At 48.7% G+C, this 48,286-nt stretch carries 44 protein-coding genes, 1 other RNA gene, 7 pseudogenes and 1 riboswitch (1 of these 53 running past the window's edge); of the genes and pseudogenes, 23 read left to right on the top strand and 29 right to left on the bottom strand.

What is annotated here, in order from left to right; genetic code table 11:
* Positions 1-31: 31 nt before the first annotated feature.
* From L0M14_RS29940 to rpoE, 14 genes and pseudogenes are all read right to left on the bottom strand, one after another.
* Entirely contained in the window at positions 32-343 is a 312-nt protein-coding gene (locus L0M14_RS29940; protein ID WP_235120041.1) for a YbaB/EbfC family nucleoid-associated protein, read from the bottom strand.
* 28 nt (positions 344-371) lie between these two features.
* Positions 372-2,107, bottom strand: a pseudogene (dnaX, locus tag L0M14_RS29935) (DNA polymerase III subunit gamma/tau).
* Between the two features lie 79 nt (positions 2,108-2,186).
* On the bottom strand, positions 2,187-2,921 hold the full coding sequence (locus L0M14_RS31760; RefSeq protein ID WP_311198806.1) for an ATP-binding protein: 735 nt from the start codon (positions 2,919-2,921) through the stop codon (positions 2,187-2,189).
* Entirely contained in the window at positions 2,873-3,625 is a 753-nt protein-coding gene (locus L0M14_RS31755; protein ID WP_311198805.1) for a PAS domain-containing protein, read from the bottom strand. Before L0M14_RS31755 ends, L0M14_RS31760 begins: the two co-directional genes overlap by 49 nt.
* 150 nt (positions 3,626-3,775) lie before the next feature.
* An RNA gene (gene ffs, locus L0M14_RS29925) (signal recognition particle sRNA large type) lies at positions 3,776-4,039 on the bottom strand.
* A 250-nt stretch (positions 4,040-4,289) separates the two neighbouring features.
* Positions 4,290-4,499, bottom strand: a complete 210-nt coding sequence (locus tag L0M14_RS29920) for a hypothetical protein (protein ID WP_235120039.1) — start codon at positions 4,497-4,499, stop codon at positions 4,290-4,292.
* A gap of 93 nt (positions 4,500-4,592) precedes the next feature.
* A complete protein-coding gene (gene rpmE / locus L0M14_RS29915; RefSeq protein ID WP_235120038.1) occupies positions 4,593-4,790 on the bottom strand; it encodes a 50S ribosomal protein L31 in 198 nt (65 codons plus the stop codon).
* A gap of 110 nt (positions 4,791-4,900) precedes the next feature.
* The gene (locus L0M14_RS29910; protein ID WP_235120037.1) at positions 4,901-6,175 is read right to left on the bottom strand and encodes a radical SAM family protein; all 1,275 of its coding nucleotides are present in this window, start codon (positions 6,173-6,175) and stop codon (positions 4,901-4,903) included.
* A gap of 59 nt (positions 6,176-6,234) precedes the next feature.
* A pseudogene (rho, locus tag L0M14_RS29905) lies at positions 6,235-7,534 on the bottom strand (transcription termination factor Rho).
* 79 nt (positions 7,535-7,613) lie between these two features.
* Positions 7,614-8,873 (bottom strand): UDP-N-acetylglucosamine 1-carboxyvinyltransferase, encoded by a 1,260-nt coding sequence (locus tag L0M14_RS29900; RefSeq protein WP_235123075.1) that lies wholly within the window; start codon positions 8,871-8,873, stop codon positions 7,614-7,616.
* A gap of 135 nt (positions 8,874-9,008) precedes the next feature.
* A complete protein-coding gene (gene fba, locus L0M14_RS29895; RefSeq protein WP_235120036.1) occupies positions 9,009-9,863 on the bottom strand; it encodes a class II fructose-1,6-bisphosphate aldolase in 855 nt (284 codons plus the stop codon).
* 173 nt (positions 9,864-10,036) lie between these two features.
* Positions 10,037-10,429, bottom strand: coding sequence for a response regulator (locus L0M14_RS29890; RefSeq protein WP_235120029.1), 393 nt, complete (start codon positions 10,427-10,429; stop codon positions 10,037-10,039).
* A 158-nt stretch (positions 10,430-10,587) separates the two neighbouring features.
* Positions 10,588-12,191: pseudogene (locus L0M14_RS32155) on the bottom strand (CTP synthase).
* 519 nt (positions 12,192-12,710) lie between these two features.
* On the bottom strand, positions 12,711-13,280 hold the full coding sequence (rpoE, locus tag L0M14_RS29875) for a DNA-directed RNA polymerase subunit delta (RefSeq protein ID WP_235120026.1): 570 nt from the start codon (positions 13,278-13,280) through the stop codon (positions 12,711-12,713).
* A gap of 377 nt (positions 13,281-13,657) precedes the next feature.
* Here rpoE and L0M14_RS29870 point away from each other — a divergent pair, with 377 nt between their 5' ends.
* A complete protein-coding gene (locus L0M14_RS29870) occupies positions 13,658-14,821 on the top strand; it encodes a S8 family peptidase (protein WP_235120024.1) in 1,164 nt (387 codons plus the stop codon).
* A gap of 374 nt (positions 14,822-15,195) precedes the next feature.
* Here L0M14_RS29870 and argS read toward each other — a convergent pair whose 3' ends face one another.
* Positions 15,196-16,869, bottom strand: a complete 1,674-nt coding sequence (argS, locus tag L0M14_RS29865) for an arginine--tRNA ligase (protein ID WP_235120022.1) — start codon at positions 16,867-16,869, stop codon at positions 15,196-15,198.
* A 3-nt stretch (positions 16,870-16,872) separates the two neighbouring features.
* A complete protein-coding gene (locus L0M14_RS29860; protein ID WP_235120020.1) occupies positions 16,873-17,295 on the bottom strand; it encodes a YwiB family protein in 423 nt (140 codons plus the stop codon).
* A 210-nt stretch (positions 17,296-17,505) separates the two neighbouring features.
* On the opposite strand from L0M14_RS29860, the gene L0M14_RS29855 reads away from it, so the two are divergent.
* Complete coding sequence (locus tag L0M14_RS29855) at positions 17,506-19,014, top strand: hypothetical protein (RefSeq protein WP_235120018.1); 1,509 nt, start codon at positions 17,506-17,508, stop codon at positions 19,012-19,014.
* 300 nt (positions 19,015-19,314) lie between these two features.
* On the opposite strand, the gene speE is transcribed toward L0M14_RS29855, so the two are convergent.
* Positions 19,315-20,142: a polyamine aminopropyltransferase gene (gene speE / locus L0M14_RS29850; protein ID WP_235123074.1), complete on the bottom strand. Its 828-nt coding sequence runs from the start codon at positions 20,140-20,142 to the stop codon at positions 19,315-19,317.
* Between the two features lie 210 nt (positions 20,143-20,352).
* On the opposite strand from speE, the gene L0M14_RS29845 reads away from it, so the two are divergent.
* On the top strand, positions 20,353-22,449 hold the full coding sequence (locus L0M14_RS29845; protein WP_405030810.1) for a transglycosylase domain-containing protein: 2,097 nt from the start codon (positions 20,353-20,355) through the stop codon (positions 22,447-22,449).
* A gap of 152 nt (positions 22,450-22,601) precedes the next feature.
* On the opposite strand, the gene L0M14_RS29840 is transcribed toward L0M14_RS29845, so the two are convergent.
* Complete coding sequence (locus L0M14_RS29840) at positions 22,602-23,093, bottom strand: YwhD family protein (protein ID WP_235120016.1); 492 nt, start codon at positions 23,091-23,093, stop codon at positions 22,602-22,604.
* A gap of 273 nt (positions 23,094-23,366) precedes the next feature.
* On the opposite strand from L0M14_RS29840, the gene L0M14_RS29835 reads away from it, so the two are divergent.
* The 4 genes and pseudogenes from L0M14_RS29835 (at position 23,367) to L0M14_RS29820 (ending at position 28,475) form a co-directional block, all read left to right on the top strand.
* Positions 23,367-25,376: a M1 family metallopeptidase gene (locus L0M14_RS29835; protein ID WP_235120014.1), complete on the top strand. Its 2,010-nt coding sequence runs from the start codon at positions 23,367-23,369 to the stop codon at positions 25,374-25,376.
* A gap of 15 nt (positions 25,377-25,391) precedes the next feature.
* Positions 25,392-26,210 carry a hypothetical protein gene (locus tag L0M14_RS29830; RefSeq protein ID WP_235120012.1) on the top strand — a complete coding sequence of 273 codons (819 nt, stop codon included), beginning with the start codon at positions 25,392-25,394 and terminating at the stop codon, positions 26,208-26,210.
* 189 nt (positions 26,211-26,399) lie between these two features.
* A riboswitch (cyclic di-AMP (ydaO/yuaA leader) is annotated at positions 26,400-26,539 on the top strand.
* An 88-nt stretch (positions 26,540-26,627) separates the two neighbouring features.
* Positions 26,628-27,016 (top strand): annotated as a pseudogene (locus L0M14_RS32150) (C40 family peptidase).
* A gap of 88 nt (positions 27,017-27,104) precedes the next feature.
* Positions 27,105-28,475, top strand: coding sequence for a cryptochrome/photolyase family protein (locus L0M14_RS29820; RefSeq protein ID WP_311198803.1), 1,371 nt, complete (start codon positions 27,105-27,107; stop codon positions 28,473-28,475).
* Positions 28,476-28,572: 97 nt separating this feature from the next.
* On the opposite strand, the gene L0M14_RS29815 is transcribed toward L0M14_RS29820, so the two are convergent.
* Together L0M14_RS29815 and L0M14_RS29810 are read right to left on the bottom strand one after the other, a co-directional pair.
* On the bottom strand, positions 28,573-28,770 hold the full coding sequence (locus L0M14_RS29815; RefSeq protein WP_235120011.1) for a hypothetical protein: 198 nt from the start codon (positions 28,768-28,770) through the stop codon (positions 28,573-28,575).
* 152 nt (positions 28,771-28,922) lie between these two features.
* The gene (locus L0M14_RS29810; RefSeq protein ID WP_235120010.1) at positions 28,923-29,492 is read right to left on the bottom strand and encodes a PilZ domain-containing protein; all 570 of its coding nucleotides are present in this window, start codon (positions 29,490-29,492) and stop codon (positions 28,923-28,925) included.
* Between the two features lie 170 nt (positions 29,493-29,662).
* Here L0M14_RS29810 and L0M14_RS29805 point away from each other — a divergent pair, with 170 nt between their 5' ends.
* Positions 29,663-30,418 carry a MerR family transcriptional regulator gene (locus L0M14_RS29805; RefSeq protein WP_235120009.1) on the top strand — a complete coding sequence of 252 codons (756 nt, stop codon included), beginning with the start codon at positions 29,663-29,665 and terminating at the stop codon, positions 30,416-30,418.
* A gap of 147 nt (positions 30,419-30,565) precedes the next feature.
* Here L0M14_RS29805 and L0M14_RS29800 read toward each other — a convergent pair.
* Positions 30,566-32,097, bottom strand: a pseudogene (locus L0M14_RS29800) (MDR family MFS transporter).
* 253 nt (positions 32,098-32,350) lie between these two features.
* Between L0M14_RS29800 and L0M14_RS29795 the strand changes: the two are divergent.
* Positions 32,351-33,106, top strand: a complete 756-nt coding sequence (locus L0M14_RS29795) for a hypothetical protein (protein ID WP_235120007.1) — start codon at positions 32,351-32,353, stop codon at positions 33,104-33,106.
* A 244-nt stretch (positions 33,107-33,350) separates the two neighbouring features.
* On the opposite strand, the gene L0M14_RS29790 is transcribed toward L0M14_RS29795, so the two are convergent.
* Positions 33,351-33,920 (bottom strand): DUF1697 domain-containing protein, encoded by a 570-nt coding sequence (locus tag L0M14_RS29790; protein ID WP_235120004.1) that lies wholly within the window; start codon positions 33,918-33,920, stop codon positions 33,351-33,353.
* A gap of 505 nt (positions 33,921-34,425) precedes the next feature.
* Here L0M14_RS29790 and L0M14_RS29785 point away from each other — a divergent pair.
* The 8 genes from L0M14_RS29785 to L0M14_RS29750 are packed head-to-tail and all read left to right on the top strand — an operon-like array spanning position 34,426 to position 39,402.
* Positions 34,426-34,779 (top strand): metallophosphoesterase family protein, encoded by a 354-nt coding sequence (locus L0M14_RS29785; RefSeq protein WP_235120002.1) that lies wholly within the window; start codon positions 34,426-34,428, stop codon positions 34,777-34,779.
* A gap of 23 nt (positions 34,780-34,802) precedes the next feature.
* On the top strand, positions 34,803-35,270 hold the full coding sequence (locus L0M14_RS29780; protein ID WP_235120001.1) for a metallophosphoesterase family protein: 468 nt from the start codon (positions 34,803-34,805) through the stop codon (positions 35,268-35,270).
* A 7-nt stretch (positions 35,271-35,277) separates the two neighbouring features.
* Positions 35,278-36,351 (top strand): ABC transporter ATP-binding protein, encoded by a 1,074-nt coding sequence (locus L0M14_RS29775; protein ID WP_235120000.1) that lies wholly within the window; start codon positions 35,278-35,280, stop codon positions 36,349-36,351.
* Positions 36,351-37,223 carry a carbohydrate ABC transporter permease gene (locus tag L0M14_RS29770; protein ID WP_235119999.1) on the top strand — a complete coding sequence of 291 codons (873 nt, stop codon included), beginning with the start codon at positions 36,351-36,353 and terminating at the stop codon, positions 37,221-37,223. Before L0M14_RS29775 ends, L0M14_RS29770 begins: the two co-directional genes overlap by 1 nt.
* 12 nt (positions 37,224-37,235) lie before the next feature.
* Positions 37,236-38,063, top strand: coding sequence for a carbohydrate ABC transporter permease (locus L0M14_RS29765; protein ID WP_235119997.1), 828 nt, complete (start codon positions 37,236-37,238; stop codon positions 38,061-38,063).
* Between the two features lie 27 nt (positions 38,064-38,090).
* The gene (locus tag L0M14_RS29760; protein ID WP_235119996.1) at positions 38,091-38,324 is read left to right on the top strand and encodes a hypothetical protein; all 234 of its coding nucleotides are present in this window, start codon (positions 38,091-38,093) and stop codon (positions 38,322-38,324) included.
* Positions 38,321-39,094 (top strand): ABC transporter substrate-binding protein, encoded by a 774-nt coding sequence (locus L0M14_RS29755; RefSeq protein ID WP_235119994.1) that lies wholly within the window; start codon positions 38,321-38,323, stop codon positions 39,092-39,094. Before L0M14_RS29760 ends, L0M14_RS29755 begins: the two co-directional genes overlap by 4 nt.
* Positions 39,091-39,402, top strand: a complete 312-nt coding sequence (locus L0M14_RS29750; RefSeq protein WP_235119992.1) for a type 2 periplasmic-binding domain-containing protein — start codon at positions 39,091-39,093, stop codon at positions 39,400-39,402. The genes L0M14_RS29755 and L0M14_RS29750 overlap by 4 nt, the downstream gene beginning before the upstream one ends.
* A gap of 270 nt (positions 39,403-39,672) precedes the next feature.
* Here L0M14_RS29750 and L0M14_RS29745 read toward each other — a convergent pair whose 3' ends face one another.
* From L0M14_RS29745 to L0M14_RS29735, 3 genes are all read right to left on the bottom strand, one after another.
* Positions 39,673-40,131, bottom strand: a complete 459-nt coding sequence (locus tag L0M14_RS29745; protein ID WP_235119991.1) for an SRPBCC family protein — start codon at positions 40,129-40,131, stop codon at positions 39,673-39,675.
* A 103-nt stretch (positions 40,132-40,234) separates the two neighbouring features.
* Positions 40,235-40,438: a capping complex subunit for YIEGIA gene (locus tag L0M14_RS29740; RefSeq protein ID WP_235119990.1), complete on the bottom strand. Its 204-nt coding sequence runs from the start codon at positions 40,436-40,438 to the stop codon at positions 40,235-40,237.
* Position 40,439: 1 nt separating this feature from the next.
* Positions 40,440-41,348: a YIEGIA family protein gene (locus tag L0M14_RS29735; RefSeq protein WP_235123072.1), complete on the bottom strand. Its 909-nt coding sequence runs from the start codon at positions 41,346-41,348 to the stop codon at positions 40,440-40,442.
* 136 nt (positions 41,349-41,484) lie between these two features.
* Here L0M14_RS29735 and L0M14_RS29730 point away from each other — a divergent pair, with 136 nt between their 5' ends.
* Entirely contained in the window at positions 41,485-41,832 is a 348-nt protein-coding gene (locus L0M14_RS29730) for a four-helix bundle copper-binding protein (protein ID WP_235119989.1), read from the top strand.
* Positions 41,833-41,939: 107 nt separating this feature from the next.
* On the opposite strand, the gene L0M14_RS29725 is transcribed toward L0M14_RS29730, so the two are convergent.
* The 3 genes from L0M14_RS29725 to L0M14_RS29715 all read right to left on the bottom strand — a co-directional run bounded on the left by L0M14_RS29725 (position 41,940) and on the right by L0M14_RS29715 (position 44,936).
* Entirely contained in the window at positions 41,940-42,557 is a 618-nt protein-coding gene (locus tag L0M14_RS29725) for a Crp/Fnr family transcriptional regulator (RefSeq protein ID WP_235119988.1), read from the bottom strand.
* Positions 42,558-42,638: 81 nt separating this feature from the next.
* Complete coding sequence (locus L0M14_RS29720; protein ID WP_235119987.1) at positions 42,639-44,228, bottom strand: sensor domain-containing diguanylate cyclase; 1,590 nt, start codon at positions 44,226-44,228, stop codon at positions 42,639-42,641.
* Positions 44,229-44,417: 189 nt separating this feature from the next.
* Positions 44,418-44,936 carry a DUF3231 family protein gene (locus tag L0M14_RS29715; protein ID WP_235119986.1) on the bottom strand — a complete coding sequence of 173 codons (519 nt, stop codon included), beginning with the start codon at positions 44,934-44,936 and terminating at the stop codon, positions 44,418-44,420.
* A gap of 163 nt (positions 44,937-45,099) precedes the next feature.
* Here L0M14_RS29715 and L0M14_RS29710 point away from each other — a divergent pair, with 163 nt between their 5' ends.
* From L0M14_RS29710 to L0M14_RS29690, 5 genes and pseudogenes are all read left to right on the top strand, one after another.
* A complete protein-coding gene (locus L0M14_RS29710; protein WP_235119985.1) occupies positions 45,100-45,255 on the top strand; it encodes a hypothetical protein in 156 nt (51 codons plus the stop codon).
* A 92-nt stretch (positions 45,256-45,347) separates the two neighbouring features.
* A complete protein-coding gene (locus L0M14_RS29705) occupies positions 45,348-45,512 on the top strand; it encodes a hypothetical protein (RefSeq protein WP_235119984.1) in 165 nt (54 codons plus the stop codon).
* Positions 45,513-45,770: 258 nt separating this feature from the next.
* Positions 45,771-46,070 carry a hypothetical protein gene (locus L0M14_RS29700; protein ID WP_235119983.1) on the top strand — a complete coding sequence of 100 codons (300 nt, stop codon included), beginning with the start codon at positions 45,771-45,773 and terminating at the stop codon, positions 46,068-46,070.
* Positions 46,071-46,084: 14 nt separating this feature from the next.
* Positions 46,085-46,870, top strand: a pseudogene (locus L0M14_RS32300) (HAMP domain-containing protein); the annotation flags it as partial.
* Positions 46,871-47,328: 458 nt separating this feature from the next.
* Positions 47,329-47,862, top strand: a pseudogene (locus L0M14_RS29690) (methyl-accepting chemotaxis protein); the annotation flags it as partial.
* A 139-nt stretch (positions 47,863-48,001) separates the two neighbouring features.
* Here L0M14_RS29690 and L0M14_RS29685 read toward each other — a convergent pair.
* A protein-coding gene (locus L0M14_RS29685; RefSeq protein WP_235119981.1) for a DUF4188 domain-containing protein crosses the window boundary here: on the bottom strand, positions 48,002-48,286 show its 3' portion. Its footprint extends 231 nt past the window's final position; only the last 285 of its 516 coding nucleotides appear in the window; its start codon lies off the right edge, out of view; it ends in the stop codon at positions 48,002-48,004.

Below are 48,286 nucleotides of genomic sequence, written 5' to 3'. Positions count from 1 at the left end.
AGATTCGCACATCAACTATCGGTTGCTGATACTAGAATAAGCCTGGAATGTTCATACCGCCCGTGAACTTACCCATATCTTTGTTAGCCAGTTCTTCCGCTTTGGCCATCGCGTCATTGACGGCAGTCAACACAAGATCCTGCAGCATTTCTACATCGTCCGGATCAACAGCTTCCGGTTTAATAGTGATGCTTTGCACTTTTTTGTGACCATTCACGACAACAGATACAACACCGCCGCCTGCGGAGCCTTCGATCGTTTTGCTACCCAGCTCTTCTTGCGCCTTCATCATTTGTTCTTGCATTTTCTTCACTTGCTTCATCATTTGATTCATATTATTCATGTCGTATTTGCTCCTTTGCTACTCACGCTTAATCTTCTTTAATTTTGACTAAATCCTCACCAAATAACTGTATGGCCTCGGAAATCCACTGTTCCTGCGGCTTCCCCCCGCTTCATCCTGCTGTTCCATCTCCATCATTTCTTGAGGTGCACCTGCAGTCTCACTTGAAGCGTCGTCCCACTCTTTACGCATGATCGTCAGCAGTTTGAAAGGTTTGCCAAGTACAGTCGACAACACTTGCTCAATTAATTGTTTGTTCTCTGGCTTTTCCGTTGTATTACGATGCATCTCATTCTTAAATGCCACTAGAACGGTGTCATCCAGTACGGAAACTAAATCACCGTTAACAAACCAAGCATGAACCGTAATTTTCCGTTCCTTGACCGTGCCTAATATTTGACTCCATTTCATAAGCACATTCTTGGTTTCAACGCCATCAGCAGCTTTCAGATATCCATCCAGCTTGATGCCCGACTTTTTCGGCGGAGCCGCTGTTAGAGGACTTCTTGGTGCGGCCGGTTTGGATATCGCGTCTCGCGGCGCTGCGTTCAAACCCAATTTTACCAGTCCTGCTACCTGTTCTTCAAGCAATTGCAGCTTTTTCGTTAACTGAGCAATTAAATCCCCTTGTCCGGACGATGAGGATGGACCCGGAGATGCCGAACCTGCCGGTGTGGTCATGTGGTCCCCGCTTGCTTTCATAATTGCAATTTCAAGTAAAGTCTGCGGCTGAACGGAGTATTTCATTTCACTTTGATAGTGATTTAGCGTTTCGATAATCCCCATCATTGCTGCTGGGGTAAAATGACCCGCTACTTCGCGAAGCTTCTCCATATCAAACACACGTTCACTAATCACGGGAGAGCCCGGAACCATCCGGACCATCAGCAGATCGCGGAAGTAGTCAATGAGATTCTCCATGCATTTATCAGCGCTCTTGCCTTCCTGCATGAAGGTATCCACCAATTCTAAAGCAGTCCCTAACTCCTTATCCTTGATCGCCAGTACCAACTTCTCGAACTGATCGGCTGCAACTCCCCCTGTAATCGAAAGAATATCTTGAAGCTGCACTTCCCCCGTAGCGAAAGAGGCCGCTTGATCGAGCAGGCTGAGCGCATCTCTCATGCCTCCATCAGATAGACGGGCGATATAATGGAGAGCTTCCTCGTTAATAGAGATATCCTCCTGCTCACAGACGTACTGCAGCCTTTGAACCTGCTCCTCCATCGATACTCTTCGAAAATCAAAGCGTTGACAGCGCGAAATAATGGTAGCGGGGATTTTGTGCGGTTCCGTAGTGGCCAGTATAAACATAACGTGGGCGGGCGGTTCTTCAAGGGTCTTCAGGAGCGCATTAAAGGCTTCCGTCGTCAGCATATGCACTTCATCTATGATGTACACTTTTTGCCTAACCTCTGTGGGAGCGTACTTCACCTTATCACGAATGTCCCGAATCTCCTCAACGCCGCGGTTAGATGCAGCATCAATCTCAACGACGTCCATCACAACCCCTTCTGTGATCCGCGTACATGCAGAACACTCGTTACAAGGTTCTTCCGATGGTCCATTCAGGCAATTGACAGCTTTAGCTAATATTTTGGCTGTACTTGTTTTACCAGTCCCCCTCGGACCGTTAAACAAATAAGCATGTGTTAGTCGATTTTCCCTTAGCGAATTTTGCAGCGTTTGGGTAATGTGCTTCTGTCCCACAACCTCACGGAACGTCTGCGACCTCCAAGTTCGGTATAGAGCGATATGTGCCATAATGTCCCTCTCCAATAATTCTTCTATCGAATTATTGAACCTATTATACTATAACCCCCCTATGGATTGAAACAGATGATCAAGGATAAGGGATGCTGATTGTAAAAGTAGTTCCATATCCTTTGGAGGATACTCGAATCATACCACCCATATCATGAATAATTCGTTGACAGACAGAAAGTCCCAAACCGGTGCCTTCATCCTTGGTCGTAAAGAACGGATCAAAAATTTTATCAATGACAAACGAAGGAATTCCTGGTCCAGTATCATGTACGTCGATACACACAAAATGATCGGATGTCTCTACGCTCTCTGAGATTGTTAATGTCCCACCTTCCACCATAGCTTCGATACCATTTTTGCAAATATTTAAAAACACTTGTTTCAGCATCTCACGATCCGCTATCACTTCAGGTAAGTGCGTTGATGCCTTGTATTGAAGATGAACGTTATGAAGAACTGCCTCATTGTTAATGATGGGAAGAATTTCGCTCAAGACCTCGGATACATCCGTTTGCTCATAAGCAATATGCTTCGGCTTGCCAAGCAGCAGAAATTCATTGACAAGCTCATTGATTCGATTAATTTCCGCCAGCATTACATCCGTATAATTTTGTTCCTTGCTCATTCCTTGCGTTTCGAAGGTTCTCTTCAATACTTGCAAAAAGCCTTTGATCGAGGTAAGCGGATTACGAATCTCATGGGCTGTTCCCGCTGCAATTTGTCCGATCATCGCCAATCGATCGCTTCGCTGCACCATTTCCTCTAATGACCGCAGATTGGTGACATCTTTGAAGATAATGTAAGCTCCCACCAGCCCCCTTGACTATCTTTGAGTACGTTGGAATCCAACAGCAGTTCATACCGTTCATTGTTGTTCGTCCAGGAAACAGCATAATTTCGAACGACCACCCCGTTCAGAATAGATCGCTGTACCAGTCGATGCTCGCTCGGCACTGTGACAAATACTTCGTCCAGCGACTTGTTGAGGATATGCTCTCTCTCGAAGCCAAGAATTCTGCAGGCCATATCACTAATATCAACAAGCTTGAAATCCATACTGATTAACAGAACCCCTAAGTTAACATCCTGCAAGAACCTATCGGCAAATTTTTGAAGCAAGCTTAACTGCGGCCTTTCTATGTAATTCTTAAAAGTTACCAGATACACGAGTTCCCCATCCTGTATGAGCCTTAGAATGGAAAACTGATATGGTGTCTTTTCGCCATTTTTCCCCAACATAACTCCTTGAGGCCAATCCTTCGCGTCCCCCGGCTGTTCAAAGTGAGTTGTATACAGTTCTCTAAGTGAGCCCTTCACTTTAAACAACTGACTGAACGTGAAATGAGACGTAAGTTCCTCCGCGGAGTATCCGGTATATGTGAGTAAGTGACCGCTTGCTAGAATGATTCGCTCATTCTCATCTGCCATGAGCATATTGACGCGTAAGGACTCATTCAATAGTTTGTGCACTTCATCTACGGATACTTGATAATGTTGAGAATTTGGCTTGGACAATATGCAACACCCCTAATCGTAAACGTTTACAATCTTTCCTTTGATATACTGATTCTCCCTCCTTGAATAATTTTCCTTCTATAGACAAAAAAAGAAAACGCCTGTAAGGCGTTTTCCATTAAGTTCAACATAATTTGCTAAGAAAGTATACCGTGCACCTGTTATTGATAAAATGATATGAGCGAACTCTTGTCGTTAGCTCAAGTTAGGCAACCCTTCGGCACATGAAACATCTCGCTTACGGCTGCTTCCTTCCGGACCTGACCGGGTTCACGAGCATTCATTGCGAAGGACCCGACTCTCAACACCACGTGCAAGAGCCAGACCCCACATCACAGTACCTCTAACAGGGATTCAACCCCGCTACAGCGGATTGCGAGCTACAGGGCACCGCTACCTCCCCGTCTAGCACGGTAAAACTAAGTATAGCTGATTGATTCTTAAATAGCAACCCGAGGGGAAAATGTGCCATTACTTGTTCATTTGAACAACAACGTTATACCTCGGCATATTCGTAGACAAAGCCATTTGAATTTGAGAACGAAGTTCCTCTACTTGCGGTGCCGTCAGGCCTGCTTGGTTTTGATTTTCACTTTAGCAATTGGTCCATTGTGGGTAATGCTGGAGCTTTCTATGTTTGGAAATTGAGCTAGAACTGCTTTCATCAATTCCGTATCGTCAGCGTAATGATGATACGTAGGGTTAAGGGATTGTTCGGGTTGACACTGGTCAAGCCCATTAGTCCATCCTGCGGGTAAGATTGCGTTTTATACTTGTCCTCACCAGCGCTTGTATTTCCGCACCCTGTCACACATGCAGCAATCAGCATTGAGGCTGCGCCCGCTTTCATCCATGTTAGGCATCTGCTAGACATAAAAACACCTCCCTTGGCTCTCTAAGCCTAAGCTTAGGATGACCACAAGGGAGGTTGTCTTATGCCGATTGGCGCCAGTACAATTGATGCCAATTAGATGCCGTATTTCTTTTTGAATTTGTCGACACGGCCGCCTGCATCGATAAACTTCTGTTTACCAGTGAAGAACGGATGGCAGTTCGAGCAAATCTCAACGCGGAGATTTTGCTTGATGGAGCCTGTCTCAAATACATTACCACATGCGCAAGTCACTGTGGTTACATGATAAGTAGGATGGATCGCCTCTTTCATGCTTGTTCACCTCTTTCCGCCCTGAATCATTTGCTGAAACAGAGTTATATGTTCACACGATGGTGATTATATCACGCTGATAACGCGAATTGCAACTGGCAAATCTGTGGCTACAAGATGCCTGACAGAGCTTTACCTTTCGAATAAAATTGCGGTGTATGTGTATAGGAACCAATGACCACATCCGGCAATTCCTCCTCGAAAATTTCGATCATCTGCTTCATGCCAAGCAGCTCACCTTGAGCCTTCGGAATCAGGTTCAAGTAGCTTTCAGGATCAATGTTCAGATTTCTCAGCTGGATAAGCTTTAGTCCTGTTCTTCGAACAAATTCGATCATTGCTTCAATTTCTTCTTCGCGGTCCGTCACTCCTGGAAATACCAGATAGTTAATGGAAGTAATGACTCCCTTATCACTAGCATAACGAAGTGACTTTTCCACACTCTTCAGCGTGTACGCTCTTGGCTTGTAGTACGCATTATAGTGATCATCGAGCGCACTGATTGTACTCACTCTCATGAGATTCAAGCCTGCGTCCACGATGCCGCGGATATGGTCGGTCAGTCCGGCATTCGTATTGATATTGATATATCCCATCTGCGTCTGCTCACGGACCTGCTTAATGGCTTCTATAATTAGAGCAGCCTGCGTGCTCGGCTCTCCCTCACAACCTTGACCGAAGCTGATAATGCTCTCTGGAGTACGCAGATGCTCCAGCATGATCTGAACGATCTCTTCCACCTTCGGCTTAAAGTTCATTCGGGTTTGCGGAGCAGGGAAGCCGCTGTCATCCGGCTGCTCCGAGATACAGCCAAAGCAGCCTGCGTTGCAAGAATACGAGACGGGAACTGCTCCCTCCCAGCGCTGCAAGAACGTATTGGATGCGGTTAGACATTCGTAGCCGAGCGCACAGTTCGAAAGATGCTCGTACAAACGATTTTCCGGATATTTATCCACCAAGCGTTTCACTTGCACTTCAAGCTCGTCCGGGTCACAATGGACCGGATTCCAAAAATACGGGTTATCGCTTTGACGGGCGGCTACATAAAAGCCTTCGTCTTTCCACACAACTGCTGTATAACCGAATAAAGGCAGCGCCTTTGTTTTATCCGTTTTGATATAGCCTGGAAGTAAAAGTCTAGTAAATCCTTGTGGCAACAGCGCCCCAACCGCATGGTATTCGCCTTCTACCAGCTTCATCTCCCCTGTCTCGGCATCGATGCCTACAGGCCGGGTAAAAGGAAGACTGACTAACGTTGCTCCTTCAGGAAGAGGAATCAGTTCATCCTCCATGATTTCTGTGATCATTTCTGCATTTCGACCGAGCGCAAAGTATTCAGGATGATCGTACACCTGTCCCTGCGCGTCTGCATAAACCAAATTCATGACGGTACTCCTTAGAGGCTTCTAGCAAAAGCTCGCTTATCGTATACGACTTGCTTTCGTTATGATGCCGAATTCTTGACTTTCCCTTTGCCGCTGCCGGCCCCCGATTGGGAGGAAGGAGAAGCGAGCGAATCCAGAAACTCTTGATTCGTCTTGGTGTCACCCAGCTTTTTAATAAAAGCTTCCGTATATTCGTGCGAGTCGTTCATACCTTTGCGGAGAGCCCAAATTTTCTCCAATTCTTCTTTTCCGAGAAGAGCTTCTTCGCGGCGAGTGCCTGAACGGCGAATATCAATAGCTGGGAATATGCGGCGTTCTGCCATTTTTCTATCCAAATGAAGCTCCAAATTACCTGTTCCTTTAAACTCTTCATAAATCACATCGTCCATCCGTGAGCCTGTTTCCACTAGTGCCGTAGCTAGAATCGTCAAGCTGCCGCCCTCTTCAATATTACGGGCCGCGCCGAAGAATCGCTTGGGACGATGAAACGCTCCAGGATCGATACCGCCAGAAAGAGTCCTTCCTGTAGGAGGTACCACCAGGTTGTACGCCCTCGCTAGGCGTGTGATGCTATCCAATAAAATGACCACATCTTTTTTATGTTCAACCAGACGCATAGCCCGTTCCATTACAAGCTCAGCTACCTTAATATGATTTTCAGGAAGCTCATCAAATGTAGAAGCCACAACCTCTCCTTTAACAGAGCGCTGCATATCCGTCACTTCTTCCGGGCGTTCATCAATGAGAAGCACAAACAATTCAATATCGGGATAATTCGTGGAGATACTGTTGGCGATTTCTTTGAGCAGCAGCGTTTTCCCTGCTTTTGGGGGGGCAACGATCAAACCGCGCTGTCCGAGTCCGACAGGAGCGAGCATATCCATGATACGAGTTGAAAGCTTGTTAGGGGTCGTTTCTAGAATAACCCGCGTTTGTGGATAGAGAGGAGTTAGTGCCGGGAAGTGGAGGCGCTCCGAAGCTGTCTCCGGCTTCTCACCATTCACCGCTTCTACTTGCAGAAGTCCGAAATACCTCTCATTTTCCTTAGGCGGTCTACACTTTCCTGATACGACATCTCCAGATCTCAAGTCGAACTTACGAATTTGAGAAGCCGATATATAGATATCCTCTGAGCTCGGGAGATAGTTAATCGGTCTCAAGAAACCGAAGCCTTCCTGCAGAATCTCAAGGACACCTTGCATAAACATCAATCCGCTCTCTGCAGCTTGAGCCCGTAAGATTGCAAATATGAGTTCTTTTTTCTTAAGCTGCCCGTAATAGGGGATCTGAAATTTTTTTTGCTAGCTTATACAGATCAGTTAGCTTTAATGCTTCAAGCTCAGCAAGAGGCATACTCATTACATTCAACCACCAAACTATTAAATTTGACTATGTATACAAGAAACATAGTAGCTAGCATTGCCTAGCTTATGGATATTTATTCCTCAGTCTCCCGCCAAACCTCCGCGCCCAGCGAAGACAGGTTGAAAACGAGATTTTCGTATCCTCGATCTATAAATTCGACTCCTGAAATTTCAGTAACACCGCCGGTAAGAACACTTAAGCCAGCAATCACAAGCGACGCGCCGGCGCGCAGATCCGTAGCTTTCACCTTAGCGGAGCTTAACTGTGATCCTTCGATAATTGCGGATCTTCCTTCCACTTTCATCTTGGCTCCCATTCGCACCAGCTCAGGAATATGTTTAAATCGGTTGCTATAGACATGATCCGTTAAAATACTGACTCCTCGAGCCTGAGACAACAGACTGGCCATCGGAGATTGAAGATCGGTTGCAAACCCAGGGTAGACAAGCGCCTTTACGTCAACGCTTTGGTACTCCGGCTGTCCGACAACCCGTATGGACTCATCCATTTCGTAAATGTGAACGCCCATCTCCTGCAGTTTCGCAGTCAGAGCTTCCATATGCTTCGGTATCACATTGTCAACCGTCACATCTCCGCGCGTTGCCGCGGCTGCTATCATATAAGTACCCGCTTGTATACGGTCGGGAATAATCGAATGCCGGCAGCCATGCATCTCGGATACGCCTTCAATCCGGATCGTCTCCGTACCTGCACCTTTAATTCTGGCGCCCATGGAATTCAACAGAGTTGCTACATCTATGATTTCAGGCTCTTTCGCCGCATTTTCTATAATGGTAGAACCTTTGGCCCGAGAGGCCGCCAGCATAATATTAATCGTAGCTCCCACACTTGCCATATCCAAATAAATCTTCGCGCCGCGAAGCTCTTTGGCACGAATTCGCAATGCACCATTCTCGTTACTGATTACAGCGCCAAGCGCTTCAAAGCCTTTGATATGCAAATCAATCGGTCTTGGCTCAAAATTACAGCCGCCAGGCAGACCAATCGTCGCTTCTCCGAATCTACCTAATAAAGCACCCATCAAATAATAGGAAGCTCGAAGCTTTTTAACCTTTCCATTGGGCATTGGTATCGATCTCATACGAGAAGGATCAATCGTCATTCGATCTTCGTTCCAATCAATGGAAGCTCCTAAATCCGTTAGAATCTCTGTATATGTAGCTACATCACTAAGATGCGGCAGATTGTCCAAAGTTACTGCTGTTTCTGCTAGAATTGCAGCAGGTATTAATGCAACGGCACTGTTCTTAGCACCGCTAATCTGAATCGTTCCCCGCAGCGGCCGACCGCCGGCCACCATTAATTTCTCCAACATGTTTCCATTTCCCCCTACACCAAGAACATACTTGCCGTGCGCGGGCTGAACGCACTTCTCCCAAGAACAAAAAACAGAAGAGGGAAACGCCATCATACAGATAGCATTTCCCATCGATCTATACAGTTGGAATTAAGCTTGGTTGCTGCTTCCGAACAATTCAATTTTGGATTTAACCACGTCGATCATTGCTTTACGAGCTGGAGTGAGGTATTTGCGAGGATCGTAGACTTTCGCATCTTTGTTCAATACTTCACGAATGCTTTCTGTGCAAGCAACTTGGTTCTCTGTGTTCACGTTGATTTTACCAACGCCTGCTGCAATCGATTTACGAATCATTTCGTCAGGAACACCGGATCCGCCGTGCAATACAACAGGAACAGGAATCGCTTTGGATACTTGCTCGATGATGTCGAAGTGAATGTTAGGCTCACCAGCGTACATACCGTGTGCAGTACCTACTGCGATAGCCAAGCAGTCAACGCCTGTTTCTTCATAGAAACGGATTGCTTCTTCAGGCTTAGCCAGGTTCGCATTCTCCGCGTCAACGCTGATATCATCCTCAACGCCGCCGATTGTTCCAAGTTCACCTTCTACGGATACGCCCATAGCGCGAGCCGCTTTGACAACTTCTTTAGTCAAACGGATGTTTTCCTCGAAGGAATAGTGGGAACCGTCGAACATAACGGAGCTGAATCCTGCACGGATACATTTCATCGCTACTTCAAAGGAGCTGCCGTGATCCAAGTGCAAAGCGATTGGCAGACCGGATTTTTTAGCTGCAGCTTCTGCGATAGCTACAGTAAATTCAATACCCATGTATTTCAGTGCGCCTTCGCTGACACCGTAAATGAATGGGGATTTCAATTCGATCGCAGCTTCTACGATCGCTTGCGCGAACTCAAGGTTGTTCATGTTGAACTGACCCACCGCGTATTTGTTTGCTTTTGCTTTAGGTAAAAATTCGTTCATTGAAACCAATGCCATGTTTCTCTTCCTCCTAGAACCTTTGGTAGTAGATGCGTGTGTATACCGCTCTTTGTCATACTGACATATTATAGCACAGAAGTGGACAAATGATAAACAAGTCCCATTTCTATTTTGAAGAATTTATAAAGAGGTAAATGACGGCATGGAGCCATAAAAAAAGACCCTAATAATTAGGATCCCACTGCAAAACCGCTGCTTGATTCGTTATTCAGCTGTTTATTAACCGCCATTCTAAGTTCATCAATATCAAAAGGCTTCGTGAAGTGCATGATCGCACCAAGGTCCGTCGCCTCTTTAATCATATCTAATTCTCCGTAAGCTGTCATCATGATGACTTTAATAGATGGATCGATGGCTTTAACATGCTTAAGGATATCGAGTCCGTCCATGCCGGGAATTTTCATATCCAATAAAACAAGGTCAGGCGATGAGTTTCTCACAATTTCTAAAGCCAGCTTACCATTGGAAGCTTGGTAGGTATCGTAACCCTCATTGCTGAACACTTCCATAAGTAGTACACGAATACCGTTCTGGTCGTCTACAATCAACACTTTCTTCTTCATAAGCCTGGTTCCCTCCCAAAAACGAATAACGAACTCCCTTTTTCTAAATGTAAGATATTCGCTGTCCGTCCTTAATATCCTTCCTACGGTCAAAAGTTTATTGCAAACTTTTACAAATCAGTGGTTTACAGGAGGGAATCCTGGCGAAAAGACTGCTATTAACGGCTTAACTGCAGCGCCGCTTTGACAAATTCCCGGAATAAAGGCTGCGGACGGTTAGGACGCGAAGTAAACTCCGGATGAAACTGAACCGCCAGGAACCACGGATGATCCGGCACTTCGATCATTTCTACCAATCGGCCGTCCGGCGACGTACCGGAAATACGCAGGCCCGCTTTCTCGATCAATTCACGGTACTCGTTGTTAAATTCATAACGATGGCGATGTCTTTCGTAAACCAGCTCGTCGTTATACGATTGCGCTGCAAGGAGCCCGGTACCAGCTTGCACGGATACAAGCCAAGACGCATAGTACCGCCAAGGTTCTCGATGTCCTTTTGCTCGGGAAGCAGGTCGATGACAGGATAAGCTGTTGTCGGGTTGATCTCGGAGCTGTTCGCACCTTCAAGACCCACTACGGTACGGGCGTATTCGATTACAGCTACCTGCATACCTAAGCAAATGCCGAAGAAAGGAATTTTCTTCTCACGGGCGTAGCGGATCGCGCTGACTTTGCCCTCGATACCACGGTCACCGAAGCCGCCAGGGACAAGAATTCCATGAACGCCGCTAAGCAGCTCATCCACATTCTCATCATAGACTTCTTCCGCATTGACCCAACGGATGTTAACTTCCGCTTCGTTATCGATACCTGCGTGTCCCAGGGCTTCAACAATACTCAAGTAAGCGTCATGAAGAGCGACGTATTTACCCACGATAGCGATTTCCGTTTTTTCCTTCAACGACTTCACGCGGCGAACGAGATTTTCCCATTCGGTCATGTCCGGAGCATTTGTTTTTAATTGAAGGTGTTTGCATACATAGTCGTCCAAGCCCTGCTCGCGCAGCACTCATCGGCACTTCGTATAAGGTTTCTGCATCTTTACATTCAATCACAGCAGCCGGATCAATATCGCAGAACAGCGCGAGCTTCCGTTTCATATCTTCCGTCAAGGAATACTCGGTACGGCACACGATCACGTGAGGCTGAATGCCCAAACCGCGAAGTTCTTTGACACTGTGCTGAGTCGGCTTCGTTTTCACTTCACCGGCAGCTTTAATGTAAGGGATCAGCGTAACGTGAATGTACATCACATTCTCGCGTCCGATATCGTTCTTCATTTGACGAATCGCTTCCAGGAACGGCAAGCTCTCAATATCGCCTACAGTACCGCCGATTTCCGTAATAACAACATCCGATTGCGCTTCACGGCCTGCACGGAGTACACGATCCTTGATCTCATTCGTAATGTGCGGGATGACCTGGACGGTCCCGCCCAAATATTCGCCGCGGCGCTCTTTCGTAATGACAGAGGAATACACTTTACCTGTAGTTACGTTGGAAGCCTTGGAAAGATTAATATCAATGAATCGCTCGTAGTGCCCCAAATCCAGATCTGTCTCCGCACCGTCATCGGTAACAAACACTTCACCATGCTGGTAAGGGCTCATTGTTCCCGGGTCCACGTTAATATAAGGATCAAACTTCTGGATCGTTACTTTCAATCCCCTGTTCTTGAGCAGTCTCCCTAAGGAAGCAGCGGTAATTCCTTTTCAAGAGAAGAGACAACCCCTCCCGTCACGAAAATGTACTTTGTTGTCATTATGTAGGCCTCCCTAAAGTTTTCGCCAGAAAACTGGCTTCGTAAGCGTATGCTGAGTTTTTTGCCGGCAAAAAACTTACTTCGTAAGCATGTGCTCGGTTTCGCCAGAAAACTGGCTTCGTAAGCGTAAATGAAGTGAATAACATCCATGTGCCGTGCATGATATAACTTGCGCAGCAGCCCATCATTGTCAAGCGATCTAAACGAGTTGAATGTCATGCTAAATAACCCGGTTGGCCGCTACAACAACTATTCGAAGGCAGTACCGTGATCTAAAGTGAAACGACGGTCTGCCGAATCTCCATGAGTTTGTAAGAATAATACCAAAAAGGAACCTTTTAACTAGCTTCTGCAAAAACTGTTTTTCTCATTAAACACTGGTTAAAAACCCTAATAAAACAAAAAAAGTGACACCCGTAGTGACGGGGCACTTTTTCGAACGCATAGCGCGATTTGTTAAGTTTCTTTTAAAGCCCATGCAATAGTTTACTCTGAAGGGATATCCGCTGTCAAGACAAGTTATTTGCCGTCTTCATCCTCATCTTCAAAATCGGAATCTTCCTCTTCTTCTTCGATTTCTTCGTCCTCAAGCTCTTCGTCAGACTCTTCGATTTCTCCCTCGCCAAGATCCTCTTCTTCGATTTCTTCGTCCTCAAAGAATTCAGAATCTTCGTCGGATTCTTCTTCGGAATCCTCGCCGAATGTATTGTATTCGTCCTCTTCCGCGTATGTATCTTCTTCTTCTGGATAGATGTCCTCATCATCATCATCTTCGTCATTGATGATTCTTGGACGCTTGGCATTCCCTACAGTATCCTCCGATTTTTCAACAGGATACCAGCGTTTGAGTCCCCAAAGGTTCGAACCCACGCAAGCAAAACGTCCGTCAATGTTGATTTCCGTATATAGCTGGGCAATCACCTGCATGACTTCATCATCGGAGAGCCCTTTAATTTTAGCAATTTCCATCATTAGGTCACGGTAGTAAAACGGAGTATTCGCAGATTTCAACAACTCGAACGCCAGATCCACCATTGGCATTTCGCGCGCCTGCTCCGCGTTAATTTTAAGTGTATATTCGCTGCTCATCTAAGGCACATCCCTTCGACCGATTCTCAACTTCTTCTATTCTACCTTATCCAATATCTTCATTAAGTAAAACCTATTTTTTCTAAAAATGCAACTGTGCCCTCAAGCAAAAGACCCAGGAAATTAAAACAAGCGAAGGCCCCCCCTCGCTTGTGACTGTATCCTCAGGAATCAGTCCGCTGCAAGCGGCCGGATCCTGCACCCTCGAAAGAGACAGCATTCATATGCCTCTCTATTCATCCTATGTAGTTCCTACGCATCTGACACGGGTTTGAACCTATTTATTTCTCAAAAAGGCGATCACACGGTCAGGCAGTGTGACCTGTACATAGGATAGGGGAGATTCGATTCTATGCTGTAATGGGGGGATGGCGTCCATGGATTCAGCCACCTTTCTTCGACTGCTTCATGAGGAAATCGGTCTTGCAACGGAACTCGACAAAAAGCATATTATCCACTTCCCATCGGCACAAGCATATGCCGATTGCAGCAGGCAATTGAACCAGATGAAAAACCAGTTTGTTCATCTGGCGTCCGTACGCGACTTAGCCATTATTCAAGCATTCTCCTGCGTGCTGCCCTCCGCTTCCGTGTTGAAGCAATTCCCGCAGGTGAAAGAAATCGAGGAAGATACGCGAATCACCGTTCATCAAGTCGCCAGTAAACGAACAACCGGCAGACGCAGCAATATCAGCATGGGCTCACAGGTTATCCCCTGGGGCGTCGATCAGGTGGGTGCACCGGATGTATGGAGCCGTTCGACGGGACAGCGTATTCGCATCGGCGTCATTGATACGGGAATTGACTACAATCATCCGGATCTCCGTAATTCCATCGCAAGGGGCGTGAACCTGTTAAATCGAAACCTGCTGCCCTTCGACGATAACGGACACGGAACTCACATCGCGGGAACGATCGCAGCCGCCAGCCGCCATAACGGTATCATCGGTGTCGCACCAAGAGCCATTATTCATCCCGTCAAAGCGTTTGACTATAACGGAAGCGCTTATGTATCGGATATTATTGCCGCCATAGACTGGTGTGTACACAATGAGCTAGACATCATCAATATGAGCTTCGGGATGAAAACCTACAATCGGTCGCTGGAATATGCCGTGCTTAACGCGTACTACAGAGGAACCATTATCATTGCCTCGACCGGCAATGACGGCAAACGTAAAACGATCGATTATCCGGCACGTTTTCCACAAGTTGTAGCCGTAGGGGCAACTACTCGTACCCAAAAGATTGCCCCCTTCAGCAACCGCGGGAAGCAAATTGATGTGTATGCGCCAGGTGAGCGCATTTATTCCGCCTGGCTTCATGGCAAATACAACGAGCTCAGCGGTACCTCAATGGCAACCGCGCATGTCAGCGGCGTAGTTGCATTGATGCTGGCTGTTAAGCCGACCCTCCGGCCGCAACAGATCAAGAACATCCTGAGGCGCAGCTCTATCAGCCTCAGTAAGCGAGCCAGCAGCGCGGGAGCGCAGCCCGGGCAGATCAATGCCCGGCGCGTGCTGAGCGCGCTGAAGAACTGAGCCGCCGCCGGACTGGTTGGCGGGGCAGGGCAGGGCAAGCCCCGTTACTGCAGGGGGCTGCTTGAGTGTGCCGCCTCGCTGAGCAGGCTGCGATGGAGCAACGCCGGCCTTGCACCGATGGCGCAAAAGCAACGACGCCCGGCTGGTGGCGGGCGGCGCCCGCAGAGAAAGCTGCGATGGAGCAACGCCGGCCTTGCACCGATGGCGCAAAAGCAACGCCGACCGGCTGGTGGTGGGCGGCGAAGCCCAGCCCCCGCTGCCATTGCTGTGCTGGCGGCGCTTGGATTCGAAGAAAGCGCGCAGTACGCGCGCTTTCGCGTAAAGCAAGAAGGCCCCGATCCGTGTCGGGGCCTTCTTGCTATGTGGAGCGGAGGTTACATCCGCTCCGGAGCGCTCACGCCAACAACGCGAAGCACGTTGGCGATCGTAGTGCGCACCACGCCGAGCAGCGCTAGGCGTGCTTGGGTTTGCTGCGCGTCGTCGGTAATGACGCGCTCGGCTTTGTAGTAGCTATGGAACTGGCTCGCCAGTTCGTAGACATAGCGGATGAGGCGGTGCGGCGCATACTGCTCGGCAGCGACCGCGACTTCTTCCGGAAGCTCGCCGATCTTGCGCAGCAGGTCGAATTCCGACTCCGCTGTGAGGCGGGATAGATCGACTTGCTCAATCGGAAGCAGCTGAACGCCTTGCTCTTCCGCTTGCCGGTAGATACTGCAAATACGCGCGTGCGCGTACTGCACGTAGAATACCGGATTTTCGTTGGACTGCGAAACCGCCAGGTCCATGTCGAAGTCCAGATGGGAGTCCATGCTCCGCATCGTAAAGAAGTAACGAATCGGATCTACGCCCACTTCGTCCATCAGGTCTTCCATCGTAACAGCTTTACCGGTACGTTTGGACATTTTGACCTTTTCCCCGTTCTGGAACAGACTGACCATTTGTGCGATCAGGACGATGAGCCGGTCTGCTTCAAAGCCAAGGGCTGTCATAGCTGCTTTCATTCTTGGGATATAGCCGTGATGGTCAGCTCCCCAAATATTGATCAAGCGGTCATAGCCGCGTTCAAATTTATTGCGATGGTAGGCGATGTCTGGAGTCAAGTACGTGAAAGAGCCATCATTTTTAATCAACACACGCTCTTTATCGTCGCCAAACGGCGTTGTCCGCAGCCAAGTTGCACCTTCTTCTTCAAAGATATGCCCCTTGTCGCGAAGCTCCTGAAGCACACCAGGAATCAGATTGTTCTCATAAATGGACGTCTCGGAGAACCATTCGTCGAATTTCACACCGAAGCGGCCAAGGTCGCGTTTGATTTTATCCAGCTCTTTAGCAAGGCCGTAGCTGCGGAAATACGCACGGCGTTCTTCCTCCGGCATGCTCAGCAGACTGTCGCCCTTCTCAGCGGCGAGATCTGCCGCAAAGCCTTTGATATCCTCGCCGTAATAACCGTCTTCCGGCATTTCGGCATCTTGCCCGAGCGCCTGCAAATAGCGGGCTTCGATTGATTTTGCCAGGTTCAGCACCTGATTGCCCGCATCATTGATGTAATACTCGCGAGTTACATGATAGCCTGCAAGACTCAGTACATTGCAAAGCGCATCGCCTACTGCTGCTCCACGAGCATGCCCAAGGTGCAAAGAGCCTGTCGGGTTGGCGCTGACGAATTCCACTTGTACTTTCAAGCCGTTACCGATATTCACAGCCCCGTAAGCTTCGCCCTGTTTCATAACCTCGCCGACGATCGGATATAAGTAGCTTTTATTCATTTTAAAATTAATAAATCCAGGTCCGGCAATGTTCGCTTCTGCGATATAAGCCTTTTCTTTATCCAAGCTCGCGATAATTTGCTCGGCGATCTGTCTTGGATTTTGCTTCGCAATTCTAGTAAGCTGCATAGCCACGTTCGTGGCGAAATCGCCGTGCGCCTTATCCTTCGGCACTTCAAGCGCCATATCCGGAATTTGCTCTGCCTCCACAATGCCTGCAGCTATGATTGCTTCTTGTATGGCTTGCTTGACTGTCGTTTTTACTTCATTAAGAATGTCCATCCGTTATGACCCCTGCCCCTTCTGAATGTTCAGCTTGATCCGATAATGCCCTGCGTGTTCTCCTGACGCATATAAGTCATAGCTCCAATGCACAGTGCCGATGCCGGCTTCCATGTTTTGAGTGAGCTCATGAGTTTCCATTTCAAGTTCCATGCGGCCCTGCGCCGTTTGGTAAAAGCCTACCCGTTTCTCACCTGGCACAAACGTCTGGTCCGCCTGGACGTCCCCCTGCCGGATAATTTTGACCTGACCCGCTTCCAGCTTGATCAGGGTCACCGTTCTTCCCAGCTCGGAAGGCTTCTCTTCGTAGCGGATGTAGACATGCTCTCCTTTGAGATAAAGCTCTCCCTCAGCCGTTTGCTTGGTGGCTTGGCCTGCGCTTCGACTTTCGATGCGAATCCGCACGCCCATCTTGGCCGTTGTCATCCTATGAATCTCCTGTCCACTAACGTTGCGCCTTATGTCAAGATAAGGCAAGTTAGGTACTAGTGTATAATATAAGGTCTTTGAATTCAATGAGTCTGCTTGGAGCAAATAAATTCATAGTAACTTTTTTCCAAATTATCCGTCTGTATACATGGGTTTCAATCTGTTAATTAGCCATTATGGTAGATGGATGAGATGGAGGAGTCGTACATGTTGATGGTAAAGGTGTCTCACCTGAGGAGGAGTAGAAAAATTCAATGGATGGTTATTGTCTTGCTCCTGTTAGCTAGCATGTCCCTATGTGAGAAGGACGCTCGAGCCGCAGATCCTGGAGTCCATGTCAGGGTCAACATTCCTGATTTCCCCGTCACTGTGGATGGAATCCAGGTCGATAGCCGGACTCTTGAGTATCCGCTGCTCGTGTACAAGGATATTACCTACTTCCCGATGACCTGGAATGTCGGTCAAGGCATGGGCATTAGACTGTCATGGTCCGAAGAAGGAGGACTCACACTATCTCCTTTTTCCGGCACAAAAACCAAGCTTGACATGGAGACGGGCGGCCACTTCTCTGCGAATGAAAGCTATACAGCGTCCATAGCCAATTTTCCTGTGACTGTCGAAACAGAGTCTATCGATAATCGTGCCCAAACGTATCCGTTACTCGTGTTTCAAGACATCACGTATTTCCCTATGACTTGGCATTTCGCCGTCGATTCATTCGGGTGGAAGACTACTTGGGATGATAATAACGGATTCGCCATTCGAACATCGCAAATGCCGCACTTGGAGAATGTGGTCTACGATGATGAGACTTCTATATATGTAACCTCTAGTTTCCAAGCTACAAACGGAATGTTCCGAATCGCTAAGGATTTAACCGGCGACCCTGTCTGGCTCAGCAAGGAGGAGGAAGACGCCATCTGGCAAAAAATGCAGGATTCGGAGGCTTCACTCTCCTTACAGCCTGCTTCGGACCGGGACGTCCAGATCGACAATAACCTTATTACCTTCGAAGGCGTCACACTGCTCTCCCTGCAGCCCACCTTGGATAAGATGAAAGAGTACTATGACAACAACCCGGATGAGGAACGTCAAGACCGGGCTAGGGTATCCGCACGTATCTACCCTTTGGACGACGGTAACACATTAGTCTCTTTACGCATCTATTCTTACCTGCACATTCCTGCTCCCTACACGCCTCACGAGGATTCTTTGTATTTTGTAGCCAATGGTAAAGCCGAGAAGCTTGAAAGCTTCGATCAATCTATTCAGAGCGTAAAAAAAACGGACAGCGGCAATTGGGTATGGAGTTGGTCCCCCGAGTATATGGCCGCTAGGAACGGGAACGCACGCGGCGAGATTCTATGGCTAGGAAGCGATGGCAATATTCGATTATGGAACGATGTCCTGAATGTCCAATTCCTGGCCGCACTCGATGTTGAAGGTGATGATATGCTCGCTCTGGCCTATAACCTGTACGGCGATGGTGCCACCTCCAGGCCGCAGGGCTACTTTAGACTGCATCAGGACGGTACCTATGAGAAGGTCAAGGAGACCGCGTTCGATATGAACCATCCGCCTTCAATCCCTTATACAACTAAGGAGCACCAATTATTCGTTATAGATGGCAATTCTGTCTCCAATGTATTGTCCGGCGAAAGCCGTACTTGGTGGGATTATGAACTGTGGGAGGCTGCGGGCCGACCGCCGATGTAATCAGCATTACGCCCAGCAAAGTGTAGTGATGCCCTATCACCGGATCCAGGTGCCTTGAAGGATTCCCCAATGTATAAAACCTGGATTCGATTACTCAACTTCGCCGTTCTGAACGGCCAAACACGCCTGTCAGTGGCGAAGCGAAGCAACCGTATGCGTATGGGACTTACCCTTTTCGCTTGTAAATGAACGAAAGACCGCCAGCTCCTTCCTGCAGGAAGATGAACTGCACTTCTCATGTTAGATCGTGTCTATCATGATGGAGCACAGTTCAAAATGAGCTGACGGTCTTTTCTGTTATTACTTCACCAGATCTTCTACAAATTTAGGCAGTACGAAAGCCGCTTTGTGCAGACGAGGTGTGTAGTATTTGGTCGGGAACTCCGGAATGCTGGACTCTTCGACTTGCAGCGGATCATGCTTTTTGCTGCCCATCGTGAAGGTCCAAAGTCCGCTTGGGTATGTCGGGATGTTAGCCCCGTACACGCGAACGATTGGGAAGATTTCTTTGACATCGCGGTTGACGGTTTGAATCAGGTCCGCTTTAAACCAAGGGTTGTCCGTTTGCGCAACGAAAATGCCGTCTTCCTTCAGCGCGTCGTAGATGCCCTGATAGAAACCTTTGCTGAACAGCTCGACCGCAGGTCCTACAGGCTCAGTGGAATCAACCATAATGACGTCGTATGTATTCTTGTGATCGTGAATGTGCATGTAACCGTCGTTGACGATGACTTCTACGCGAGGGTTGTCCAACTCTCCAGCAATCGTAGGCAGATATTTCTTGGAATACTCGATCACCTTGCCGTCGATATCAACGAGCACGGCTTTTTTCACTTTCGGATGCTTCATAATCTCACGGATCACGCCGCCGTCGCCGCCGCCGACAACAAGCACCTGCTCCGGGTTCGGATGTGTAACGAGCGCAGGATGAGCCACCATTTCGTGGTAGACGAATTCATCCTTTACCGTTGTCATAACCATTCCGTCCAGGACGAGCATGGTTCCCCATTCTTCAGTTTCGATCATCGCGAGATCTTGAAAATCCGTTTGCTCTCTCACGTATGTTTCTTTAATTTTGGCGGTAATACCGAAGCTGTCGGTTTGTTTCTCTGTGTACCAGAGCTCCATGTTCATGCCTTCTTTCTCTTCTATATTGGTGATGAATAAGATCCTTTATCAGTGTTCCCATTGTATTATAGTTCATTACCCCTAAATTGCAATGATTTCCTGCGGTTTTTCAAGATAGTTAAAAAATTATTTACATTTGTTTGAATACGAGGAGGCAAGCTTTTCCATACTGCTAATAGAAGCTTGGCATGAACGAAAGGGGTGTAAGGAATGACTGAACAGAAACGTCCGTCGTCAGCAGGCGTACCCGCTCCGCCCAAAGATAAAGAAGATTTGCCTTCCGTCCGATGGATGCGCCGTATCAAGAAGATGTTCGCCTTTATGTTTTCCGCCTTTATTCTTATGTTAGTTCTAGCAGCCGGAGGACTGCTGTATTTGCGCGCACAGACGCTTCCGGCAACGAAAATGCTCCAAACCTCGCAGATGTACGACGCGCATGGAGAGCTGATCGATACGTTCTACTCGGGACAAAATCGGCAGGTGGTGTCGCTCAAGGACATTTCACCTTATCTAATTAAGGCTACTTTAGCTGTGGAGGATCAGCACTTTTACAGCCATTTTGGCGTGGATCTCAAAGCTGTAGCCCGGGCTGCGATCGTGAACATTCAGCATATGGCCAAAATTCAGGGCGCAGGTACCATTACCCAGCAATTAGCCAGGAATTTGTATCTGAATCATGACCGAACTTGGTCCCGTAAGCTGAAGGAAACCGTCTATGCTGTAGAGATGGAGATGAAGCTATCCAAGGACCAGATCCTTGATAACTATTTGAATCAAATTTATTACGGGCATTCCACCTATGGCATTGAAACGGCATCCGAGCTGTTCTTTGGCAAGCACGCTAGTGAGCTGACTCTCGCGGAAAGCGCCATGATTGCCGGTGTGCCCAAAGGCCCCCGTTACTATTCACCTTATTATGATCTGCAAAATGCGATGGACCGGCAAAAGGTTGTGCTCCAAACGATGGTGAACAGCGGCTTCATTACACAAGAAGCAGCGGACCAGGCGGCTAAAGAGAAGTTGACCATTCAACCTCTAACGGAGAAAAAGCCTGCCGTAGCGCCATATTTCCGGGATTATGTGCGTTCGATCGCTACAGAGCAATTGGGAATCAGCGAGGAGCAGTTTGATGAAGGCGGTATTAAAATCTACACCACACTCGATATGAATTCGCAGAAGATTGCGGAGGACGTCGTGAAGAAGCAGCTGGAAAAATATCCGGACATCCAGGCAGCCCTGGTGGCCATCGATCCTAGAACAGGTGCGATTAAAGCGATGGTGGGAGGACGCGATTACGCGGAAAATCAATTCAACCGGGTGCTCTCGAATACACGGCAGCCGGGGTCCTCTTTTAAACCGATTGTGTATACAGTGGCTCTGCAGAACGGATATACACCAGTTACTCAGGTGAAGAGCGAACCGACTGTCTTTACCTATGACGAGGGCAGACAGACGTACACGCCACGGAACTTTAACGATCAATATGTCAACGCCAATATCGATATGCGGCAGGCGATTTCCAAATCGGATAACATCTATGCCGTGCACACGATCCTTGATGTCGGCCCAAGCAAAGTCATCGACCTTGCCCGCAAGCTTGGCATCGATAGTCCGATGAAGCCTCTGCCTTCTTTGGCGCTTGGGTCGTTCCCGGTCAGCCCGCTTGAAATGGCATCCGCCTTCGGCACAATTGCCAACCAAGGCGTGCACTTTAAGACAACCGCCATCGAACGTATTGAAGATGCGAACGGAACCATTTTATATGAAGCGAAGCCGCAGTCTGAAAAAGTGATCGATCCTGCTGTAAGTTATGTTTTAACGAATCTCATGGAAAGTGTATTTGAAGAAGGCGGCACGGGAAATCGGGTGGCTAGTACGATCAAACGTCCGATTGCCGGGAAAACAGGCACGACGGATACCGACGCCTGGATGGTCGGCTTCACGCCGGAGCTGACGACCGCCGTATGGGTGGGTTATGACAAGGATCGGGATATCAGCATCGTGGAATCCCATCTAGCCTCCCCGATTTTTGCCGAGTTTACGGAACAATCGCTTCAGGCAATCCCACCTAAACTGTTCCCGATCCCCGAAGGCGTAACAACTGCGTATATTAATCCGGCATCGGGCAAGTTGGCGAATGAAGATTGCCCGGATTCCGTCATGGAGGCGTTTCTGTCCGGTACGGAACCAACCACTTATTGCACAGGTAAGCCTGCAAAAGAAACACCGAGCAGCAGCCCTCAGCCAGGCGTAGAAGAAAAGAACAGCTCTTGGTGGAATGATCTCAAACGCTGGTGGAACGAATAAATGGGAAACACAAAAAGGCAGAACTAAGCGCGTCTTAGTCTGCCTTTTTTTGCTGTCCTAGTATATGGTGCAACATACACTATTGATTAGTATACTCGGTTCATCTTATGGTCACAATGGATGACACATAATGTACATATTTATTTTCCACCTTATGAAAGCGCATCCTTGAGGGTATCGTCCGAGCGGTTCCACCATTCTTCGTTATGTGCGATGAGTGCGTCACGAAGCGCTTTTTTCTCCGTTTCGTTAAGACCGTCCACGATTACACGGCGTTTCATCGCGTAATCCATCTTGTTCACATGGTCGGCAAGAATCTTCCATCCGCGTCTCGCTTCCGTGTCCACGAGCATTTCACAAGCGGTTAACCCCGCATAAAATGCCCCCGTTTCTGTCCGATCCACCGCTACCCAGACAATCCAGCAGGTGCGTCCGTTTGGCACTTCGGCTTTATCCATAGAGAATTTAATCCCCTTCTCTACCTTACTCTTGGCATGAAGGGCCCCCATATCCAAATAAGCCTCATCGCCATCGATAATGATACTCGATACATTGCTCAGATCGATGGCTCCTGCGCCGAACCCCTTATGATTCGTTTTTGAATTTACTATATTCAAAGCAAGCTTTTTCTTTTCATTTTCCATAGGAACAGCTCCCGCCTTTCTCTTCATCATAACTCTTGCTTTATTGTAGCCAAAGTCACAGGCAAGAACAAGGTGTACCGGATACACCGGTGCAAGGGCCTGCCCTTACGTGTCTGTGCATCGTTCGTTCTAGATGCCGTAAAGATGCGGCAGTCAATTCTTCAGCGCTGCCAGGCTCCCACCGATTTTGTCCAACAAATTCACGTTCAAAGAAATAATCCTCGTCCCCCTTACATATACATGCTGTAGATGCTTGTCAACGGGGTGAATATCATGAGTAACGTATTCAAAAACCGCAAGGTACAGTGGATGTTCGTCATGCTGTTTGCAGCAGGCGCCGTTCTGCTGTCTGAATCTCTTCTGCCATCCGCACTAAAGCCCGCCCTGCCGGCCGCACTCGAGGAGCCTACAGCCCCTCCTGCGCCGGACACCAGACAGCTTGAGTCTGCCAAACCACTGGAGAAGCCTGCGCCCAAACCGCTCAGCTATCGTGTAGCGGAGTACCACATTAACGTGGAGTATATGCCGGACACCAAGCAGCTGAAAGGGCAGCAAACGTTTACGTGGGAAAATCCGGGCTCCGCACCTGTACAAGAGCTGTATTTGCACTTGTATCCGAATGCATTCGCCTCCAAGAATTCTACCTTTATGAAGGAGTCCGGCGGCAAGCTGCGGCAGGATGAAGCAACGACAGACAGCTTAGGCAGCATGCAGCTGTTATCTCTGCAGACTTTGGACGGCACCGACCTCAGCAAACGCATGGAGTTCGTGCAGCCCGATGACGGCAATAAAGACGATCAGACTTTGCTGAAGGTGCCTCTCCCCAAAGCCGTAGGTCCCGGTGAACAGGTTACTTTAACCACGGATTTTCTGGTCAAGCTTCCTGAAGTTTTCGCACGTATGGGTTATGCAGACGGCGGCGACTTCGTGATGGCAGGCCAGTGGTTCCCCAAGGTAGCTGTCTATGAGCCGGCAGGAACGAGGGGCCGGCAGACCGAGGGTTGGAATTTACATCAATATCATGGGAATTCTGAATTTTATTCCGATTTTGGCATCTATGATGTCGTCATTAAAGTACCCTCCACTTATACCGTGGCTGCAACCGGCTTCCCTGTCAAAACTCCTGTAACGGAGAACAACACGAAAACGTACCAATTCTACGCCGATGACGTACATGATTTCGCTTGGTCCGCTTCCCCACACTTCGTTTATGTCGAAGAGCCCTTCTCGGCGGCGCAAGTGCCCGGTGTGAAGATCAAGCTGTATCTCGATCCGAAGCAGCAGGACTTGAAGGACCGCTATATGTATGCAGCTAAGAAAGCACTCGCCCGTTACAGTCAGTGGTACGGCGCTTATCCTTACAGTACGCTGTCCATCGTCGTTCCTCCGGAAGACGGCAACGGAGCAGGCGGCATGGAATATCCAACGCTCGTCACCGCATGGGGCGCCAAAGACAGCAAGCCGGACCTCGAACTCGAGAGGGTCGTCGTTCACGAAATCGGGCACCAATTCTTCTACGGACTGGTGGCATCTAATGAATTCGAGGAGGCTTGGCTCGACGAAGGCTTCACGTCCTATGCCGAAGATAAGCTGATGGAAAGCGAGTATGGCGTGTCGTCTAACCTTCCTGTAGAAGCCAGCTACATTACTTCGCCTAACGCGCTGCAGCTGAATGCATGGGAATACCGAGGCCATCAAGAATATGCGGACAATGTCTACATGCGCGCCAAGCTTGTACTAAGAGCAATTGAGAAACAGGTCGGCACGAAAACGATGGATAAGATTATGTCAACTTATTTTCAACGTTGGGAGTTCAAACATCCGACTACACGGGATTTCCAAGCCGTCGTCGAAGACGTTACGAAGACGAAGTGGGACGAATTCTTCAACCAGTACGTGTACGGCAGTATGATGGCCGATTATTCTGTCGAACGGATTCATGTTGCACCCGCTTCACTTGCAGATGGCAATTCTGGCTATGAAAGCACGGTGCTGATCTCGAAGCGCGGCGGCAATTCGCCGGAAGTGCCGATTCAGTTCCATTTTAAGGATGGCAGCACTTTGGATAAAACCTGGAGCGGAGCGGAAAGCAGCATCGAGTATAAGCTTGCAGGCGCCTCACCGATTGACTGGGTAAGGATTGATCCGAATTATTCGCTCGTTCTGGAAAATAAACATATCAATAACTTTATGCTAACTGAGGTTGACCCCACTTGGAAAATCCGCTGGAATTTGGGCATCATTCAATTCCTGCAGACGGTCTTCGGCTGGGTCGCTTGGTAGAAAGGGGGACGCCGCGTGACATCGTATATGAAATCCGGCTTTCGGGCCGCCGTGCAGCAGCCTTTCGCCGTGATTGTCCTGTTCTTGTACCAGTTGGGCTGGGGCATGGCTCTCTACAAAATGGTTCAATCTGTTCTCGTTCCGCTCATGCACCGGTTTCCCGGCAGCAGCCAGCCCAAGCTCGCGATGCAGCTGTTCTTGGCCGAGGGGCAGTTCCAGCTGTTCAAAACCGACGTAAGCTATTCCTATCTCTGGACTCTCGTCATCCTCCTCGGGGTGCGCATGCTGTTGACACCAATGCTCAATGCCGGCATTTATTATTCGATCACACATACGGAACAAAATGCGGGCTATCGATTTTTCAAAGGAATCAGAGAGTTATCCTTATCGTTCTTTCTCTGTTATGCGGCCCGGGTTGCACTTACCATGCTGCCTCTGATCTGGCTCATTCCGGAGGTTCAATCCATCTATGCCCACAGCACCTCCTATGAGAGTGCCGCCTTATCCATGCTGCCATGGCTAGGGGGACTGCTCGCCTACGGCTTTATTCTGCACCTGCTCTTTATGCATGTTCAGTTTGCCCTGGCACTGCGCAGCGGCATCATCGCCACAATCGGCGCCTTCCTTCGCCATCTGCTGCCGATTGTGACTATCGCCCTGCTGCTTGTCATCGGCTCGGGACTATTGGCAGGTGTTACCGTCACTGCAACTTATATCTGGGCAGGACTGCTTGCCCTGATGATTTATCAGCTATTCCCCTTGTTCAACATGTTTCTTCAAATGTGGGCATTAACCTCTCAATATCATCTCTGGTCAGCCAAAAACAACTCTTAATCGATAGTAGAATGGCACATATGCTGTACAAAAACAGCCTAAATTCATCGAAAATGCCGGGTCCCTTGAAAAAGGGGCTATTTTTTTGTCTATTTTGAGAAGTTTCACACATATTTTTATAGAATAGCGCATAGGAAGGAGGAATTTCTTATGTTTATGACGAATCCTTCGGATTAGGATAAAAAAAACCAACAAATCATGCCGAATTCCCGATTAATTTTGGGAAACGGGGGAACCACTCCGGGTGAATTGATCTTGCTAGACAGGGATCATAGGGAACCTTCAACCGAACCCTCCAGCTAACCTCGTAGGCACCGGAAGGAGACAAGCAGTTGAAAAAGGTTGTTGCTCTCGTTTTCAGTCTTGTTCTATGTTTGAGTTTGAGTGTAGGGAAGCGCTTTCGCAGCACAATCCACAATGGATGAAACGGTTGACGGATTGCTCGGAACTCCGTACAAGTACGCGGGTACGACAACAAAGGGTTTTGATTGCTCCGGATTTACCGCTTACGTGTTCGCGCAATTCGGCATTGACCTTCCTCATAGCTCTAAAGCACAAGACGAAGAAGGCTACTGGGTTGACAAAAAGACCTTCGCAAAGGCGATCTTGTCTTTTTCAACACAGGAGGCGACGGTGTTTCTCACGTAGGCATCTATCTTGGCGACGGTGAGTTTGTACATGCCGCAACCAACGACGGTGTAGTGAAAAACAAATTAAGTGAGTCCTATTATGCTAAGCGTTATGTATCTGCGCGCCGTGTACTCTGGGACGATATTTACAACCAGCTGACTGCTGAATCCAATTAATTAAATGATTGCTAACGAATAAAGCCCCGGCATAGCTTCGCTCCTAATTCGAGCAGCCCGCAGGGCTTTTATTCTTTTTTCTGGAGGCATGGCATATGAAATTGTTCATACATCGAAAAGACTTACGGATCGAGGACCTGACTGCATTCGACTATCTGTTCGCAGGGGGCACCCTTCCGTTCATCTGCTCATTCTGGATCCATATCTTCTGCGCAACAACCGGCATGCGGAGCACAGCGGAGTTTGCTTCTTGAGCTATGTCAGAAGACTGCAGACTGTATACGCCGAGGCCGGCAAAATCCTTCACATCGTCTACGGGGAGCCTACGGAGGTGATGGACCTTGCGTTGGGACTAGCCCGTTTTGACGAGGTCGTTGTTCATCAGGACTTTACGCCTTATGCCGTCGTGCGCGACCGCAAGCTGCGGGAAGTCGCCCAAGCCCACGGTGTGAAATGGACATCTCTTATCGATCATACCTTGACCGATCTTGCAGATTTTCAAAGATTTGCTCAAAAGAACGAGCCATACAAGGTGTACACTCCGTTCTTCCGCAAATGGACGGCCTATCTGCAGATGTTCTACCGCCCCTCTTCTCCGCTCTCCCTAAAGGACCTGCAAACTGTCAGTCTAATGGATTTCGAAGGCGGAGCAGACGTTTTGAATTCGTTTCGTTTGCCTTTCGAGTTGGGTACTTTCACGGCTCCTGATGATCCAAATGAGAGGCTGCGGGACTTTCTCGAGGACCACCTGCCTTTCTATGCGGAGCGCAGGGACCACTATGCCTATGACGGTACCAGCTCACTCAGCGCAGCTATCAATACAGGCGCCATCTCGATTCGCCATGTGTATGAGAAGCTTCTTGAGCATGAGCAGTCCGCTGCCTGGCTCAGACAGCTGGCTTGGCGGGATTTTTATATCTATCAATCGGTGTATGATGGTGACTTTTTCAAATACGAAAAGAAATACGATCTGTCGTCCCTAGATGATCGACATTTTGAGAGCTGGCGCAAGGGAGAGACTGGGATTCCGATTATTGACGCAGCGATGACGGAATTGAATGAGACCGGACATATGCCGAACAGGCTGCGCATGGTCACGGCTATGTTCTTGACCAAGAATCTACTGTGTCCGTTTACACTCGGCGAGCAGTATTTCCGCTACAAGCTCAGCGATTACGACAACACGCTGAACCGGGGCGGTTGGTTATGGTGCGCTTCGCTAGGCTTCGATGCCGCCCCCTACTTTCGCATCATGAATCCGGTCACGCAGTCGGCCACTCATGATCCGTCAGGACAGTATATTCGCAGATGGCTGCCTCAACTGGCAGCGCTGAGCAACAAAGAGATTCATCTGCCGATGAAGCAAGCGATTGTGGATGTGAAAGCCTCAAGAGCAGCTGCGATTGAGGTGTATAAAGGAATTTTGCGGAAAGATGACAGTTTTACAGGCGAGGCCTGATCATTCATCGTAATGTTCATTTTATTGAAGTAGCGTCTTGGCTTGCTGCAAATCGCTGCGTTCATCACAGTTTACTCGATATTCATGATGCTGATCGTCATCTTTTAAACACCGCATAGCAAATATAAACGACGAGAAAATAAGCAGGGAAAATAAATAAGCCCGCAGCAGTTAGAAAAATAATCATAAACAGCTCATATTCTTCCGAAACAGCATCATAATGCTGATAGCCATAGAACATCCAGATTAACCAGCCCATAGCCAATATGCTGCCGATTCGGTACGGAAGCCGCATAGAGCTCACCCTCCTCTTTCAGTTGTACCAATTACCATTTTACACCAATATTAACAGAACGAGAAAACCAGCCCTTTTTTAACTGAGGACTGGTTCTTTGGGCTCTTCTATTGTTCTGGCGAAGACTTTGGATTACCATGTTGAATTTCGCTTTATACCTGCTTCGCAAACATGTAACCATAGAGCAGTCTGATATTATCGGAGTGAATGAACTGAATCCTTGCACCGTACCGCTTACGGCCGAATTGTTCAATTTCATTGGTCGTTATAATATCACAATAAATGGGCAGCTGCTCGGACTGTACGATGACGCGGCTTACGGTATCAGGTATAAAATCAAGATCATGATCAATCGTGAAGCTAAATCCTCTATGACTTAAATCGTGCAGACGAATGGGTAAAATGTTTTCTTCTGCTCCATGACTTTGTTTGACCGTTTGGATAAGAAGGGCGGGAAAATCAACCGTAATCCTTGGGAAATTTCGGCGATCGCTAAAATAATCCTGCGGCAGCTGAGGAATTAGCAGGCTAATCTCATCCGCTTTGACGCTGATGACTTTGCTTTCAATCTGCTTACCCTTGTATATGGCCAGAACATACTCCGCTCGTTTCACCGGATGCTCTCCTGTCACCTGTACACGCATTAACTCATCTTCGAATACAATCACTTCCCCGCTCACTTCAAAGTTCTGATTAATGAGTATCACCTGATTAGCGGACATCGGATTTCACACCTCTTTCCATTTTTTTGACTTATTTCGACGCTAGGCGACCCATTCCTGCTAGAATGGTTCTGCGAGAAAAGTCGTAGATGGCCTATTTGGTTAAACTCGCCTCTTGACCCTCCCCTTAGAGGAGCCTTTACACTCAGTATAGAAAGGAGTGGATCCGCATGCTGTACACCGTTAAACAGCTATCCGCCTTGTCTCACGTAACCATCAAAACACTGCATCATTATCACAAAATCGGCCTCCTAATCCCACGCGAGATCAGTGATGCAGGATATAGGCTGTACGGAGCTGCAGAGCTTGAAAGACTTCAACAAATTTTATTCTATAGGGAGCTGGAGTTCCCATTAGAGCAGGTCAAGGTACTGTTAGAAGTGGAGCCTGACCGATTAACTATTCTGAGCAGTCAGAAAAAGCTGTTGGAAAGCCGAAAGCAGCGGCTGGAACGGTTCATTCTGACACTGGAAGAGTCAATTGCCTGTGAGATCAAGGAGGAAACTATGGAACATTCATCTATGTTTAAGGGCTTCGATACGGAGGAAGAATGGAACGACGCGTTGGCGGAGCAGCGGCAGTATGTAAAGGAGACTTACGATTACGATCTATTGGAAAACGTTACGATCGATACAGCCGAGATGAACGAGCAGGCTGCCGAAGCCGTTCGATTTATGAATTCAATGAAGAAGCATCTTCTTGAAGGCAGCAAGCATGACAGTGAAGAAGTACGCTTGTTGATCGGGGAACATCTGTCGTTCCTAAGCAGCCATGGCCACGCGTCGAGCCCGGCGGATTTTGCCGTGCAGACACGATTCTTTCTCGGCGACGACTTTCACCAGCGGATGCTGGAGGACCAGCAGACCGGACTCTCGTATTATCTGTGCATGGCGGCTGAAGCTTATGCTGCCGCTTCACAGGGATAATCGATTTCGCCGTCAGGGGTGTCGATGATATCAACTGCAGCGCTCAAAAGTAAATTAAAGCCCTTGCACCCGGCTGATACGCCAGTCTGCAAGGGCTTATTTTTTCATTAGCGTGACACTGCGCAGCCTTCTATTTTGGCAGCTTCCTTAATGTGATGCTGCGTAGCCTTCCGTTTCGGCAGCCGGATCGAACTTCTCCCGGCCCATCAGGAACGCTGCTGCCAGTGCCAGCACGGCCGGGATAACCCCCAAGCAAAGGTAAGTGCAATGGAGGACGACAGTCCACCTGTGATGAGACGCAGCACCTCCGCAGGAATTTGGCTTCGGGTTGCCGGATCCAGCAGTGCATGCGGGTCGCTTACGTTCAGCCCCTGAGGCATCCCCGCCTGCCCGCCTCCTGCAAAAGCATCCGTCAGTTTACGGGTCAAGGAGTGACTTTGAATAATACCGAAGATGGTAATGCCAAGCGTCATACCCAAAGAACGGAGGAAGTTCAATGTGGAGCTCGCCGCTCCCCGCTGTCTAGCCGAGAAGGAATGAATCGCCGCATTGCTCAGTACCGAGAAGGAAGCTCCGATTCCAAGGCCTATCAAGATCATATACACGGTTACCACCAATCGGGAGGTTTCCGTCGTAATCGTCGTCAGAAGCAGCAGCCCGACCGCAAGAACGGCTAATGTCGGAATCATTATTGCCCTGTACGAAAATTTATTCAGCATAAATCCGCCGCCTGTAGCGGTAACAACTGAACCGAGCATCATCGGCAACAGGACAAGCCCCGAGTTCGTTGCGCTTCCGCCTAGAACACCCTGAATAAAGATCGGAATATACACTGAGGCCGTAATAAACGCAGCGCCGCTAAGCATACCGATCGCATTGCTAGATGCGTACAAGCGGTTCTGAAACATTTGGAACGAGATGATCGGCTCGGCGGCTTTCTTCTCAATAATGATGAACAGCACGGCCAGCACCGCAAATCCCGCCAACAGCCCGATAATTTGCGGGGAATCCCAAGCATACTGCTTGCCGCCTAGCTCCATACCGAACATCAAGCATACGATTCCGCCTACAAGTGTCGCTGCCCCCGCCCAGTCAATACGCTGCTTGGAGTGTTCGTGTGATTCCTTATAGGATAAAGCGATCATCAGGAACGCGATACAGCCTAACGGGAGATTGATGTAAAAAATCCATTTCCAGTGGATATAGTCGGTAATATAGGCGCCAAGAAGCGGCCCAAATATACTCGACATACCGAATACCGCGCCGAACAGCCCGCCAAGCTTTCCGCGATTCTCCGGAGGAACTGCGTCGAACATGATGGTGAAGGCCACCGGCACTAAGGCTCCGCCACCAATTCCTTGAATAGCCCTGTAAATACTAAGCTCAACGATGGAATGCGCTGTTCCGCAAAGAACGGACCCCAACATAAAGACCAGAATACCGAATACAAAGAAGCGCTTGCGTCCATACATATCCGACAGCTTACCGAAGATCGGCATACCAGCCATTTCGGCTACCATGTACGCGGAGGTGACCCATACGAATTTATCCAATCCGCCCAACTCTCCGATAATCGTTCCCATAGCTGTCGCAACAATCGTGTTGTCCATGGACGCCATCAGAATGGCCAGCAGCAATCCCGCTACCACGAGCCCCATTTTGTTCTGCTTTTGACTCATTAGTCACTATCATTCCCTTCTGTGTTCGCAATCGAACTTATATTCCTATTATAGCCCGCATGACTGACAACAGTATGTCATGAATCCAGCAAGCTAGTTAAATTTCTTGTAAAAGGCCGCCCTCCTCGCAGCTGATATCGAATGCCCTCGTAAGGGAACGGCGCAATTGGCAATTGGGCTAGTACCCCCTGTGACATTCGTCTATCTGCTGCATACCTTATGTTAGATTAAGAATCACAAGGAGGAAACTACGTTGAGCTCGAAATCACATACAGATTCCCAAACGGAAGAATTGCTGCCGGAAGTTGAAACCGTGCCTGAGTCAGTGGACGAAACCCAAGGCCTGTTCCCGGAACACCCTGAGCAAAAACCGCTGATGCTGCCCATAGAAGTCTATGACCAAGTAAAAGCACTTGAGGGAGAAATCACTCAATTAGAATCGGATGTATTTCAATTAAATTTGGAAGGAAGCCAGTTCCGCAACGCCTCTAACGAAGAAGAGACCTTGAAGAAGTGGGAGGAAGCCGCCCGCAAGCAGGAAGAGGTCATCGCCAAGCATCAGCAGCGTGCGACGCTGATCGCTCCGTTCCTGTTCCCGCCCCGCTCCTACAGCGGCAATCCTTTTAACATCCCGGGATTCCCTGGAGGTCCGCAAGGCGGCGCCGGATTCCCGGGCGGTCCTGGTGGGTTCCCTGGTACTCCAGGCGGGTTCCCTGGCAGCGGAGCTCCAGGTACGCCAGGTTTCCCTGGCACACCTGGATTCCTGGACCAAACCCAGGCTTCCCAGGCGGCGGTTCCCCTGCTGTTCCTGGTGCTCCAGCCGGCGCACAAGCTCCTACGACGCCACCGCCTGCGTACACGCCGCAAAAACCTTTGTCCGCAACAGTTTCTCCAACAGCTGTGTCACCTGGCTCCATGGTGGGCTGCTTGTTTAGATTCACTTATGTCTGGATGCGCAACGGCACGTCGTTCTGGTTCTTCCCGATCTACATCGGTCCTAATTCCGTAGCCGGCTTCCGCTGGTCAGGCTTCGCTTGGAGATATTTCGGCGTGGATACTCGGTTTATCGAAGCATTCACTTGCTAAATGCAAGCACCGCAGGAACATCAGTCCGCTTAGCCGGACTGATGTTTCTTTAGTTGATAAAGCAAGGTTCACTCCGAGCTTCAGCAGATTTTCCCCGAGGACCTTCTAAGGTGATAACAACGCTGTCAAAGACGCCCGCTGCGCTTCTCCAAAAACTACTGAACCCTTCATTCATCTTTAGGCTCCGCCATAGCGCGGGCCATTCCTGCAAGCTTGCTGATGGTCTTCCAGTTTCGCGTGGTCGCCGGTACGCCTAGCTTATGCATGTTCCCAGCCAGCTTAGAGTTCCTCACACTGTGATGGAACAGGAAGTAGATATCCCTGTCTATTACTTGATAGGTCTCGCCTTCCGTCCGATAAGACTCCAGCCGCTGAACAGCCTCCTCCGCAGGGGTCTGCTGAAGCAGGGTGACGTAGAGGCTCTCCGCATCGGAGGCTGCTTCCGCAGCCGAGATCTCCTCTTTGGTGAACGGACAATGCGCAATAAGGCTCTCCAGCTCCGCTGCCGTACGAAGGATCATCGAGACCTCGAACCCGAAGGTCGTCTTGAAAGCAAGCTCAATACGCTCACACAGCGGACCTTCCTTTTCATCTGACTCAAAAAGTACATTGCCGCTTTGAATATAGGTTTGCACGCGGGACAGTCCTATACGCTCAAACATGGCCTTGAGTTCAGCCATCTTCACCTTATTATTGCCTCCTACATTAATTCCTCGAACCAGTGCAATGTATACCATTCTTTTGGTGTTCTCCCTTCATGCCCAAGCAGCTTCCGAGCCTTTTGTGTACAACTGCAGCTGCGTCTTCTCCAAGTCCATCCGCTCTTCCCTGCAGATGCGATCTACCTATCACCTTACCACTATACAGAACGCATGTTCCTTTGTAAATAAGTTCCATTTACTATAATTATTTTTTCTGAAATTCCGTCCCCTCTCCTCTTCATACAACGTTAGTCTTTTCTTCACATCTTCCTAACATCATCATAATATTGCGATAATAAAAGCCCGTTATCCTATAAATAGAACACAGATACAAGTGAATACCGATGAACCTCCGGGTGGAGACCAATTGAGAAAACCCAGTGGTCAGTATAGTCTGTCTTCCTGCATATGGCAGAGAGGATTTTGCTGACGCTGGTTTTTTTATGCCCACATTCGGGTTGTCACTCCCCCTAAGGAGCATCGCATCCCAGATACTTGCTGTACAAAGTAAACAAGCCCAATTAACAGGAGGTAATGAATCATGCGTTTCGTGGTAATGGGAGATTTTCATTATTCCAGAATGAACAATGGTACCGATGACATGGTCCAGGCTCGCGACAAGGTGTTTACAGCTCTGCTCAATCAATTTCTTGCCATGGATGGGGACCTTCACATATCCCTGGGTGATCTTACCCATGAAGGATACCCGGAGGAATTCCGGTATGTTTTTGACCATATGAACCGCAGTGAGCGTGAGTTTATCCACGTGCTCGGCAATCATGATACCTATTCCATACCCAAGACCGAAATCTTAAGCATTACAGGACAAAGCCGCTACAGCTCCTTGAAACAGATGAAGCGATTGTCATTTTCCTCGACTCTACCAAAGAAATGAACAAAGAGTGCTGGGGCGGAACCATGGATACCGAGCAGCTTGAATGGCTTAGGGCTCAGCTGGAGGCTTCAGGAGATAAGCCTGCCTTCGTCTTTGCCCATCATCCGGTCCATGCCACGACCTCCCGCTCTACACTCGATAAATTATCGATCCATCCGGATATTGATATGATGGCTGTCTTGAAAGCTAAGAAAGGTCCCGGCTTCTACTTCTGCGGGCACAACCATGCCAATTCGATTGCCCTACAAAACGGATGGCATTTTATTCAAACGGCCGCCTGCCTGGATATCCCCGCTTTCCGTGTCGTCGAGCTCCAAAACGGACAAGTCAGCATCAGCCTTGTTGAACTGAACGATGAAGAGCTTCATGAGCAGATTAGCCGATTCCACACGAAGATGCGCGGATTCACACCTTTTCCGGAAGCTCGGGGAGAAGCAGCAGACTGGAGCCTGACGGTCAGACTTGACGAAACCACAGCAAAGATGGGGTGAATGAACATTGGCTGAGATCAGACTAGAGCAAGTTGGAAAAAGCTTCGGCCAGGAGCATGTCGTTCAGCACTTGAACATAACCATCCCGGATGGATCGTTCTCCGTGCTAGTCGGTCCCTCCGGCTGCGGCAAGTCTACAACACTTCGAATGATCGCCGGACTTGAGAAACAGACCAGCGGAGACATCTGGATCGGGGACCGCTGCGTCAACCAGGTTGAGCCTGGAAAACGCAATGTAGCCATGGTATTTCAAAATTACGCCCTGTACCCGATGATGACCGTCAAAGAGAATATTGAATTCGGGCTAATCAACCGGAAGGTGCCCAGGGCGGAGCGAGAGCGTCTGATTCGGGACATTACGGAAATTGTCGGGCTTGCCGACTATCTGGGCAAAAAGCCGCATGCCCTATCGGGCGGACAAAGGCAGCGCGTCGCTCTGGCAAGGGCCATGGTCAAAAGCCCCGACGTCTTCCTCATGGACGAACCACTGTCCAATCTGGACGCCAAGCTCCGCAATCAGATGCGGACTGAGCTGATCCAGCTTCATAAGCGGCTCGGCGCGACCTTCGTGTACGTGACGCACGATCAGGTCGAAGCGATGTCGATGGGCGACCAGATCATCATCATGGATAAGGGCCGCGTGCAGCAGGCGGATCGCCCGATGCAGATCTACAATGAACCGGCGAACCGGTTCACTGCACAGTTCATCGGCACGCCGCCGATGAATATGTTGCCGGGTTCCATCCTGGAAGGCGGATCACACGGCACAGGCAATGACCGGAGCCACATCGGCTTCAGGCCGGAGAAAGCGATCATCACGCCGGAGCGTAAACAGGGGCATCTACACCTCCCTGCACGGATCGTGACACGCGAAACCTTAGGCGCCGAGGTCATTTACCAGATGGAGTCCAAGGCTGGTGCCTTTTACGTCAAAACCTTTCTCAAGCCGATTGAGCACGCTGCCGATGTTCATGTATCGATTCCATTTGCCGATTTGTATTCCTTTGACCAATCCGGCAATCGAATCATTCAGCAAGCACCTGCCGAGACGATGACTCTTGTGGCGGGAGGAGCACATTAATGCCCTGGCTGCAGCGGATTCGACCTTACATGATGGTATCGCCTTCCATTCTTATCTTCACTGTCTTCTATATTTATCCGATCTTCTACATGATCTATCTTAGCTTACACAGCTGGGATTTCATCAGTCCGGAGAAGGAATTCGTCGGCTTTGGGAACTTTAACGACTTGTTCGCCAGCAAAGAATTCCGGCAGGTGCTGTGGAACAGCTTGAACTACACGCTGCTGACGGTTTCTTTGACCACTGCGCTCTCCCTTCTTCTGGCCTTGTGGCTCAACAAAAAAGGTTGGATATACGGATTTGTTCAGGGTGCTATTTTCAGCCCGCACATCATTTCGTTGGTATCCGTTTCGCTCGTGTGGATGTGGCTGATGGACCCGCAGTATGGGCTGCTGAATTGGATCCTTCAATTGTTCGGCCTGCAGAAGCTGGAATGGCTGAGCAATCCCAAGAGCTCGCTGCTCTCGCTGGTCATCGTGGCCGTCTGGAAGGGAATCGGCTTTAACGCGCTTGTGTTTATCGCAGGTCTGCAGAGCATTCCGAAGGACGTGTACGAAGCTGCCGATTTGGATGAATCGAACAGGTGGAGAACCTTTTACAAGATTACGGTACCGATGCTTTCACCGACGCTCTTCTTTCTGATCATCATCAACCTGATCGGCTCGTTTCAAGTGTTTGAAACGATTGCCATCATGACGCGAGGCGGACCCGTCAATTCTACGAATACCCTAGTGTTCTACATATTTGAATACGGTTTTCGTTTTTTCAAAATCGGGTATGCCTCTGCCGCAGGTGTCGTGCTGCTTATCGTGGTGGGGCTGCTGACGCTGCTATATTTCAAACTACTGAGCCGGAAGGTTCACTACAGATAGGAGGCAGGCTGTATGCCCATCACTAAACCGTTCGTGCGCACCGTCAATGCGCTAGGGCTGATCATCCTGATCGTGATATTTGCCCTTCCTTTTGTGTGGATGGTATCGACATCGCTCAAATCGTTCCCGGAGACGGTCATCTTCCCGCCCAAGTGGATTCCCAGAGAGATCCGCTGGGATAACTCTGCGAAGGCATGGGGATCGGGGCCGTTCCTGCACTATTTTATCAATAGTGTTCTTGTTTCGATCGGCATTCTCATCATGCAATTTTCCACGATTATTTTTGCCGCCTACGCTTTTGCCAGATACCGGTTCAAAGGAGATCAGGCACTGTTCGGCATTACTATGATCACCCTCATGATCCCCAGCCAGCTGATTTTTCTGCCCGTGTACCTGCTGCTTAGCAAATGGGGGCTGCTGAATTCTTTGCTGGCCTTAATCCTGCCGTTCTCCTCAAGCGCCTTCGGCATCTTCCTGCTTCGGCAAGCGTTCAAGCAAGTTCAGGAGGAGTTGCTCGAAGCGGCAAGACTCGACGATGCCACCGAGTGGAAAATCATCTATAAAATCATGCTGCCCATGGCTCGTCCCACACTCATTACCTTCGCTCTATTCAGCTTCATCGCGCATTGGAATGATTACTTCTGGCCGCTGGTCATGACGACAACCGAAGCGGCGCGCACACTGCCTATCGGCATTTCCAGAATTCGTGAGGTGGATGGCGGCACCGCTTGGCATATCCTCATGGCCGGCAATTTGATTCTGGTCGTACCGATTCTCATTGTCTTCTTCTTCGCGCAGCGGCAGATCATTCAAGCGTTCGTTTATTCCGGAGTTAAATAATCTTAGATTCAGGAGGCTATAACTTTTATGAAAAAAACATTTGCCCTCATTCTGGCTTCATCTCTTGCTGTATCGCTCTCCGCTTGCTCTGCGGGATCCAAGCCGGCTGACGGCTCTGCCACTTCCGGCAGTCAGGCTGTGCAGCAGGCGCCAAGAATAAAATCGAAATCAATTACTGGTACTCCTGGGGCGATAAAATCGGTGAAAATAACGAGAACCTGGTCAAAAAGTTCAATGAATCCCAGGATGAAATCGTCGTGAAGGCAACCTTCCAAGGCACCTACGACGAACAGCATTCCAAGGCTCAAGCAGCGTTTGCTGCGGGCAATCAGCCTGATGTCTGGCAAAATGAGATCTCCTCGATCGGCGTTTTTGCGAAAGCAGGAATGACGGAGGATCTGACCCCTTTTGTCAAGCGGGACCAAGTGGATATGAATGACTTTATACCGGGGCTCATGGGCAACTCGTATGTGGATGGCAAGCTGTACGGCCTCCCTTATCTGCGCAGCACGCCGATTCTGTATCTTAACCGCACGATGCTGAAAGAAGCCGGTCTTGACCCTAACGGACCTAAGAATTGGACGGAATTCGAGGATTACGCCAAAAAAATCACCGTGCCTGACCAACGCGTAGGCATCACCATGCCGGTCGATATTTGGTATTATGAGGCTTTCGTTGCACAAAGCGGAGGTAAGATGATCAGCGATGACGGCAAAAAAGCGGAGTTTAACTCTGAAGCCGGAATCGAACCGATTCAATTCCTGCAAAAGATGAAGGATGCCGGCATCGTGAAAATTCCTACAACAGATGACGCCGGAAACGTAGCCAAGCTTGATTTTCAAAATCAACGCTCTGCCATGCTGTTCTCATCGACAGCTGACTTGACGAAGCAGATGCAAGTAGCGAAGGACGCAGGTTTTGAGCTGGGCACGACCTTCATGCCTGCTAACAAAAGCTACGGCGTACCGACCGGAGGCTGCAACCTTGTCATGTCCGCGAAGCTCTCGAAGGAGAAGCAAGACGCGGCTTGAAGTTCATCAAGTGGATGACTTCCAAAGAGCAGACCATCTACGCCAGCTCCTTCACCGGCTATCTACCGAGCCGAATCAGCGCTGTCAACAGTGATGAAATGAAGCAGTTGTACGCGGAGAAGCCGCTGTTCAAAGTAGCTGTCGATCAGCTCGAATATGCAAGACCCCGCCCGATGCTGAAGGTGTATCCGGAGATCGCTAAGATCATCAAGGATCAAATCGCCCTTGCCATGACAGATTCGGCAAATACGCCTGAGAAGATCATTGCCGAAGCCGGCTCGAAAGCCGATAAGCTGCTGAATAAGTAAATACATAGAGGCCCCCCACATCTGTGAGGGGCCTCTGTCCGCTGCTAAAGCAGGATCCATTCCGAGCTTCAGTAGATTTTCTCCGAGCGCTGTTGACATTTTGTTATTCGATTGGAATAAAAGCCATCTAAGGTAATAACAAAACTGTCAAAGGCGCCCGCTACGCTTCTCCGAAAACTACTGAGCCCTCCACTTCCCTTTACCAACAGTCTGAGGCCCCCCACATCCGTGAGGGGCCTGCATTGCGTTTAGTAACAGACTTTTACTCGACTACCAGCCGAAATTCAGCGTCTTTCCTGTCTCTACATAGCTCTTCACATTGCTTAGTATCATCGGCCAGCTAGCTTTGGTATTTTCATAGGAAGGGTGATTCTCAGGCCATTGATCGTTCACAAGTGTCAGCTTGGTGCAGTCGCCCACCTTGTCCAGCGTCATGGTAACCCGGGTTTCCAGCTCAGCATGATTCTCCCGATAAGATGGTCCGGGATGCTCCGTGTAGCTCATCCTCTTGTTCGGTTCAAACTCCAGCACCTTACCGTACACATGAACCGTTTCATCTCCGTCATTGCCTGGGCCCACATACTGATAAGGGGCTCCAATTTCAAACGTGGATTGCAGCGCACTACCGAAAAATATCGCTTTCGTGCCCTCTTCCGATACAAATACGTTCCAAACGGCCTCGGGCTCAGCTCCGATGTAGATTTCAAATGTTAAGTCAGTCAAATTCATGATAAATCCTCCATTCGCTGAAGTGATAGCTACTTCTAATACCTCAATTCTAACCGCCTACGAATGGAATGTATTGTAAAAACGCGACAGAGCAGCAAGTCATTTAACGGTAAACCATGTAATCTCCGCATTTGAGCTGCGTAATGTCCGCTTTCATGCTTTTGGCGATATCCTGGGTGATGATTTTCTGTTCCTCTATATCTTTAGCTAGTAATGCCAGTGCATTCCCGCTGATGACCCGATTCGGATCCAGCGTGATATAGGCTAATATTTCAAAGCTTGCCTTGGTTGAGCTTTCTTTCCCCAATCTATTTCCCTCCCAACAGTGAGGTATTCATGAGAGCATGGCTCTTCTTGGAGCTTTCCAGCAGCGGAGCCTTCAGTATAGCTTCAATAAAAGCATCCTCCCTGCGGACTAGAGGAACGACGGTAATGACTACATATCCTTTATCATAGTCCTTGCGAGAGAAATTATATCGTTTTAACCCTACTGCTTTCACCGCTTCAAACAATACCGCTTGTCTCTGCCCGAAGTTGTCCAATGTAATTCTGAAGTGTTCTTCTTTAGGGATAATGACAGCCGCTATGCCTTCCTTCTCCAGCATCTCCCTCGCATTATCCGAGCCCAGCTGATTGGTCACATAGATGCCGTCCACGAATAGCTCCGAGCCTTTGACCTCGATCTTCCCCATTCTAACCTCAGCGATGTCGCCAACCGCCTTGCCTTTGGAGAAGCGTTTTAAGATGAACAATACGATAAAGCCGACAACTGCACCTGCGGCAATCTCCATCCACAGCATACCCGCGGATAGAATCTGCATCGTGATCGCCGTCGCCAAAGAGACTACTAGAGCAAAATAGTTTCTGGATTCGAACGTCTTGGCAATACCGTCAATATAGGCGTCGCCCCTTGGTGTGAATTCGGTATTCTCCAGATCCTTCAGACTCTCCCGCTCTGATTTTCTGACATCCCGGAACTGTTGGATCGCTAATGTTAGAAAGGTCACCGCCACGAAATTTTTGGTCATAATGGCCGGAATAGCAACAGCGCCTAGGGCAGCAGCCACAAAGCCTGTAAGCAGGTGAATTAAATATCCGTTGGGATAGCTGGGGTACTGCCTATAATCTTCCTTAATGGTAATAACACGGGCCAGAAACCCGACAATCAGGGCGGTTACGATCAGCACCAGCTGATCCGTAGAGATCATATCCTTCATCACATAGCAACCCCCATGTGGTTTTTGAGTTATGAGTTAGCATTCTCCATCTATCCCAGAATATGCATGGGCAAACTCTTATAAAATGTCCTAGCTCGGTTACCCTATGGGATGTAAATAAAAGGAGGTGTAGAAATTGCCAGCACTTATTGATTCTACGATTCAAAAGTATCAAGCTTGCATCGACGCTTGTATCAAGTGTATGCAGGCCTGCGAAGAATGCTTGAGTTCCTGCCTGAAGGAACCCGATGTCGCGGCACGCACACAATGCATCACGATGATGCGGGACTGCATCGACATTTGCGCCCTATCCGCACAATGGATGTCGCGCGGAAGCGATCATGCTGCCCAGCTGTGCCAGCTGTGTGCCACTATCTGTGATGCCTGCGCCACTCACTGCGCAACCTACCAGGATACACATTGTAAGCAGTGTGCGGAACAGTGCAAGCAATGCGCGGAGGAATGCCGTAAGATGTCCGCGTAAGATAAAACAAAGCGATTGCAGCAAGATCAGTTCATAGCTCCCTCGGGCTACAAACGACCTATGTAACGTGTAAAAGGCAGTACGGCTAAAAACCGTACTGCCTTTCATTAACTTACAATAGACTCCAGGCCATGCCGGTCCATAATAAGAATCCGTCCTCTGCTTACCTGAACAAATCCTTGCTTTTCAAATTGCTTCAACGCCCTGCTCACGACTTCCCGCGCCGTTCCCAGCTCTACTGCCAACTGATCATGCGTGATCCGTATTGGATCGTTAGCTGCAGCAGCTTTTCCTAATAACCACGACGCAATCCGATACTCAATCGGTCTAAATGCAATATGATCGAGCAGTGTGGTCATCTGTGTCATTCGTAGAATAAATTGGCGGTACACATAATGGTGAATATCCGGGTACCTGACGCTCCATTCTTTGAACGCGTCAACAGGCACAATCAGGAATTCGCTTGGTTCCTCAACTACCGCAGATGCACCATACTCCGTTTCACCGAGAATGCTCGCCATCATCAGACTGCATGCTTCCCCGTCCCGAACCCGGTACAGCGTAACCTCTCTGCCGGTGTCGCTCACTTGAAAAATACGAACACAGCCCTGGATGACAAAGGCCGCGTGCTCCAAAGTCCGTCCGGAGGAGATGACGGCGCTGCCATGAGGCTTCAGCTTCACCATCGAAGCCTGCCGCCAATCTTCCATGGAAACCCGCGACAAAAAGAAACTGCTCGCGAATGCGATTTATTTGCTCATTATGCACGGAAGCCCTCCTTATCGCAGCCTCGCAGCCACCTTGATTCAATTCATGCTCAGCACTGCCTGATCGGCAGATATCGTTGCATTGCGCCCGCTTCGTTTGGCCTGGTACAGCGCATGATCCGCCTGTTCAAATACTTGAGAGAATTCCTTTCCATGTTCAGGACAGCAAGCCAACCCGATCGATACAGTTATGGCCTTGCCTGTCGGACTAATGGTATTCTCCACCTTCCTGCGAATTCTCTCTGCTAAGGCTCTACCATCGCTTAGGCTTCGGTTAGGCAGCAGAACAATAAACTCTTCGCCGCCATAGCGACAGCATAGATCATCTTGGCCCGCTTCCGAGAGCATAATCTGTGCCAGATGATGCAGAGCCTCATCTCCAATTCGATGACCGTAGGTGTCGTTCACTGCCTTGAAATGGTCGATATCAAGCACCAGCAGGGAAAATTCAGTCCCATCGGCCGCCCACTTGGCCACCTGATCTTCTAGTAATGCGCGATTAGCCAGTCCTGTCAGCTTGTCCGTCATCGCCTGCTCAGCCATATGATCAGCTTGATCCTGCAAGCCTGTCACCGCCTTCATCATGGCTTTGGATAAGTGATGAGCTTCATAATTCCAGTGGTCTCTGAAAGGAGCAGCAGCTAGACGTTCTCCAAGCGCAATTGTCCGCGCAGCAGCCGTCAGAATGGCGAACGGTCGTGTTACTTGTCTGGCTATCCAAAGACTGACAAGCAGGAATAGAGCAAATAGGGGAATTATGAATGAGAGCTGCGACTTCACGAGCGTTGTCATGGCCTGATGTACGGAGGACGCCGGAGATTGAAACACAACGCCCCACCCGATATTCGGTATGGATAAATACCCTGCTAGAACATGCTCGCCCGCAGCATTGACCACCTCCGCATACTTGACATCCTTCTGGATAAAATTCTCCTGCAGTGTCTCACGGCTCACGATATCCTGGATCCGACTCGGATCAGGGTGAAAGAGAAGCTCCCCCTGTTTATCCACAATATAGGCGTAGGTGTTTTTTTTACTCATAACGGCATGATGGAATATATCACTGAAAATGTTCTTCTCTTGCAAAAAAACGATGCCCCCGATCCATCCCTGGGGACTAGCCTCCCTCGCTTGAAGGGGATGAATGAAAAGAATCGCCATTCTCCCATCCGCCGTATGATAGGGCTCAGATACAGTAGGCTTGTGATGGTCAGCAGCTTGTAGAATAGAGGAGGGAATGTGAGTGCCAATGATTCCTGCGGAATCCCGCGAGGCTGCCCGAACCAACCCATCCTGATCAGCTGCGATCACTGCATGGAAAAACCGATGTCCCCCTAGCATGGCTTCGAGATCGTCTTCACTTTTTTCTATAGGTATATGTTGATTCTCGATAAACCTGGCAGCTTCGCCGAGGCTTCGAAACATCAAATCTATCAACGTGTTCAGCGTGACATTCAGATTTCTGGCTCCTTCGAAATTAGACTGCAGCGTCGAATCAGTGAGCGTTTCATTTTGAGTTTTGATAGCGACTCCCATCAATATCACAGTAGAGCCCAGCATGGAGAAAACTAGAAGACTAATCAGGAGGGCCTGAAGCCTTACCTTCATATATGGTTTTTTGAGGTACATCTTTAATCAACCCTATTCTCATTACATTCTTGCATTCAATATCCTTTTACAGGATTCGACGCTATTCGCCTCCTTCCTGCCAAATCATAACAAATCGTTGTAACCGCGAAATTCAAAAAGACTGACACATTTGCCTCACGGCACGCTGCATCAGCCTAATTGGTTACATCATATTCCTTTATTACTACCTTATACCTCAACGAGCTCCGGTCTTTTAATTTGAAGCGGCGGCGGGATTAGCCAACCCTTTTCCTTGCTCATCTTTAAGAGATTGAATCCGATTGCCGCTTTCGTTGCATGATATTTAGCAAATAGAGCCCCGATATCTTCCCGGGTAGCTTTGCTCATAATTTGACTGCAGCTAACTAAGCCAATCGAGTTATCAGCACCGATCATGGAACAAAGCTCTTGATCCGTAAACTTCACACCAACAGGAATATCCTCCATCTTCGTCTCTGGTCTTTCTGGTAACGCCGGCGCAGGCACGATACCATTCTTGATTAGAATATCATCGCATTCGCTGATCTCCAGCTCGGCTTGATTAATAATAGAAGCAATTGCCTTCTTCAGGTCCTTATCTCCGGCATGATATTGATACGCACGATTGGCAGATACGCAGCCTTTGGCTGTCATGGAAAACTGCCATAGATCATAAATTTCTCCGTAATGCAACGGTTCGTCTTTTTGATTCCCAGATAAAATACCCATAGACTCAGCTCCTAAGTTGTTAAGTTGGATTGTCCATGAAGTAAGATTCCCACCGGTAGTGAAATTATCCTGAGGAAGTAATATCGCACCTCCATACATGATTACGAGCCTGTCACATACCTATAAGTAACAGGTGTTGCCCAACATATGGAGGTGGATGCTCATGCTGCCAAGCATGCTGATACAAATCGCGCTAATTGTTATAGTAGGTCGAAGCGTTTATCGCTTTATCACTCTGTTTCGCCCTATCCGCAAAGATTGGATCGAACTCGCCTTTCATGCTTCCGTAGCACTTGTAGCATTATCTTTCCTGCTGTAGAGCCAGCAATATGAGCACTTCTCCGAACCGTATAAAATTCGAATAGTTCCACAAACTAATAGTCGTTGTTATTCGAAAAGGAGGTGCTCACCATGGCAAACCGTAATCAATCTCAATCCTCGAAAGCCGAAGTTCAATCCACCGAATTGAACAAGCTGCCTGTTCCAGGTCAAAATGATACCGAATTTTCTGCTGAAGAAGCGGCTGAGGCATTTCAAAACAATGAATCAGCCAACAATCAGTCTAACCAAGTATAATGATCGCTCCTGCCGCTCACTAGCAGGTTGATCTATCGCACCCCAATAAAGGGCTGCAACCATTTGCCTTCCGGCATACTGGTGCAGCCCTTTTCCTTGCGCACACCTTCATAACCAATAATTTCACAAAGACTGCTTTGTAATATTTGTAGTACTATTATCTCAAATTTGAAAGTCTGGATTCATTTGTTATCCCTTCAGTTAGCTAGTGCTTGTTACACCATGACCCATCATCCAATCTATCAGGAGGCAGTACTCGTGAAATCTACATTTACGAAAATGTTTACCCTCAACACCCTGTTCAGTAAATTGCTGGTCGTATCTCTTTGTTGTATGATCGTCCCCATGCTTGCCAGTTCCCTTTATTCCATTATGTCAACAACGAACAATTTGAAAGAGAGAGGCCGCGAGGAATTAATCGCCGCAGCCAAGGATAAGCAAATTCTTTTAGAAGCATCCCTTACCAATTTGGTCAATGAAGCACAATCGGTCGCGGATGATTTGTATCTTGCTGACTACATAAAAGAACTAGAAACGAAGAAAAAGCTGACCCCGTAAAGAAACAGCGGCTTATGGACGATTTGGCAAGTGAATATAACCGCTCCGGAGGCCTTTTTGAAAATTTATTCGTCATGCTCGGCACGGAGGTTATCTTGGACGGAGTGGGCGGCAAATCGCTCGGATATGTAGCTCCTCCTGAGGACACAAATGCGGCGCAACCTGACGCGGGAGGACAGCCTCCAGCGATGACTTTTGACCCTTCTACACCCTTTGTTGGGAATCCGGCTCCTTCTCCCATCTCAGGAAAGCCTACCATTACCATCATGGCCTGGATCCCCGGCAAAGACTCCAATCCGTCAGGTACCGTAGGCCTGCCAATTGAGCTTAACGCACTGACCAAGAACATCGTGAATAACGGAACCGACGATATCCAGCAAACTCTGGTTGTTGATTCCACAGGTGTCGTGATTTCCTCAGCGAACGCGGAACACGTTCTTGCTTTTGATTTTTCCAAAGAACAGGGCGAGAACTTGGCGTTCTGGGAGCAAATGAAGAAGAATGAATCCAATTTCGGATTCTTCACCATGGACGGAGTCAGTAACATCGCTTCCTTCCAAAAAAGCGATAAGTATAACATGTACGTCATCACCTATATGCCAATGACTCACTATGAAGCAGCTACGAATCAGCTTGTTAGAGGCTTAGTCACCGTGCTGATTATAGCTCTTGTTCTCTCGTCGCTCATTATTTATTTCTTTGCACGCCGTCTCACACGTCCTGTACGGATTGCTGCAGAGCATCTGAAGGTCGTGGCGACCGGAGACTTTTCCAAATCGATTCCGGAAAAGTACAAACAGTCGAAAGATGAAACCGGCTTACTTATGACCTCGATCGATACGATGCGAGATTCGATCAAGACCATGACCGGTTCAGTGATCAAAGAATCAGAGCTGCTGGACAACAACGTGCGATTAACGAACCAGCATATTACGGAGCTGAACAAGCAAATCGAAGAAGTCACCTCGACAACCGAAGAAATGTCAGCAGGGATCCAGCAAGCGGCAGCGTCTGCGGAAGAAGTTAATGCGACTGCGAACGAAATCGGCCAAAGCGTCCAAACGATTGCAGCCAAAGCCGAGAGCGGAGCCATGAACTCCCAGGATATCAGCAAAAGAGCGCATGAACTGAAGGAATCAGCCGTCATATCGAAAGCGTCCGCTAACGATATTCGCGAAAACCTGCAATCTGGTCTGCGCGAAGCGATTGAGCAAACGAAAGCCGTCGAGCAAATTCACGTATTGACCGACTCCATCTTGAAATTACCGCTCAAACGAACCTGCTGGCACTCAATGCCGCCATTGAAGCAGCCCGTGCCGGGGAAGCAGGGAAAGGCTTCGCAGTTGTTGCCGGAGAAATCAGAAAGCTCGCCGAAGGGTCCAACAAAGCCGTAGCCCAAATTCAAGATGTGACCAAGAAAGTCATTCTTTCGGTAGACAGCTTGAGGAATCATTCCGATAAAGTGCTTCAATTCATCGATACGAAGGTCATATCCGACTATAACTCCATGGTAGAAACCGGAGAGCAATATTATGAGGACGCGGAGTTTTTCAAAAAACTGACGAACGACTTCAGTCATACCGCCCAGGATTTGAACCTATCTGTACAAAATATCGTGCGGGCGATTAACGAAATCTCCATCGCCATCAATCAATCCGCCGAGGGCACTTCGGAAATCAGCAGCAAAGGCGTCTCCGTGAACGAAAATTCAAACGATGTGGCGCTGCTCATTGCTCAGACCAAAGAAAGCTCCGAGAAATTGAAGCAAGCGATGCAGCAATTCATTATTTAAAACAGCAAACAAGCAGAGGAGCGTGATGCTTCTCTGCTTGTTTTATTGATAAAGAAGTTTCCATTACAAGCTTCAATAGCTTTTCTCCGAGTACTGTTGACATTTTGTGTCAAAGGCATCTGCTACGCTTCTCCGAAAACTACCGCAGGTTCGGATTTGGCGGCGTTGGAACGGCGGGTTCCCCATCACGGCCTAGTCTTCGGCTTGCAGTTTCCTCTTTTCCTGTAGCCGGTACATGAGCTCCTGCCTTAGCAAGTCCAGCGACAGGCATGTTGTTATATACACATTCGTACTGCCCTTCCTGGATCAGATAGGTCTCATGATAAATGCCTACGACACCGCTTGTGCCTACCTTTTTATTAAAGTTACGCCATGCCTCCATATGGACAGCGCCTTTTCGTGCATATGCCTCTAGCTGCTCGAA

Source organism: Paenibacillus hexagrammi, from assembly GCF_021513275.1.
Classification (GTDB): domain Bacteria; phylum Bacillota; class Bacilli; order Paenibacillales; family NBRC-103111; genus Paenibacillus_E; species Paenibacillus_E hexagrammi.
Note: the sequence above shows the minus strand (reverse complement) of the source record. Positions and strands in the feature narration are given on the sequence as shown.

Excerpts from the sequence above, each read along its gene's own strand:
- speE (WP_235123074.1), bottom strand. The coding sequence starts at position 20,142 with ATGGAGCTCTGGTACACAGAGAAACAAACCGACAGCTTCGGTATTACC.
- L0M14_RS29870 (WP_235120024.1), top strand. The coding sequence starts at position 13,658 with ATGGATTCAGCCACCTTTCTTCGACTGCTTCATGAGGAAATCGGTCTT.
- L0M14_RS29855 (WP_235120018.1), top strand. The coding sequence starts at position 17,506 with ATGTTGATGGTAAAGGTGTCTCACCTGAGGAGGAGTAGAAAAATTCAA.
- L0M14_RS29805 (WP_235120009.1), top strand. The coding sequence starts at position 29,663 with ATGCTGTACACCGTTAAACAGCTATCCGCCTTGTCTCACGTAACCATC.
- L0M14_RS29720 (WP_235119987.1), bottom strand. The coding sequence starts at position 44,228 with ATGTACCTCAAAAAACCATATATGAAGGTAAGGCTTCAGGCCCTCCTG.
- L0M14_RS29845 (WP_405030810.1), top strand. The coding sequence starts at position 20,353 with ATGACTGAACAGAAACGTCCGTCGTCAGCAGGCGTACCCGCTCCGCCC.
- L0M14_RS29715 (WP_235119986.1), bottom strand. The coding sequence starts at position 44,936 with ATGGGTATTTTATCTGGGAATCAAAAAGACGAACCGTTGCATTACGGA.
- fba (WP_235120036.1), bottom strand. The coding sequence starts at position 9,863 with ATGGCATTGGTTTCAATGAACGAATTTTTACCTAAAGCAAAAGCAAAC.
- L0M14_RS29815 (WP_235120011.1), bottom strand. The coding sequence starts at position 28,770 with ATGCGGCTTCCGTACCGAATCGGCAGCATATTGGCTATGGGCTGGTTA.
- L0M14_RS29910 (WP_235120037.1), bottom strand. The coding sequence starts at position 6,175 with ATGAATTTGGTTTATGCAGACGCGCAGGGACAGGTGTACGATCATCCT.
- L0M14_RS29820 (WP_311198803.1), top strand. The coding sequence starts at position 27,105 with ATGGCATATGAAATTGTTCATACATCGAAAAGACTTACGGATCGAGGA.
- L0M14_RS29920 (WP_235120039.1), bottom strand. The coding sequence starts at position 4,499 with ATGTCTAGCAGATGCCTAACATGGATGAAAGCGGGCGCAGCCTCAATG.
- L0M14_RS29745 (WP_235119991.1), bottom strand. The coding sequence starts at position 40,131 with ATGAATTTGACTGACTTAACATTTGAAATCTACATCGGAGCTGAGCCC.
- L0M14_RS29735 (WP_235123072.1), bottom strand. The coding sequence starts at position 41,348 with ATGAAGGATATGATCTCTACGGATCAGCTGGTGCTGATCGTAACCGCC.
- L0M14_RS29765 (WP_235119997.1), top strand. The coding sequence starts at position 37,236 with ATGCCCATCACTAAACCGTTCGTGCGCACCGTCAATGCGCTAGGGCTG.
- argS (WP_235120022.1), bottom strand. The coding sequence starts at position 16,869 with ATGGACATTCTTAATGAAGTAAAAACGACAGTCAAGCAAGCCATACAA.
- L0M14_RS29835 (WP_235120014.1), top strand. The coding sequence starts at position 23,367 with ATGAGTAACGTATTCAAAAACCGCAAGGTACAGTGGATGTTCGTCATG.
- L0M14_RS29840 (WP_235120016.1), bottom strand. The coding sequence starts at position 23,093 with ATGGAAAATGAAAAGAAAAAGCTTGCTTTGAATATAGTAAATTCAAAA.
- L0M14_RS29890 (WP_235120029.1), bottom strand. The coding sequence starts at position 10,429 with ATGAAGAAGAAAGTGTTGATTGTAGACGACCAGAACGGTATTCGTGTA.
- L0M14_RS29860 (WP_235120020.1), bottom strand. The coding sequence starts at position 17,295 with ATGACAACGGCCAAGATGGGCGTGCGGATTCGCATCGAAAGTCGAAGC.
- L0M14_RS29790 (WP_235120004.1), bottom strand. The coding sequence starts at position 33,920 with ATGGTATACATTGCACTGGTTCGAGGAATTAATGTAGGAGGCAATAAT.
- rpoE (WP_235120026.1), bottom strand. The coding sequence starts at position 13,280 with ATGAGCAGCGAATATACACTTAAAATTAACGCGGAGCAGGCGCGCGAA.
- rpmE (WP_235120038.1), bottom strand. The coding sequence starts at position 4,790 with ATGAAAGAGGCGATCCATCCTACTTATCATGTAACCACAGTGACTTGC.
- L0M14_RS29705 (WP_235119984.1), top strand. The coding sequence starts at position 45,348 with ATGGCAAACCGTAATCAATCTCAATCCTCGAAAGCCGAAGTTCAATCC.
- L0M14_RS29710 (WP_235119985.1), top strand. The coding sequence starts at position 45,100 with ATGCTGCCAAGCATGCTGATACAAATCGCGCTAATTGTTATAGTAGGT.
- L0M14_RS29760 (WP_235119996.1), top strand. The coding sequence starts at position 38,091 with ATGAAAAAAACATTTGCCCTCATTCTGGCTTCATCTCTTGCTGTATCG.
- L0M14_RS29810 (WP_235120010.1), bottom strand. The coding sequence starts at position 29,492 with ATGTCCGCTAATCAGGTGATACTCATTAATCAGAACTTTGAAGTGAGC.
- L0M14_RS29940 (WP_235120041.1), bottom strand. The coding sequence starts at position 343 with ATGAATAATATGAATCAAATGATGAAGCAAGTGAAGAAAATGCAAGAA.
- L0M14_RS29780 (WP_235120001.1), top strand. The coding sequence starts at position 34,803 with ATGGATACCGAGCAGCTTGAATGGCTTAGGGCTCAGCTGGAGGCTTCA.
- L0M14_RS29770 (WP_235119999.1), top strand. The coding sequence starts at position 36,351 with ATGCCCTGGCTGCAGCGGATTCGACCTTACATGATGGTATCGCCTTCC.
- L0M14_RS29785 (WP_235120002.1), top strand. The coding sequence starts at position 34,426 with ATGCGTTTCGTGGTAATGGGAGATTTTCATTATTCCAGAATGAACAAT.